The organism is Terrabacter sp. RAF57 (assembly GCF_052113925.1).
Taxonomy (GTDB): domain Bacteria; phylum Actinomycetota; class Actinomycetes; order Actinomycetales; family Dermatophilaceae; genus Terrabacter.
Genome location: NZ_JBFRDT010000019.1, coordinates 1 through 56,225 on the forward strand (window position 1 = coordinate 1; position 56,225 = coordinate 56,225).

56 protein-coding genes and 1 pseudogene (1 of these 57 running past the window's edge) are annotated in these 56,225 nt (G+C 72.4%); 35 read left to right on the forward strand and 22 right to left on the reverse strand.

Going from position 1 to position 56,225, the window contains the following annotated elements; all coding sequences use genetic code 11:
* The first annotated feature begins 407 nt into the window (after positions 1-407).
* The 5 genes from AB4Y83_RS18075 to AB4Y83_RS18095 all read left to right on the forward strand — a co-directional run bounded on the left by AB4Y83_RS18075 (position 408) and on the right by AB4Y83_RS18095 (position 6,293).
* Positions 408-755, forward strand: coding sequence for an META domain-containing protein (locus AB4Y83_RS18075; RefSeq protein ID WP_442297715.1), 348 nt, complete (start codon positions 408-410; stop codon positions 753-755).
* Positions 756-794: 39 nt separating this feature from the next.
* Positions 795-1,298: a J-domain-containing protein gene (locus AB4Y83_RS18080; RefSeq protein ID WP_442297716.1), complete on the forward strand. Its 504-nt coding sequence runs from the start codon at positions 795-797 to the stop codon at positions 1,296-1,298.
* A gap of 138 nt (positions 1,299-1,436) precedes the next feature.
* The gene (locus AB4Y83_RS18085; protein ID WP_442297717.1) at positions 1,437-2,615 is read left to right on the forward strand and encodes a helix-turn-helix domain-containing protein; all 1,179 of its coding nucleotides are present in this window, start codon (positions 1,437-1,439) and stop codon (positions 2,613-2,615) included.
* A 115-nt stretch (positions 2,616-2,730) separates the two neighbouring features.
* Positions 2,731-4,512: a flavin-containing monooxygenase gene (locus AB4Y83_RS18090; RefSeq protein WP_442297718.1), complete on the forward strand. Its 1,782-nt coding sequence runs from the start codon at positions 2,731-2,733 to the stop codon at positions 4,510-4,512.
* Between the two features lie 143 nt (positions 4,513-4,655).
* Positions 4,656-6,293: an HAD family acid phosphatase gene (locus tag AB4Y83_RS18095; RefSeq protein WP_442297719.1), complete on the forward strand. Its 1,638-nt coding sequence runs from the start codon at positions 4,656-4,658 to the stop codon at positions 6,291-6,293.
* Positions 6,294-6,385: 92 nt separating this feature from the next.
* Here the strand turns inward: AB4Y83_RS18095 and AB4Y83_RS18100 are convergent, their stop codons facing one another.
* Together AB4Y83_RS18100 and AB4Y83_RS18105 are read right to left on the reverse strand one after the other, a co-directional pair.
* Positions 6,386-7,198 (reverse strand): HAD-IIA family hydrolase, encoded by an 813-nt coding sequence (locus tag AB4Y83_RS18100; protein ID WP_442297720.1) that lies wholly within the window; start codon positions 7,196-7,198, stop codon positions 6,386-6,388.
* 142 nt (positions 7,199-7,340) lie between these two features.
* The gene (locus AB4Y83_RS18105) at positions 7,341-8,546 is read right to left on the reverse strand and encodes an ROK family protein (RefSeq protein ID WP_442297721.1); all 1,206 of its coding nucleotides are present in this window, start codon (positions 8,544-8,546) and stop codon (positions 7,341-7,343) included.
* Positions 8,547-8,699: 153 nt separating this feature from the next.
* Here AB4Y83_RS18105 and AB4Y83_RS18110 point away from each other — a divergent pair, with 153 nt between their 5' ends.
* The 18 genes from AB4Y83_RS18110 (at position 8,700) to AB4Y83_RS18195 (ending at position 29,617) form a co-directional block, all read left to right on the forward strand.
* The gene (locus AB4Y83_RS18110) at positions 8,700-10,184 is read left to right on the forward strand and encodes a sugar ABC transporter ATP-binding protein (protein WP_442297722.1); all 1,485 of its coding nucleotides are present in this window, start codon (positions 8,700-8,702) and stop codon (positions 10,182-10,184) included.
* Complete coding sequence (locus tag AB4Y83_RS18115) at positions 10,181-11,269, forward strand: ABC transporter permease (RefSeq protein WP_442297723.1); 1,089 nt, start codon at positions 10,181-10,183, stop codon at positions 11,267-11,269. Before AB4Y83_RS18110 ends, AB4Y83_RS18115 begins: the two co-directional genes overlap by 4 nt.
* Before the next feature lie 79 nt (positions 11,270-11,348).
* Entirely contained in the window at positions 11,349-12,410 is a 1,062-nt protein-coding gene (locus AB4Y83_RS18120) for a substrate-binding domain-containing protein (protein WP_442297724.1), read from the forward strand.
* 59 nt (positions 12,411-12,469) lie between these two features.
* A complete protein-coding gene (locus AB4Y83_RS18125) occupies positions 12,470-13,702 on the forward strand; it encodes a Gfo/Idh/MocA family protein (protein WP_442297725.1) in 1,233 nt (410 codons plus the stop codon).
* Positions 13,703-13,797: 95 nt separating this feature from the next.
* Positions 13,798-14,910 (forward strand): sugar phosphate isomerase/epimerase family protein, encoded by a 1,113-nt coding sequence (locus AB4Y83_RS18130; RefSeq protein WP_442297726.1) that lies wholly within the window; start codon positions 13,798-13,800, stop codon positions 14,908-14,910.
* Between the two features lie 123 nt (positions 14,911-15,033).
* Positions 15,034-18,378, forward strand: coding sequence for a PQQ-dependent sugar dehydrogenase (locus AB4Y83_RS18135; protein WP_442297727.1), 3,345 nt, complete (start codon positions 15,034-15,036; stop codon positions 18,376-18,378).
* A gap of 77 nt (positions 18,379-18,455) precedes the next feature.
* A complete protein-coding gene (locus AB4Y83_RS18140; protein ID WP_442297728.1) occupies positions 18,456-19,601 on the forward strand; it encodes an inositol-3-phosphate synthase in 1,146 nt (381 codons plus the stop codon).
* Positions 19,598-20,494 (forward strand): SCO3242 family prenyltransferase, encoded by an 897-nt coding sequence (locus AB4Y83_RS18145; RefSeq protein ID WP_442297729.1) that lies wholly within the window; start codon positions 19,598-19,600, stop codon positions 20,492-20,494. Before AB4Y83_RS18140 ends, AB4Y83_RS18145 begins: the two co-directional genes overlap by 4 nt.
* Positions 20,491-21,345: a sugar phosphate isomerase/epimerase family protein gene (locus tag AB4Y83_RS18150; RefSeq protein WP_442297730.1), complete on the forward strand. Its 855-nt coding sequence runs from the start codon at positions 20,491-20,493 to the stop codon at positions 21,343-21,345. The genes AB4Y83_RS18145 and AB4Y83_RS18150 overlap by 4 nt, the downstream gene beginning before the upstream one ends.
* The gene (locus AB4Y83_RS18155; RefSeq protein ID WP_442297731.1) at positions 21,342-21,917 is read left to right on the forward strand and encodes an EboA domain-containing protein; all 576 of its coding nucleotides are present in this window, start codon (positions 21,342-21,344) and stop codon (positions 21,915-21,917) included. The genes AB4Y83_RS18150 and AB4Y83_RS18155 overlap by 4 nt, the downstream gene beginning before the upstream one ends.
* 9 nt (positions 21,918-21,926) lie before the next feature.
* On the forward strand, positions 21,927-22,814 hold the full coding sequence (locus AB4Y83_RS18160) for a TatD family hydrolase (protein ID WP_442297732.1): 888 nt from the start codon (positions 21,927-21,929) through the stop codon (positions 22,812-22,814).
* 3 nt (positions 22,815-22,817) lie between these two features.
* Positions 22,818-24,017: a metabolite traffic protein EboE gene (gene eboE / locus AB4Y83_RS18165; protein ID WP_442297733.1), complete on the forward strand. Its 1,200-nt coding sequence runs from the start codon at positions 22,818-22,820 to the stop codon at positions 24,015-24,017.
* Positions 24,014-25,429, forward strand: coding sequence for an alkaline phosphatase family protein (locus tag AB4Y83_RS18170; RefSeq protein ID WP_442297734.1), 1,416 nt, complete (start codon positions 24,014-24,016; stop codon positions 25,427-25,429). Before eboE ends, AB4Y83_RS18170 begins: the two co-directional genes overlap by 4 nt.
* A 54-nt stretch (positions 25,430-25,483) precedes the next feature.
* Positions 25,484-26,494, forward strand: coding sequence for a sugar phosphate isomerase/epimerase family protein (locus tag AB4Y83_RS18175; protein ID WP_442297735.1), 1,011 nt, complete (start codon positions 25,484-25,486; stop codon positions 26,492-26,494).
* Positions 26,495-26,527: 33 nt separating this feature from the next.
* Positions 26,528-26,899 carry a VOC family protein gene (locus AB4Y83_RS18180; protein ID WP_442297736.1) on the forward strand — a complete coding sequence of 124 codons (372 nt, stop codon included), beginning with the start codon at positions 26,528-26,530 and terminating at the stop codon, positions 26,897-26,899.
* A gap of 116 nt (positions 26,900-27,015) precedes the next feature.
* The gene (locus AB4Y83_RS18185; RefSeq protein WP_056778950.1) at positions 27,016-27,399 is read left to right on the forward strand and encodes a YciI family protein; all 384 of its coding nucleotides are present in this window, start codon (positions 27,016-27,018) and stop codon (positions 27,397-27,399) included.
* Positions 27,400-27,412: 13 nt separating this feature from the next.
* On the forward strand, positions 27,413-28,666 hold the full coding sequence (locus tag AB4Y83_RS18190; RefSeq protein ID WP_442297737.1) for an RNA polymerase sigma factor: 1,254 nt from the start codon (positions 27,413-27,415) through the stop codon (positions 28,664-28,666).
* Between the two features lie 9 nt (positions 28,667-28,675).
* Positions 28,676-29,617, forward strand: a complete 942-nt coding sequence (locus AB4Y83_RS18195) for an alpha/beta fold hydrolase (protein ID WP_442297738.1) — start codon at positions 28,676-28,678, stop codon at positions 29,615-29,617.
* 14 nt (positions 29,618-29,631) lie between these two features.
* Here the strand turns inward: AB4Y83_RS18195 and AB4Y83_RS18200 are convergent, their stop codons facing one another.
* Positions 29,632-30,153 (reverse strand): flavodoxin family protein, encoded by a 522-nt coding sequence (locus tag AB4Y83_RS18200; RefSeq protein WP_442297739.1) that lies wholly within the window; start codon positions 30,151-30,153, stop codon positions 29,632-29,634.
* Positions 30,154-30,290: 137 nt separating this feature from the next.
* Between AB4Y83_RS18200 and AB4Y83_RS18205 the strand changes: the two genes are divergently transcribed.
* Positions 30,291-30,911, forward strand: coding sequence for a class I SAM-dependent methyltransferase (locus tag AB4Y83_RS18205; protein WP_442276590.1), 621 nt, complete (start codon positions 30,291-30,293; stop codon positions 30,909-30,911).
* A 10-nt stretch (positions 30,912-30,921) separates the two neighbouring features.
* Here the strand turns inward: AB4Y83_RS18205 and AB4Y83_RS18210 are convergent, their stop codons facing one another.
* Entirely contained in the window at positions 30,922-31,143 is a 222-nt protein-coding gene (locus tag AB4Y83_RS18210) for a hypothetical protein (RefSeq protein WP_442276589.1), read from the reverse strand.
* A 134-nt stretch (positions 31,144-31,277) separates the two neighbouring features.
* Here AB4Y83_RS18210 and AB4Y83_RS18215 point away from each other — a divergent pair, with 134 nt between their 5' ends.
* From AB4Y83_RS18215 to AB4Y83_RS18225, 3 genes are all read left to right on the forward strand, one after another.
* Positions 31,278-31,676 (forward strand): VOC family protein, encoded by a 399-nt coding sequence (locus AB4Y83_RS18215; RefSeq protein ID WP_442276588.1) that lies wholly within the window; start codon positions 31,278-31,280, stop codon positions 31,674-31,676.
* A 2-nt stretch (positions 31,677-31,678) separates the two neighbouring features.
* Entirely contained in the window at positions 31,679-32,014 is a 336-nt protein-coding gene (locus AB4Y83_RS18220) for a YnfA family protein (protein WP_442276587.1), read from the forward strand.
* Between the two features lie 80 nt (positions 32,015-32,094).
* Positions 32,095-32,355: a metal-sensitive transcriptional regulator gene (locus AB4Y83_RS18225; RefSeq protein ID WP_020141925.1), complete on the forward strand. Its 261-nt coding sequence runs from the start codon at positions 32,095-32,097 to the stop codon at positions 32,353-32,355.
* A 2-nt stretch (positions 32,356-32,357) separates the two neighbouring features.
* On the opposite strand, the gene AB4Y83_RS18230 is transcribed toward AB4Y83_RS18225, so the two are convergent.
* Positions 32,358-33,998, reverse strand: a complete 1,641-nt coding sequence (locus AB4Y83_RS18230; RefSeq protein ID WP_442297740.1) for an FAD-dependent oxidoreductase — start codon at positions 33,996-33,998, stop codon at positions 32,358-32,360.
* A 106-nt stretch (positions 33,999-34,104) separates the two neighbouring features.
* On the opposite strand from AB4Y83_RS18230, the gene AB4Y83_RS18235 reads away from it, so the two are divergent.
* The gene (locus AB4Y83_RS18235; protein WP_056778926.1) at positions 34,105-34,644 is read left to right on the forward strand and encodes a hemerythrin domain-containing protein; all 540 of its coding nucleotides are present in this window, start codon (positions 34,105-34,107) and stop codon (positions 34,642-34,644) included.
* 9 nt (positions 34,645-34,653) lie between these two features.
* Here the strand turns inward: AB4Y83_RS18235 and AB4Y83_RS18240 are convergent, their stop codons facing one another.
* Genes AB4Y83_RS18240 through AB4Y83_RS18250 form a run of 3 tightly spaced genes read right to left on the reverse strand, consistent with a single transcriptional unit; the run spans position 34,654 to position 38,055 of the window.
* A complete protein-coding gene (locus AB4Y83_RS18240; protein WP_442276585.1) occupies positions 34,654-35,934 on the reverse strand; it encodes a class I SAM-dependent methyltransferase in 1,281 nt (426 codons plus the stop codon).
* Positions 35,931-37,382: an FAD-binding oxidoreductase gene (locus AB4Y83_RS18245; protein WP_442276584.1), complete on the reverse strand. Its 1,452-nt coding sequence runs from the start codon at positions 37,380-37,382 to the stop codon at positions 35,931-35,933. Before AB4Y83_RS18245 ends, AB4Y83_RS18240 begins: the two co-directional genes overlap by 4 nt.
* 46 nt (positions 37,383-37,428) lie before the next feature.
* Positions 37,429-38,055: a LysE family translocator gene (locus tag AB4Y83_RS18250; RefSeq protein WP_442276583.1), complete on the reverse strand. Its 627-nt coding sequence runs from the start codon at positions 38,053-38,055 to the stop codon at positions 37,429-37,431.
* A gap of 71 nt (positions 38,056-38,126) precedes the next feature.
* On the opposite strand from AB4Y83_RS18250, the gene AB4Y83_RS18255 reads away from it, so the two are divergent.
* Positions 38,127-38,669: a DinB family protein gene (locus tag AB4Y83_RS18255; protein ID WP_056778911.1), complete on the forward strand. Its 543-nt coding sequence runs from the start codon at positions 38,127-38,129 to the stop codon at positions 38,667-38,669.
* Here AB4Y83_RS18255 and AB4Y83_RS18260 read toward each other — a convergent pair.
* The 4 genes and pseudogenes from AB4Y83_RS18260 to AB4Y83_RS18275 form a co-directional block, all read right to left on the reverse strand.
* A complete protein-coding gene (locus tag AB4Y83_RS18260; RefSeq protein WP_442297741.1) occupies positions 38,656-39,909 on the reverse strand; it encodes a DUF6596 domain-containing protein in 1,254 nt (417 codons plus the stop codon). The two genes, AB4Y83_RS18255 and AB4Y83_RS18260, sit on opposite strands and share 14 nt — an antisense overlap.
* Positions 39,910-40,338, reverse strand: coding sequence for a YciI family protein (locus AB4Y83_RS18265; RefSeq protein WP_442297742.1), 429 nt, complete (start codon positions 40,336-40,338; stop codon positions 39,910-39,912).
* 128 nt (positions 40,339-40,466) lie between these two features.
* Positions 40,467-41,735: a GTP pyrophosphokinase gene (locus AB4Y83_RS18270; RefSeq protein ID WP_442297743.1), complete on the reverse strand. Its 1,269-nt coding sequence runs from the start codon at positions 41,733-41,735 to the stop codon at positions 40,467-40,469.
* A 60-nt stretch (positions 41,736-41,795) separates the two neighbouring features.
* Positions 41,796-41,906: pseudogene (locus AB4Y83_RS18275) on the reverse strand (helix-turn-helix domain-containing protein); the annotation flags it as partial.
* 415 nt (positions 41,907-42,321) lie between these two features.
* On the opposite strand from AB4Y83_RS18275, the gene AB4Y83_RS18280 reads away from it, so the two are divergent.
* Positions 42,322-42,855 carry a GNAT family N-acetyltransferase gene (locus AB4Y83_RS18280; protein WP_442297744.1) on the forward strand — a complete coding sequence of 178 codons (534 nt, stop codon included), beginning with the start codon at positions 42,322-42,324 and terminating at the stop codon, positions 42,853-42,855.
* Positions 42,856-42,873: 18 nt separating this feature from the next.
* Here the strand turns inward: AB4Y83_RS18280 and AB4Y83_RS18285 are convergent, their stop codons facing one another.
* Positions 42,874-44,826 (reverse strand): APC family permease, encoded by a 1,953-nt coding sequence (locus tag AB4Y83_RS18285; RefSeq protein ID WP_442297745.1) that lies wholly within the window; start codon positions 44,824-44,826, stop codon positions 42,874-42,876.
* A 35-nt stretch (positions 44,827-44,861) separates the two neighbouring features.
* Entirely contained in the window at positions 44,862-46,154 is a 1,293-nt protein-coding gene (locus AB4Y83_RS18290; RefSeq protein WP_442297746.1) for an APC family permease, read from the reverse strand.
* A gap of 80 nt (positions 46,155-46,234) precedes the next feature.
* Between AB4Y83_RS18290 and pdxR the strand changes: the two genes are divergently transcribed.
* Positions 46,235-47,707: a MocR-like pyridoxine biosynthesis transcription factor PdxR gene (gene pdxR, locus AB4Y83_RS18295; protein ID WP_442297747.1), complete on the forward strand. Its 1,473-nt coding sequence runs from the start codon at positions 46,235-46,237 to the stop codon at positions 47,705-47,707.
* Here pdxR and AB4Y83_RS18300 read toward each other — a convergent pair.
* Genes AB4Y83_RS18300 through AB4Y83_RS18315 form a run of 4 tightly spaced genes read right to left on the reverse strand, consistent with a single transcriptional unit; the run spans position 47,670 to position 50,853 of the window.
* Entirely contained in the window at positions 47,670-48,860 is a 1,191-nt protein-coding gene (locus AB4Y83_RS18300; RefSeq protein ID WP_442297748.1) for an MFS transporter, read from the reverse strand. The genes pdxR and AB4Y83_RS18300 overlap by 38 nt on opposite strands.
* Before the next feature lie 60 nt (positions 48,861-48,920).
* The gene (locus AB4Y83_RS18305; protein ID WP_442297749.1) at positions 48,921-49,553 is read right to left on the reverse strand and encodes a cation transporter; all 633 of its coding nucleotides are present in this window, start codon (positions 49,551-49,553) and stop codon (positions 48,921-48,923) included.
* Entirely contained in the window at positions 49,550-50,473 is a 924-nt protein-coding gene (locus tag AB4Y83_RS18310; protein ID WP_442297750.1) for a cation diffusion facilitator family transporter, read from the reverse strand. Before AB4Y83_RS18310 ends, AB4Y83_RS18305 begins: the two co-directional genes overlap by 4 nt.
* Positions 50,470-50,853, reverse strand: coding sequence for an ArsR/SmtB family transcription factor (locus tag AB4Y83_RS18315; RefSeq protein ID WP_442297751.1), 384 nt, complete (start codon positions 50,851-50,853; stop codon positions 50,470-50,472). Before AB4Y83_RS18315 ends, AB4Y83_RS18310 begins: the two co-directional genes overlap by 4 nt.
* A gap of 87 nt (positions 50,854-50,940) precedes the next feature.
* Between AB4Y83_RS18315 and AB4Y83_RS18320 the strand changes: the two genes are divergently transcribed.
* Both AB4Y83_RS18320 and AB4Y83_RS18325 read left to right on the forward strand, forming a co-directional pair.
* The gene (locus AB4Y83_RS18320) at positions 50,941-51,921 is read left to right on the forward strand and encodes a DUF389 domain-containing protein (protein WP_442297752.1); all 981 of its coding nucleotides are present in this window, start codon (positions 50,941-50,943) and stop codon (positions 51,919-51,921) included.
* Positions 51,922-51,931: 10 nt separating this feature from the next.
* Entirely contained in the window at positions 51,932-52,246 is a 315-nt protein-coding gene (locus AB4Y83_RS18325; protein WP_442297753.1) for a hypothetical protein, read from the forward strand.
* On the opposite strand, the gene AB4Y83_RS18330 is transcribed toward AB4Y83_RS18325, so the two are convergent.
* From AB4Y83_RS18330 to AB4Y83_RS18345, 4 genes are all read right to left on the reverse strand, one after another.
* Positions 52,200-52,838 (reverse strand): hypothetical protein, encoded by a 639-nt coding sequence (locus AB4Y83_RS18330; protein WP_442276570.1) that lies wholly within the window; start codon positions 52,836-52,838, stop codon positions 52,200-52,202. The two genes, AB4Y83_RS18325 and AB4Y83_RS18330, sit on opposite strands and share 47 nt — an antisense overlap.
* An 85-nt stretch (positions 52,839-52,923) precedes the next feature.
* The gene (locus AB4Y83_RS18335) at positions 52,924-53,712 is read right to left on the reverse strand and encodes a pentapeptide repeat-containing protein (RefSeq protein WP_442297754.1); all 789 of its coding nucleotides are present in this window, start codon (positions 53,710-53,712) and stop codon (positions 52,924-52,926) included.
* Positions 53,709-54,119 carry a hypothetical protein gene (locus tag AB4Y83_RS18340; protein ID WP_442297755.1) on the reverse strand — a complete coding sequence of 137 codons (411 nt, stop codon included), beginning with the start codon at positions 54,117-54,119 and terminating at the stop codon, positions 53,709-53,711. The genes AB4Y83_RS18335 and AB4Y83_RS18340 overlap by 4 nt, the downstream gene beginning before the upstream one ends.
* Before the next feature lie 217 nt (positions 54,120-54,336).
* Positions 54,337-54,732 carry a DUF2237 family protein gene (locus tag AB4Y83_RS18345; protein WP_442276567.1) on the reverse strand — a complete coding sequence of 132 codons (396 nt, stop codon included), beginning with the start codon at positions 54,730-54,732 and terminating at the stop codon, positions 54,337-54,339.
* A 40-nt stretch (positions 54,733-54,772) separates the two neighbouring features.
* On the opposite strand from AB4Y83_RS18345, the gene AB4Y83_RS18350 reads away from it, so the two are divergent.
* Together AB4Y83_RS18350 and AB4Y83_RS18355 are read left to right on the forward strand one after the other, a co-directional pair.
* Entirely contained in the window at positions 54,773-55,219 is a 447-nt protein-coding gene (locus AB4Y83_RS18350; protein WP_442276566.1) for a hypothetical protein, read from the forward strand.
* 54 nt (positions 55,220-55,273) lie between these two features.
* On the forward strand, positions 55,274-56,225 hold the beginning of the coding sequence (locus AB4Y83_RS18355; RefSeq protein ID WP_442297756.1) for a penicillin acylase family protein. The gene runs 1,235 nt beyond the window's last position; only the first 952 of its 2,187 coding nucleotides appear in the window; the start codon lies at positions 55,274-55,276; its stop codon lies beyond the right edge, outside the window.

A 56,225-nucleotide genomic window follows, 5' to 3' on the forward strand; every position in this document is an offset into this window, starting at 1 on the left:
AGGACCGCGACGACGAAGTCGACGAGCCGGGCGTGCGCGTCGTGCAGGTCGGCGGCCAGGGACGCGACGTGGTCCCAGTCCTGCTCGATCTGCTGCGTGCTCCGGCTCTGCTCCATACCCTTGATCGTACAGGTGTTCGAACGCCCGGAAAAGCCTTGTCCACACCAAATCCATTGCAGCGCAGACGTTTTCACCAAAGTACGCGCCTCAGCGACATGACCGCGCCGGCGGTTCGAAGAGCTCGGCAGAGGCGCCCCGGCGGCCATCAGCTCCTCGTGCGTGCCGTCCTCCGACTCGTCGAGCGGCATGCCACGAGTCCGAGCACGGTCCCCCTGTCGTCGTGCACGCTGACTCGTCTCCGATCGACCCGACCCACCCCCAGGGCGCCCCCCGTTAACGTGGGGCGCATGCCAGACAACGCGATCGTCGGCACGTCGTGGGTGGTCCAGGAGCTCGGCGGCGCCGTCACGTCCGACCCGAAGCCTGAGCTGGCGTTCGGCGACGACGGCCGGCTCACCGGCACCACCGGCGTCAACCGGGTCATGGGGCGCTATGAGGTCGCCGAGGGACTGCTCACCGTGGCCGATGCCGCGACGACCCGCATGGCCGGCCCACCCGAGGCGATGGGGCAGGAGGAGCGGCTGCTCGCCCTCCTCGACGCACCCCAGGCCTTCGTCGTCACGGGTGACCGGCTCGAGGTCGGCGACGGCGAGACCCTCGCTGTGCTCGTGCGCCCGAGGGTCCAGCCCGGCTGAGGCCACGAGAGCCGTCCGGCGTCGGTTAGCGTGGATCGCATGACGGGCCAGCCGTACTGGGAGAGCCCCGTGGACAAGCAGATCCGCGAGGCGCAGGAGCGTGGGGAGTTCGACAACCTGCCGGGTGCCGGCAAACCCCTCGACCTCAGCGACTCGGGCGATCCCGACTGGTGGGTCAAGCGCTTCGCGGCCCGCGAGAACCTCGACCTCGGGGGTGCCCTGCCGGGGGCGCTGGGGCTGCGCAAGGAGGCCGCGGGCTATCCGGAGTCGCTCGTCGACGTCCGCACCGAGGCGCAGGTCCGCGAGGTCATCGAGGACTACAACAAGCGCGTCCTCGCCGACCGGCTGCGGCCCGCGGTCGGCAACCTGCCGCCGCTCATCGCCAAGACCCTCGACGTCGACGAGATGGTCGGGCGCTGGCGGCCGCTGCGCGCCGCGTTCGAGGAGCAGCAGCGGGCCGCGCGTGAGGAGAAGGCCGCCGCGGCTCGCACCGCTGCGCTCGAGACCCGACCGTCCTGGTGGCGCCGCCTCTTCGGAGGCTGACCAAACCGGCCGACGCTGACCAAGGCTCACCCAGGCTGAACGCGCCCTACCCAACCGGCCGCCCGCGTGTCACGATCACGGGGAGCCGTGACCCCACGCGTACGACCTCGCGCGGGGCCACCCGTCGCAAAGGTGCGCATGTCCACTGCCTCCGGACTCGAAGYGGCCCTGACTGCGTTCGAGGACCCCGCAGCCAAGGCCCGGGACCTGCTGCGCCTGCACCGAGCGTGGGCGCACACCCACGAGGTGCCCGCCGGCGCCCGGGGCGTCGTCGCCCGCTCGTGGCTGCGGCAGACTCCCGAGGGCGACAAGATCTCGACGCCGATCTCCGACCATGCGCTGCTCGCCCGGCGCGAGCGCTCGCGCCTGCTCGCCTCCGTCGTTCCCGTCCTCAAGGACCGCCTCCTCCCGCTCGCGCACGAGGCCGGCAACGAGCTCGTCATCAGCGACGACGAGGGCTACCCGCTGTGGATGTTCGGCCCGTCGCCGATCCGCCGGCGCAGCGACGGCCTCGGCTTCGTCGAGGGCGCCCGCTGGCGCGAGGGTGACGTCGGCACCAACTCGCTCGGCACCGCGATGGAGGAGCGCCGACCCGTCCAGATCTTCGGCCCCGAGCACGCGCGAGAGGACCAGCACGCGTGGGTGTGCACGAGCGCCCCGATCCTCGACCGTCGGGCGCGGACGCCGCTCGGCGTCGTCACGCTGAGCGGGGCCTTCCGCACCGCCCACCCGCACACGCTCATGCTCGTGACCATGGCCGTCCGTGAGGCCGTCGACACGCTCGCCGGCCAGCACGAGCGCGACCTGCGCCGGGTCGCCCGCGCCAGCGAGCCGTATGCCGGGTCTGGCCGTTTCGTCGTCGTCGACCGTCACGGGTGGGTGGCGCGGGCGGAGGGCTACGGCGTCGGCGAGCGTGTCTGGGTGCCGGGCAGCCTGCGCGAGGGCACGGTGTGGGTCCCCGAGATCGGGCAGGTCCGGGCCGAGGCCATCACCGGCGGCTGGGTGCTCCACGAGGCGGTCAGTGCCCCGGCGTCCGTCGAGGTCGTGCGCCACCCGAGCCCGCGCCTCCTCGTCACGACCGCGGGGTCGACCGTCGAGATCGCCCTGTCCGAGCGGCATGCCGAGATCGTCGCCCTCCTCGCGCACCATCCCGCCGGGCTCGACACCGCCGCCCTCATGGCCCTGCTCGACGGCGCGACGACGCCCGTGACGATCCGGGCCGAGATGTCGCGCCTGCGCAAGCGCCTCGGCGGCCTCGTCGAGAGCCGGCCCTACCGCCTCACCACGCCCGCGACGGTGCGGACCGACGCGACCTGAGCACCCGGCATACGCCATCGGGGGCGACCTGCAACGTTCTGCAACCCTGTCCGGCGACCTCATCCGCTCCTAGCGTCAGCACCACGACCCCACCACGTGGACAAAGGAGTTGGCGATGGGTGAGCAGTTGACGGCGAGCCAGTGGCTCGGGAGTTTCGGGGACGCGCTGGCCTCCGGCGAGGTCGACCGGGTGACCGGTCTCTTCGGCGACGAGTGCTACTGGCGCGACCTCATCAGCATGACGTGGAACATCCACACGTCCGAGGGGCGCGAGCAGGTCGCCGACATGCTGGCCGGCATCGAGCCCGGCGCGTGGCCCACCGACATCGTGGCGACGAGCGAGTCCGAGGCCGACGGCGTCCACGAGGCGTGGTTCACCTTCGGCAACGCCACCTTCACGGGCAAGGGCCTGGTCCGCGTCCGCGACGGCCTGGCCTGGACCCTGCTGACGAGCGCACAGTCGCTCAAGGACCACCCCGAGCCGTCCGGTACGCGCCGTCCCCGTGGCGCCGAGCACGGCGTCAACGTCTCGACCGAGAACTGGCTCGACAAGCGGCAGCAGGAGGTCGAGTCCTTCGGCGTCGACGCCGAGCCCTACGTCCTCGTCGTCGGCGGCGGCCAGGGCGGCATCGGCCTCGCCGCGCGGCTCAAGCGTCTCGGCGTGCCGACGCTCGTCGTCGACAAGTACCCACGGCCCGGCGACCAGTGGCGCAGCCGCTACCACTCGCTGTGCCTGCACGACCCGGTCTGGTACGACCACATGCCCTACCTGCCCTTCCCCGACCACTGGCCCGTCTTCACGCCCAAGGACAAGATGGGCGACTGGCTCGAGAGCTACACGAAAGTCATGGAGCTCGACTACTGGAGCAACAGCGAGGCGACGTCGGCGACCTTCGACCCCGAGACCGGGGCATGGACCGTGCACGTGACCCGCGAGGGGCGCGAGGTCGTGCTCCACCCGGCGCAGCTCGTCCTCGCCACCGGCATGAGCGGCATCGCCAACGTGCCGACGCTGCCCGGGCAGGACGTCTTCCAGGGCGACCAGCACCACAGCAGCAAGCACCCGGGCGGCGCGCGTTACGCCGGCAAGAAGGTCGTCGTCATCGGCTCGAACAACTCGGCCCACGACATCTGTGCCGACCTGTGGCAGAACGGCGCCGAGCCGACCATGCTCCAACGGTCGAGCACGCACATCGTGCGGTCCGACTCGCTCATGGACCAGGTCCTCGGCCCGCTCTACTCCGAGGAGGCCGTCGCGAGCGGGATCGACCACGACACCGCCGACCTCGTCTTCGCCTCGATCCCCTACAAGATCCTCGCCGACTTCCAGCGGCCGGCCTTCGACGCGATCCGTGAGCAGGACAAGGACTTCTACGCCGCGCTCGAGGCGGCCGGCTTCGACCTCGACTTCGGTGACGACGACTCGGGGCTCTTCCTCAAGTACCTTCGGCGCGGCTCGGGCTACTACATCGACATCGGTGCCTCAGAGCTCGTCGCGAAGGGCGCGATCCGGCTCGTCCGCGGGCAGGTCGACCACCTGGCCGAGCACGCTGTCGTCCTCACCGACGGCACGGAGCTCGAGGCCGACGCCGTCGTCTACGCGACGGGCTACGGCTCGATGAACGGCTGGGCCGCCCGGCTCATCAGCCAGGACGTCGCCGACGCGGTCGGCAAGTGCTGGGGGCTCGGCTCCGACACGACGAAGGACCCGGGCCCCTGGCAGGGCGAGCTGCGCAACATGTGGAAGCCCACGCGACAGGACAACCTGTGGTTCCACGGGGGCAACCTGCACCAGTCGCGGCACTACTCCCGCTACCTCGCGATGCAGCTCAAGGCCCGGATGGAGGGCATCGACACGCCCGTCTACGCCCTCGCGGAGACCCACCACCTGGCGTGAGTCTGGGTGAAGTCTGGGAGTTCCATGCCATTTCGATGGAAATGCCCTCGCGGCGGGTCGCCAGACCCCCGCGGGGGCACGCCCGGGACTACGGTCGAGCGGCCCACCCGCACCGCACACCCAGCAGCCCCAGAGGTGAACCCATGAGGCGTCCCACCCCCAGATCCACCGGCCTCGCCGTCGCAGCCGTCGGCTCGATCATCGGCTCCCTGGTCGTCGCCAGCGCGTCCCCGGCCCTCGCCCACGGCGACGCCGGCGGCCGCCACGACCAGACCCTGACCCCGCGCACCCACTTCGTCATGGCCGCCGACGGCTCGAGCGGCGCCCGCGCCGACGGCGCCGGCATCCCCAACATCGACTCGGTCAAGAAGACGATCTACAGCTACTACGGAGACCCCGGCACGGGCCTGGCCAACCGGACGAGCTCGCCCTACATCTCCGAGATGGGCCGGATCACGGGCGGTCTCCGGGCCCAGCTCAAGCGGACGTATGCCGCCGCGGAGCGAGCGGGCACGAAGCCGGCCATCGTGCTCGACGCCGACGACACGACGCTCTGGACCTACGACATGGAGGTCGCGGACATGAAGTTCGTCTTCGACCCCGTGCGCCAGGACTACTGGGTCCAGCACCAGCTCTTCCCGGCGACGCCGACCATGGTCGACCTCGTCAACGAGGCCGACGCCATGGGTTTCACGATCTTCGGCCTGACCGGCCGGGGCGCGGCCCAGAAGGACGCGACGATCGGCAACCTCAAGGACGTCGGCTACAACGCCTTCACCCCCGACCACTACTTCACGAAGTGGGCCGGGTCGACGCCGCCGGCGTACATCACGTGCGCCACGGCCAAGTGCACGACCGTCGAGTACAAGGCCGGCACGCGCAAGCACATCGAGCAGGACCTCGGCTACGACATCGTCCTCAACATCGGCGACCAGTGGTCCGACCTGCAGGGCGGACACGCCGACCGCAACGTCAAGCTGCCCAACCCGACGTACTACCTCCCGTCGCCCGACCTGCCCGGGGTCAGCGAGCCCCGCCTCGCGCCGCGCACCCACTTCACGATGAAGCCGGACGGCTCGAGCGGCCTCACCGAGAGCGGTGAGGGCATCCCCAACATCGACTCGGTCAAGAAGACGATCGCCACCTACTACGGCGACCCCGGCACCGGCATCGCTGGCAAGACGAGCTCGCCGTACATCACCGAGCTCGCCGCCCTCGAGCGTCGCACGACCCAGCGGCTCGTCAACGAGTGCCGGCAGGGCGCCCGCTCCGGCTCGAAGCCGGCCGTCGTCTTCGACGCCGACGACACGACCCTGTGGACCTACGACATGGAGGTGGCGGACATGAAGTTCGTCTTCAACCCCGTGCGCCAGGACTACTGGGTCCAGAACAAGCTCTTCCCGGCCACGCCCGGGATGCCCGCTGTCGTCAAGGCCGTCGCCGACTCCGGGTGCACGGTCATCGGTCTCACGGGTCGCAACACCGGCCAGAAGGCCGCGACGCTCGCCAACCTCCACGAGCAGGGCTACCCGCAGTTCAGCGACGACCTCTACTTCACGAAGTGGCGCTCGAGCGAGACGCCGCCGGCCTACATGCAGGGCCACTGCAAGGCCTATCCGACGTGCACGACCATCGAGTACAAGTCGACGACCCGCGCCCACATCGAGCAGGACCTCGGCTACGACGTCGTCGCCAACCTCGGCGACCAGTACAGCGACCTCATCGGCGGCCACGCCGACCGTGCGGTCCAGCTGCCCAACCCGACGTACTACCTGCCCTGAGCAGCCGGCCCCGACGGGCCAGCACCACGTATGCCGTCACGGCCGTCACCGACGGGCGTGACGGCATACGTCGTCGTGGGCGCCGTTGCGGCTCAGTGCCGCTGGGAGTCCTCGTGCGCGACGAAGCGCACCAGGTCGGCGACGGAGTCGACGATCCGGCTCGGGCGGTAAGGGAAGTGCTCGACCTGCTCGCGGCTCGTCGAGCCGGTGAGGACGAGGACGGTACGCAGGCCCGCCTCGAGCCCGCTGATGATGTCGGTGTCCATCCGGTCGCCGACCATGATCGTCGTCTCGGAGTGCGCGTCGAGGCGGTTGAGGGCGCTGCGCATCATGAGCGGGTTCGGCTTGCCGATGTAGTAGGGCTGGCGACCGGTGGCCGTCGAGATGAGGGCGGCGACCGAGCCGGTGGCGGGGAGGGTGCCGGCCGGGCTCGGGCCGCTCGGGTCGGGGTTCGTCGCGATGAAGCGGGCGCCCTTCTCGATCAAGCGGATCGCGCGGGTGATGGCCTCGAACGAGTAGGTGCGCGTCTCGCCGAGCACGACGTAGTCGGGGTCGCGGTCGGTCATGACGTAGCCGACGTCGTGCATCGCCGTCGTCAGGCCCGCCTCGCCGACGACGTAGGCCGAGCCGCCGGGGCGCTGCTCGGCGAGGAACTGGGCCGTGGCCAGGGCGGAGGTCCAGATCGCCTCCTCCGGCACGTCGATGCCGCTGCGGAGCAGCCGGGCGCGCAGGTCGCGCGGCGTGAAGATCGAGTTGTTCGTCAGGACGAGGAAGCTTCGGCCGGACTCCTTGAGCGCCGTGACGAACTCGGCGGCTCCGGCGATCGCGTCCTCCTCGTGCACGAGGACGCCGTCCATGTCGGTGAGCCACGTCTCGACGGGCCGGTGATCGCTCATGGACCCCATTGTGGCGGGTCGGGCCGCCGTGCCGCAGGTCCGGCGTGCGTCACGCCTGGACTGACGAGCGAAGCGAGCGCAGCGAGCCAGTCGAGGAGGGAAGGCGGGACGTCATCGAGCGCCGGACGCGCGAGCGAAGCGAGCCGACAGCTCAGGACGCCGACTGGGCGATGGCGAGATCGACGCGGTCGGCCGTCAGGGCGTGCTGGATGACCATCGTGGCCGCGCCGATGACGCCGGCCTGCACGCCGGTGGTGGCCGGCACGATCTGGAGCACGCCGGTGGCGAGGGGGAGCGAGCGGCCGTAGACGACCTCGCGCACGCCGGCGATGAGGCTCTCGCCCGCCTGGACGAGCGAACCGCCGATGACGATGACCGAGGGGTTGAGCAGGCTGACGCACGTGGCGAGCACCTCGCCGATGGTGCGCCCGGCCTGACGCACCGCGAGGGCGGCGGGGATGTTGCCGCCCCGGACGAGGTCGACGATGTCCTTGTTGGACTCGGCGACGATGTCGATCTCCTTGAGCGCCTTGGAGATCGCCGGCCCGCTGGCGACCGCCTCGAGGCAGCCGACGTTGCCGCACGAGCACAGCACCTCGGGGGCGTGCGGCGCCGCGACGTGGCCGAGGTCGCCGGCCGCGCCCACCGCCCCGCGGTGCAGGCGCCCGCCGCTGATGATGCCGGCGCCGATACCCGTGGCGACCTTGACGAAGAGGAGGTGCTCGACGTCGGGGTGGGCCATCGCGTGCTCGCCGAGCGCCATGATGTTGACGTCGTTGTCGACGAGGACCGGCACGTCGAAGTCGCGGCGCAGGTGGGCCGGCACGTCGTAGCCGTCCCAGCCGGGCATGATCGGCGGTCGCATCGGGCGGCCGCTCGAGTGCTCGACCGGCCCCGGCACGCCGATGCCGATGCCGATGAGGTCTCGGGGCTCGCGGCCCGCCTGCTCGAGAAGCCGGCGGGTCGTCGCGACGAGCCAGTCGAGGACGACCTCGGGGCCGTCGGTGATGTCGAGGTTCTCGCCGATCTCGCAGATCGGACGGCCGCTGAGGTCGGTCAGGGCGACCCGTCCGTGCGTCGCGCCGATGTCCGCGCCGACGACGACGCGGGCCTCGGGGTTGAAGGCGAAGCGGACGGGAGGTCGGCCGCCGGTGCTCACCGCCTCGCCGCTGGGCGCGAGCAGACCGGTGGCGAGCAGCGCGTCGACGCGGGCGCCGACCGTCGAACGGGCGAGTCCCGTGAGCTTGGCGAGCTCGGCCCGGGTGCGTGGCGTCTCGTCGCGCAGCAGCTGCAGCAGCTCGCCGGCTCCGCTCACGGCGGTGGCGGCATACGCGGACGACGATGGCTCTGGACGCACGTTTCAAGTCAAGCACACACGGCTTCGGTATGTCATGCGACGGCTTTCGTGTCTCACCGTCAAAACTTTTGCTTGACGTGCCGACAAAAGTGGGTCACGGTGTGACGCATGGAATCTCGACGGCGAGATGTAGCAGGCGCCCCTCTCCTGCGAATGACGAACGTGGTCAAGCGTTTTCCCGGGGTCGTGGCCCTGGGTGGCGTCGACCTCGACGTGCGGCCCGGTGAGGTGCACTGCCTGCTCGGCCAGAACGGCGCCGGCAAGAGCACCCTCATCAAGGTGCTCGCCGGCGTCCACGAGCCCAACGAGGGCACCATCGAATGGGCCGGCGAGGCGGTCACCCTGCACCACCCGCAGGCGGCGATGGACCTCGGCGTCGCGACGATGTACCAGGAGCTCGACCTCGTCGAGGGACTCACCGTCGCCGAGAACATCTTCCTCGGGCACGAGCCCACGCGCTTCGGGTTCTCCCAGCGCACCGCCGCCCGCCGCGAGGCAGCCCGGCTGCTCGCCCGTCTCGGCCACCCCGAGATCTCGCCCGCCGCCGAGGTCGGCACCCTCTCGGCAGCCTCGTGCCAGATCGTCAGCATGGCCCGCGCCCTCTCCCGCGACGCGCAGCTCATCGTCATGGACGAACCGTCCGCGGTGCTCGACGCGGGCGAGGTCGCGCAGCTCTTCCGCGTCATCCGCGAGGTCACCGACCAGGGCGTCGCCGTCGTCTACATCTCCCACCGTCTCGAGGAGATCCGCGAGATCGGCGACCGCGTCACGGTGCTCAAGGACGGCAAGACGGTCGCGACCGGGCTCGACGCCAAGTCCACCCCGACGCAGGAGCTCATCCGACTCATGACGGGTCGCTCCATCGAGTACGTCTTCCCGCCCAAGCCCGAGGTCGTCGTCGACGCCGAGCCCGTCCTCCGTGTCGAGGGCCTCAGCCGGGCCGGCGAGTTCGGCTCGGTCAGCTTCGACGTGCGACCCGGTGAGGTCGTCGGGCTCGCAGGTCTCGTCGGTTCGGGACGCAGCGAGGTCGTCGAGACGATCTTCGGAGCCCGCAAGGCCACGAGCGGCACGGTCACCGTCGACGGCACGGTGGTGCGCGGCGGGTCCGTCGCGGCTGCGGTCGCCGCCGGGATCGGCCTGTGCCCCGAGGAGCGCAAGAGCCAGGCGCTCGTCCTGGGCGCCTCGCTCGCCTCGAACATCACGCTCGCGACGCTCCCGCGCTTCTCGCGGGGCGGCCTGCTCGACGGCTCGGCCGAGGTCGAAGCCGCCGAGGAGCTGCTCGAGTCGCTCGACGTTCGCCCGCGCGGCGTGCATCGCGAGTCGCGCACCCTCTCCGGCGGCAACCAGCAGAAGGTCGTCCTGGCCCGCTGGCTGCTCCGCGGCTGCAAGGTGCTGCTCCTCGACGAGCCCACCCGTGGCGTCGACGTCGGCGCCCGGTCCGAGATCTACGCCCTGATCCGCCGCCTCACCGACGAGGGCGTGGCCGTCGTCGTCGTCTCCAGCGAGATCCCCGAGGTCCTGGGGCTGTCCAACCGGGTGCTGGTCCTCGCCGACCGCACCGTCCGTCACGAGGGACCGGCCGACGAGCTCGATGAGCACGCCGTCCTCGACATCATCCTGAAGGGAGACGCGGCATGAGCGCCGACGTCACGAAGGCCGACCAGGCAGGGGAGTCCGCCGCCGGCCGCGCCGAGGGGGACACCACGTCCACCCCGAGCGGACCAGCGGTCGGTGGTGCCGCACCACGACGGGACGGCGGCCTCGCCGGCTTCCTCAGCGGGCCGGCCGGCCGCAACGCGGGCCTCGTGCTCGCCCTCGTGCTCCTCGTGGTGGTCGGCATCATCACGGCGGGCGACCGCTTCGCCAGCCCCGAGAACGCCCTGACGATCCTGCGCCTCGGCTCGGTCATCGGTGTCGTCAGCGTCGGGATGACGTTCGTCATCTCCGGGGGCGGCATCGACCTGTCGGTCGGCGCCATCGTCGCCCTCTCGTCGGTCTGGGCCACGACGGTGGCCACGCAGACGATGGCGGCGAACATCCACTGGATCGTCATGGTCATCGCGGCGCTCGTCGTGGGCGCCGTCTGCGGACTCGTCAACGGGGTGCTCATCGCGTACGGCCGGATGGCCCCGTTCATCGCGACCCTCGCGATGCTCGCCGCCGCCCGTGGTCTCGCGGAGATCATCGCCAAGCGCCGCACCCAGATCATCCGCGACCGTGGCTTCATCGAGTTCTTCGGCGGCAGCGTCCTCGGCATCCCCGTCCTCGTCATCATGTTCGCGATCGTCGCCGTCGTCGGCTGGGTCCTGCTCAACCGCACGACCTTCGGCCGACGCACCCTGGCCATCGGCGGCAACCCCGAGGCGGCCCGACTCGCGGGCATCCGGGTGCAGCGGCAGACGATGTACCTCTACATCCTGCTCGGTGTGGCCTGCGGCATCGCGGCCGTGATGATCATGGCTCGCACGACGACCGGCACCTCGACGCACGGCACGCTCTACGAGCTCGACGCCATCGCGGCCGTCGTCATCGGCGGCACGCTCCTCAGCGGCGGTCGCGGCACCATCGTCGGCACCGTCCTCGGCGTCCTCATCTTCACGACGCTCACCAACGTCTTCACGCTCAACAACCTCGACACGTCGACGCAGGCGGTGGCCAAGGGGGCGATCATCGTCGCCGCCGTCCTGCTCCAGCAGCGGGTCTCCCGCACCAGGTCGGGCTAGCCAGCCCGGTCGACAGCACCACCAGCACGGCAGAGCACCACACACCGCACCACCCATCTTCGCTCACATAGGAGTCAGCGTGTCCGCATCACTCTCCCGTCCGACCAAGCGCCTCGCCGTCCTGGCGATCGCCATGAGCTCCGCGCTCGTCGCCGCCGGGTGCACGAGCAACGACCCGGCCACGACTCCCGCGGCCTCCACGCAGCAGACCGGCAGCAACGCCTCGAGCGACAACGACGCCCCCGGCAAGAAGGTCGTCATCGGCTTCTCCGGGCCCGCGGCCGACCACGGCTGGCTCGCCGCCGTCAACAACTCGGCCCAGGCCGAGGCCAAGAAGTACAGCGACATCGAGCTCAAGTCGGCCGAGGGCACCAACGACGCCAGCCTCCAGATCAGCCAGATCGAGACCTTCATCAACGACAAGGTCGACGCGATCGTGCTGCTGCCGACCGACGGCGCCGCGCTCACCGAGGTCGCCACTAAGGCGATGCAGGCCGGCATCCCGGTCATCAACGTCGACCGCGAGTTCTCGAGCCCGTTCGCCGCCCGCGCGACGGTCCTCGGGGACAACTACGGGATGGGTGTCTCCGCCGGCACCTACGCCTGCAAGATCGTCAAGGACAAGAACCTCACCAACCCCGTCATCGCGGAGATCGCCGGCATCGACGCCCTGCCCCTGACGCAGGACCGGTCGAAGGGTTTCGCCGACGCGCTCAAGGCCTGCAACCAGACCGTCGACAACCGCGTCGCGGCCGAGTTCACGGTCGAGTCCGGCGAGAAGCAGGCGTCCAACCTGCTCCAGGCCGCTCCGAAGATCGACGTCCTGTGGAACCACGACGACGACCAGGGTGTCGGCGTCATGGCCGCGCTCGACCAGGCCAACCGGCACGAGATGGCCTTCATCGGCGGGGCCGGTTCGGCCAACGCGATGCGCTGGATCCAGGAGGGCAAGATGGAGGCCACGGTTATCTACCCGCCGACCCAGGCCGCCGACGGCATCAAGCTCGCGCGCCTCATCGCCCAGGGCAAGGGCCTGAGCGACCTCGTCCAGGTCGAGGTGCCCAACCGCATCGTCCTCAACGCGCCCGTCGTGACCAAGGAGAACGTCGAGCAGTACCTGCCCCTCGGCTTCGAGTCCTGATCGGGTCGGTGCTCGCGCCACCGTCAGCGGTACCACCCCACGTCGGATGTGAGGACGTCATGAGCACACCCAGCAAGCCCACCCTCGGGGTCGGGATGATCGGCTACGCCTTCATGGGGCGGGCCCACTCCCAGGCCTGGCGCAACGTGCGCAGCTACTTCGACGTGCCGGCCGCGCCGGGTCTCGTCGCCGTGGCCGGGCGCAACGAGGCGGCCGCCCGGGACACGGCCGACCGCTTCGGCTGGGCGTCGGTCGAGACCGACTGGCGGCGCCTGCTCGAGCGTGACGACATCGACATCATCGACATCTGCACGCCGGGCGACACCCACGCCGAGATCGCGGTCGCCGCCCTCGAGGCAGGCAAGCACGTGCTCTGCGAGAAGCCCCTCGCCAACTCGGTCGGGGAGGCCGAGGCGATGGTCCTGGCCGCCGAGGCGGCCCGGTCGCGGGGGGTCCGCTCGATGGTGGGCTTCACCTATCGCCGGGTCCCGGCCATCGCGTATGCGCGTCGCCTCGTCGAGGAGGGACGGCTCGGCCGCATCCTCCACGTCCGGGGCGCCTACCTGCAGGACTGGCTCGTCGACGCGCAGTCACCGCTCACCTGGCGGCTCCAGAAGGAGCGCGCCGGCTCCGGGGCGCTCGGCGACATCGGAGCGCACATCGTCGACCTCGCCCAGTTCGTGACGGGCGAGCACCTCACGGGTGTCAGCGCGCTCACCGAGACCTTCGTCCGCGAGCGTCCGATCGCCGACCCGACGACCGTCGGCACCGGCGGGATCAGCGCCTCGGCCGCCCAGAACGGCTCAGCCACCACGGGACCGGTGACCGTCGACGACGCCGCGGTCCTCGTGTCGAGGATGAGCGGAGGGGCCCTCGCGACCTTCGAGGCGACCCGCTTCGCGAACGGCCGCAAGAACGCGATCCGCCTGGAGATCAACGGGACCGAGGGCTCCATCGCCTTCGACTTCGAGGACATGAACGTCCTGCACGTCTTCGACGGTCGCGTCCCGAGCCGGGACGCCGGCTTCACCCGGGTGCTCGTCACCGAGTCCAGCCACCCCTACGTGGCGTCCTGGTGGCCGCCCGGTCACGTGCTCGGCTACGAGCACGGCTTCACCCACCAGGCGGTCGACCTGCTGACCGCCATCGCCGAGGGCACCGACCCCCGGCCTTCCTTCTCCGACGGGCTCCAGGTGCAGCGGATCCTGTCGGCGGTCGAGACCAGCGTGGAGCGGGAGGGGTCCTGGACCCCGATCGACGGGGCCCACGCGACGTCGCCGGCCATGTCCTGAACGTTGCGGAAGGCACCCGACCTCGCCCCAAAGACAAGGAGATTCAGCCCAACCGCACGTCTCGTCTCTGTCACCCCCTGAAGGAGCACGCTCACATGCACGACAATGACGTCAACCCGCTCAAGCTCGTCAGCAAGCTCGGCCTCAACCGTCGCCAGTTCTTCGCGGCCACGACGGGCGTCGCCGCCGCCGTGACCCTGACCGGGACGGCGGCCAAGGCCGCTACCGGCGCGAACGGCGTCCTCATCCCCGCCCCTCGCCGCGGCATCATCCTCTACACCGTGCGTGACGCGGTCGGGCGCGACCCGCTCACCTCGCCGTACGCCTCCGGCTTCAAGGAGGTGCTCACCGAGCTCTCCTCGATCGGCTACCGCCAGATCGAGTTCGCCGGGCTCCGGCAGCACGCCAACGCGGAGGGCGGCGCCGACCTCGGCACCGTCGCCGGTGCCACCCAGCTGCGCGCCTGGCTGGACGACCTCGGCCTGCAGGCGGAGGGCAACCACGGCTCCGTCCCGTCGACGATCACGGACGCCAACATCGCCGCGTTCGACACGGCCTGCGAGATCGCCAACATCCTCGGCATGGGCCACATCGGCACGGGCAGCGACCCGACGAGCAGCGCCTACGTCGCCGACTGGGAGGCTGCCGCGGCGCGGTGGGACTTCTACGGCGAGCGGGCATCCCGTCACGGTCTCAAGCTCTACACGCACAACCACGACATCGCCTACAGCTTCCTGCTCGACAGCGGGCCGCTCGACGCGACTGGTCGGCCGACGCGGTCGTCCGGCATCCGTCGCCTCGAGCACTTCCTCGCCAACACCGACCCGAAGCACGTCTACCTCGAGATGGACATCTACTGGGCGCACGTCGCGCAGTACAAGCACAAGACGTACACAGCCCCCGACGGGTCCGTCGTCACGTCGATCTTCGACCCGGCCGCCGTCGTCGCCGCCCAGACCAAGCGCTTCCCGCTCTTCCACGCCAAGGACGGCAAGGTCGACACGACGCAGGCCAACGGCTACGTCATGGCCCCGTTCGGTCAGGGCGACATCGACTACTCGACGTTCCTGCGTCGGGTCGGTGCCAAGGGCTCGCACAACCCGATGTGGGAGATGGACACCGCCCCGGGCAACGCGACGACGGCACCGAACCAGTCGATGGAGCTCTCGAAGGTCAGCTACGACGGCATGGCCGCCCTGCGCGGCTGACGTCGTCCGGTGCCCCACGGGGCCCGAAGCACGAAACGCCGACCCCCGGGGAGTGCAGTGCCGTTGCAGCGGCGCGCTCCCCGGGGACCGGCTTCGCCCGTCTCTGTCAAGAAGGACGTACCGATGAATGCTACTTCGCGATCCACGGCGAGGAGGCTGGTTGCCACAACTGCGGCAGCCGTCCTCGCCTGCACGGCGCTCGGCGCCGTGGCCACCCTCCCTGCCCAGGCTCACGACGGGGTCGACCACGGCTCCGAGCCGGCGCTCGACTGGTCTAACTACGAGAAGATCACGCTCACCAAGGACACCGGTGAGCCGATCGACATGGCAGTGCTGCCCGACCGTCGCGTGCTGACGACCGCCCGCAACGGCGACGTTCGACTCGTCGACCCGGTGTCCGGTGTCACGAAGGTCGTCAACACCCTCCCGGTCTACAACAACTCGGAGGACGGCCTCCAGACCGTCACCCTCGACCCGGACTTCGAGACGAACAAGTGGGTCTACCTCTACTACGCGCCCAAGACGATGACGGCGCCCTACGTCACGACGACGCCGACAGGGTCGGCGCCCAACAGCCTGCCCGCCGGCGCTGACGCCTCCTACTGGGACCAGTGGAAGGGTTACAACCAGCTGAGCCGCTTCAGGTGGGACGACGCGAACAACAAGCTCGACCTCGCGAGCGAGCAGGCCATCATCAAGGTCGAGACGCAGCGCGGTCAGTGCTGCCACGTCGCCGGTGACGTCGACTTCGACGCCGACGGCAACCTCTACCTCTCGACCGGTGACAACACTCCGGCGAGCGCGCCGGGCGCCAACGGCTTCGCGCCGAACAACAACGCTCCCGGCTTCAACCCCGGCTTCGACTCGCGCCGCGGCGCCGGCAACACGAACGACCTGCGGGGCAAGATCCTGCGCATCCACCCCGAGGCCGACGGGTCCTACACGATCCCGGCGGGCAACCTCTTCGCACCGGGCACGCCCAAGACGCGCCCGGAGATCTTCGTCATGGGCGTGCGAAACCCGTTCCGCATCGACGTCGACTCTGCGACGAACTCCGTCTCCTGGGGTGACTACGGTCCCGACGCCGGAGCCCCGGACCCGCAGCGCGGCCCGATGGGTTACGTCGAGTGGCAGACCACGGCCATCGACAAACCGATCAACGGCGGCTGGCCCTACTGCCACGGCCCGAACGCCAACTACAACGAGTGGAACTTCGCGACCGCGACCCCCGGCCCGTGGTTCGACTGCGACGCCGGCGCGAAGAACACCTCGACGTGGAACACCGGCCTCGCCCAGGTGCCGCCGGCCACGGCGCCGACGCTCTACTACGGCGACAACAACACCCACCAGCCGTGGCCCGAGCTCACCGACTTCGACCCGCAGGGTGGCCAGGGCCCGATGGGTGGACCCGTCTACCACTTCGACGCGACGAACACCTCGACGACGAAGTTCCCTGCGTACTGGGACAAGAAGGCCTTCTTCGCCGAGTTCTCGCAGGACTACCTCGCGGTCTTCGACGTGAAGTGGCCCAACGGACCCGTCAACCACATCCAGCACTTCCTGCCCAACCGTGACCTGGAGACCAACGGCCAGCCGATCACCGACAGCCCGATCGACATCGAGTTCGGCCCGGACGGCTCGCTCTACGTCCTCGACTACGGCGACGGCTTCTTCCGCCAGAACCCCGACGCGGGTCTCTACCGCATCGACTACGCGCCGGGCAACAAGGCGCCGCAGGCCCGCATCAAGGCCACCCCGGTGAGCAGCAGCAGCGCACCGCTGACCGTCACCTTCGACGGCTCGGCTTCGGTCGACCCCGAGGGTGGGGCCCTCACCTACGAGTGGGACTTCGACGGTGACGGCACCTTCGACGCCACCGGAGCATCCGCGCAGTACACCTACACCACCCTCGGTCGCTACAGCGCCCGGCTCCGGGTCACCGACCCGGAGGGCAAGCACGGTCTCACGAGCACCGTCATCAGCGTCGGCAACGTCGCTCCGACGGTGAACGTCACCACCCCGCCCAACGGCGCCTTCTTCGACTGGGGCCAGGCGGTGCCGTTCAACGTCACGACCGCCGACCCCGAGGACGGCACCGCGACCGTGTGCTCCCGCGTCTCGTGGACCTTCGGTCTGGGCCATGACGCGCACGCCCACCCGCTGAGCCAGGGCACGGGCTGCCAGTTCGCGATCCCGACCCCGGCCGACGCGACCCAGCACGGCGAGACCGAGAACATCTTCGGCGTCGTCGTCATCACCTACACCGACAACGGGGCGAACGGCCTGCCCGGTGCGACCACCACCGAGCAGCTCATCCTCAACCCGAAGAAGCAGGAGGCCGAGTGGGCCGACGCCTCGCAGGGTGTGGAGATCACGGCCGACGACACGGCGAGCGGCCTGCGCAAGGTCACCTCGTTCGACGCCGGTGACTGGCTCGCCTGGGACCCGGCGAACCTCGTGGGCATCACCGGTGTGAAGGCACGCGCCACGGGCACCGGCACCCTGTCGCTCCGGTGGGACTCGCCGACGGCGGCTCCCTTCGGGACCATCGCGGTGAACGGCTCCGGCTGGACCGACGCGGCAGCGACGCTGTCGTCGAAGCCCAGCGGGACGGGGCGTCTCTACGTCACCTCCACCGGCGGAGTCGTGCTCGACTCCCTCACCTTCACCGGTGACGGCGTCGCCGACGTCACGCCTCCCACCGTCTCGGTGACCCTGAGCCCGGCGACGCCGAACGGTGCGAACGGCTGGTACACGAGCAACGTCACCGTGACGGTCAACGCGAGCGACAACGGCACCGTCGCCTCGCGCCAGCGCTCCACCGACGGTGGGGCCACGTGGGTCAACGCCAACACGGCGCTGACGATCTCGACCGAGGGCACGACGACGGTGCTCTACCGCGCCACCGACAACGGCGGCAACGTCTCGCAGGTCGGGTCGGTGACGGTCAAGCTCGACAAGACCCAGCCGGCGGTCGCCGTGTCCGGGGTGACCGGCGGCGCCACCGTCGGCAACTCCGGTGACGTGACGTGGACGGCGACGGACGCGACGAGCGGCATCGACACCGTGACCGCCACGGTCGACGGCACCCCGGTCGCGGCCGACAAGCCGCTCGCCCTGTGGACGCTCTCGCTGGGCAACCACACCCTCGTCGTCACGGCGAAGGACAAGGCCGGTCTCGAGCGCAGCACGACGGTGACCTTCACGACCCGCACGTCGCTGATGACGCTCACCGCGCTGACGGAGCGGCTGTCCCGCGAGGGACTCGTCACCCCGTCCGGCGAGAAGGAGCTCGAGAAGCGTCTCCAGCAGGCCGAGAAGCACGTCGCCGGTGGTCGCACAGCGGCAGCGATCTCGCAGCTCGAGGGCTTCGTCGCGGCAGCGAAGTCCAGCTCCAACGTCCGCGACGCGGCGGCCTCGGCCGCCCTGCAGCGCGACGCCAACGCGGTCATCGCCTCGCTGCGCTGACCCATCCCGGTGGCCCGGCGGCGGGCACACGCCCCCGCCGCCGGGCCACCGGCCCCACCACGTAGAGGAGAACGACCATGACGGACGCACGAACCGGACTCTGGCTCGTCGGCGCACGCGGCTCGGTCGCCACGACCGTCGCCACCGGCCTCGCCCTCATCACCGCCGGCGGTGCCGGACCTGACGGGCTCGTCACCGAGCAACCCGACCTGGCCGGCGCCGGCCTCGTCCCGCTCGACCACCTCGTCGTCGGCGGCCACGACGTCGCCGACGTGCCGCTCGCCAAGCGCGCAGCGCAGCTCGCCGACGCCGGCGTCATCCCGCACACCGCTCTCGCGCTCGTCTCCGACGAGCTCGACCGCACCTGCAGCCGGATCCGCCACGGACACCGGGACGCCGAGGAGCGTCAGGCGGACGCCGTCGAGCGGCTGGCCGCCGACATCCGCGCGTTCGCGCAGGCCGAGTCGCTGGCACGCGTCGTCGTCGTCAACGTCAGCTCGACCGAGCCGGTCATCAGCGACGACCCCGCGCACGCCTCGCTCGCCGCGCTCGAGCAGGCCTGGGCCGCAGGGGAGTCCCCGCTCCCACCGAGCGCCGTCTACGCGGCGGCCGCGTTCACGGCGGGAGCCGCGTTCGTCGACTTCACCCCCTCGACGGGTGCGCGCCTGCCTGCGCTCGAGGAGCTCGCCCAGCGCCACGGCGTGCCGTGGGGCGGCAGCGACGGCAAGACGGGCGAGACCCTCGTCAAGTCGGTCCTCGCGCCGATGTTCGCCGCCCGCGCGCTCCGGGTCCGCTCCTGGGCCGGCACCAACCTCCTCGGCGGCGGTGACGGTGCCACGCTCGCCGACCCCGAGGCGATGGAGAGCAAGGCCCGCAGCAAGGCCCGCGGCCTCGAGGCGATGCTCGGCCACCCCGTCGACGGCCCGGTCCACATCGACAACATCGCCGACCTCGGCGACTGGAAGACGGCCTGGGACCACCTGACCTTCTCCGGCTTCCTCGGCACGAGGATGTCGATGCAGTTCACCTGGCAGGGCTGCGACTCGGCCCTGGCCGCGCCGCTCGTCATCGATCTCGCGCGCCTCGCCGACCTCGCCCTGCGACGCGGGGAGGTGGGCCCGCTGCCGGCCCTCGGCTTCTTCTTCAAGGACCCGGTCGGCTCCGACGAGCACCGCCTCTTCGAGCAGCAACGGGTGCTGACCGCCTGGGCGACCGCGTCGTGACGACCCTGCGCGACCTCGTGGAGCTGGTGCGCGCACCGGCCGCCCTCACCGTGCCCGGCGACACCCTCGCGGGTGCGGCGAGCGCGGGCTGGCCGGCCGGCGCGCGCTCGGCGGCGCTACCGGTCGCCTCGACGTGCCTCTACTGGGCGGGGATGGCGCTCAACGACTGGGCCGACCGGCGCACCGACGCGGTCGAGCGTCCGGAGCGACCCATCCCGTCCGGTCGCGTGCCGGCGCGGACGGCCCTCGCCGTCGCCACCGGGCTCACCGTCACCGGTGTCGCCGTTGCCGCGGCGGCCGGCGGACGTCGATCGGCCATGTCGGCCGCCGTGCTCGCCGCAGCGGTCTGGGCCTACGACCTCTCCCCGAAGCAGGGGCCGGTCAGCGTCGCCACGATGGCCTCGACGCGCGGGCTCGACGTGCTCCTCGGCGCCAGTGCCGGCGGCCTGCCCGGCCTGCGTGCCGCCGCCGTCCCGGCCACCCTCGTCGCCGTCCACACCGCCGGCGTCACGGCCCTGAGCCGCGGCGAGGTCCACGGCGGGTCGACCGGTCTCGCCCGGGCCTGCGTCGCCGCGACCGCGGTCGTCGCCACGGCCTCGGCGCTGCGACAGGTCCCCGCGTCCGGTCGCGGACGCGCTGGGGGAGCGCTCGGCGCCGCGGTCTCCGTGGCCCTCACGGGGGCGTATGCCGTGAGCGTCCTCCGCGCCCAGCTCGCCGCCGCGCGCACCCCCGACGCCGGCACGGTCCGCCGGGCCACGGGTGCCGGCATCCGTGGCCTCGTGCCGCTCCAGGGCGCGGCTCTCGCGGCGACCGGCCACCACGCGGCCGCCCTCGGCCTCGCCGCATCCGCGCCGGTCGGTGCGGCGGCGATGAGGCGGGTGTCGGCGACATGAGCCTCCACTTCGGCTACGGCCTCAACGGCTTCACCGACCACCGGCTCGGCGATGCGCTCGCGCTCCTCGCCGACCTCGGCTACGACGGCGTCGCCCTGACCCTCGACCACGCCCACCTCGACCCCTTCGCGCCCGACCTGGCCGGCCGCGCGGCCCGGGCCGGGGCCGTGCTGGAGCGTCATGGGCTGGCGGTCGTCGTCGAGACAGGGGCCCGCTACGTGCTCGACCCGCGTCACAAGCACGAGCCCACCCTCGTGTCCCAGAGCGGCCGCGACAGACGGATCGACTTGCTGGAGAGAGCGATCCGCGTCGCCGCGGAGGTCGGCTCGCCCGTCGTGTCCTTCTGGAGCGGCATCGCGCCGCGTGGCACGAGCCGGGACGAGCTCTGGGCCCGCGTCGAGGCCGGCGTCGCCGCCCTGCTGCCCGTCGCCGAGTCCCACGGTGTCGACCTGGCCCTCGAGCCCGAGCCGGGCATGTTCGTCGAGCGCATCGCCGACGTGCTCGAGCTGCGGCGTCGTCTCGACTCACCCGACCGGCTGCGCCTGACGATCGACGTCGGTCACCTGCGCTGCACCGAGGACGCCGAACCGGCAGCCTGCATCCTCGGTGCGGGTGATCTCGTCGCCAACGTCCAGATCGACGACATGCGGCGCGGCGTCCACGAGCACCTGCCCTTCGGGGAGGGCGAGGTGGACGTCCCCCCGGTGCTCGCCGCGCTGGAGGCCATCGAGTTCGCCGGCCTCGTCGCCGTCGAGCTGCCCCGCCACTCGCACGCCGCCCCGGCGCTGGCCGCCTCGAGCCTCACGTTCCTCCGCGACGCCGCCCGACGACCCCAGGAGGTGGGCCGATGAGCCCGGTGACCACGCAGGACGCGATCGTCCAGGTGGCGTCCGATCCCGACACCATCGACCGTCACTTCCCGGCGGCCGCACGCACCGCGGCCCGCGAGGGCCTCGACGGCGACGTGGCGCGCGAGGCGCTGCTGCTCGCGGTGCCCGGCCCGGCGGCATACGTCGTCGACGCCGTGCGTCGCGTGTACGACCACGGCGACGCGGCCGAGCGGCGCGCGGTGCTGCTCGCGCTGCCCGCGCTCGACGCACCCGACCGCGCAAACGCCATCGGTGACGGCGCGCTCCCGATCRTGCGGGATGCCCTGCGCACCAACGACACCCGCCTCGTCGCAGCTGCGCTGGGTCCGTATGCGGCCGCGCACCTCGACGCCGACGCCTGGCGCCAGGCGGTGCTCAAGGTCCTCTTCACCGGCATCCCCGTCGAGCAGGTCGCCGGCCTCGCCGAGCGCGCCGACGACGAGCTGGCCCGGATGGTCCGCGACTACGCCGCCGAGCGCGAGGCCGCCGGTCGCGTCGTGACCCCGGACGCCCGAACGGTCCTCGACCTCTCCCTTGCCCACCGAGCCGACTGAGGAGCAGCCGTGCGCATCTTCGACCCCCACATCCACATGACGTCCCGGACCACCGACGACTACCAGCGCATGCACGCCGCCGGTGTCCGCGCCGTCGTCGAGCCCTCGTTCTGGCTCGGGCAGCCGCGCACGAACGTCGGCTCCTTCTGCGACTACTTCGACGCGCTCCTCGGGTGGGAGCCGTTCCGCGCGTCGCAGTACGGCATCGCGCACCACGCGACGATCGGCCTCAACCCCAAGGAGGCCAATGACGCCCGCTGCCGGGAGGTGCTCGACGTCCTGCCGCGCTACCTCGCCAAGGACCGCGTCGTGGCGGTCGGCGAGCTCGGCTACGACTCGATGACACCGGAGGAGGACGACGTCTTCGCCGTCCAGCTCGGGCTCGCCGCCGAGCACGAGCTGCCGGCGCTCGTGCACACGCCGCACCGCGACAAGCTGGCCGGCACCCGACGCACGCTCGACGTCGTGCGCGAGTCGGCGCTCGAGCCCGGGGCCGTCCTCGTCGACCACCTCAACGAGATGACGGTCGGGGTCGTGGCCGAGTCCGGTTGCTGGATGGGCTTCTCCGTCTACCCGGACACGAAGATGGACGAGCACCGCATGGTCGAGATCCTTCGCCGCTACGGCCTCGACCGGATGATCGTCAACTCGGCCGCGGACTGGGGAAACAGCGACCCGCTCAAGACCCGACGCGTCGCCGAGACGATGCTCGCCGCGGGCTACACGGCCGACGACGTCGACCGGGTGCTGTGGCGCAACCCCGTCGAGTTCTACGGCCAGAGCGGTCGCCTCGAGCTGCCCGAGACGGATGCGCCCGTCGAGACCGAGCCGGGCGACCTCGTCGGGGCTGGTGCGACGTTCCTGGGCAACTCCGTGCTCCGCGGCGCGAGGGAGTGAGCCGTGCGCCTGCTCCACGCCGACGGCCAGACCGTCCACGTCGCGTACTGCACCAACGTCCATCCGGGTGAGGACCTCGACACGATCATCGGGCAGCTCGACCGCTTCGCCCTGCCCGTGCGCCACCACCTCGGCGCAGACCTCCTCGGGCTCGGCCTGTGGCTCAGCGCGCCGGTCGCGCGCGGGCTCGCCGACGACCCGCGCCAGACCGACCTGCTCCGTGCAGCCCTCGACGAGCGAGGTCTCGAGGTCGTCACCCTCAACGGCTTCCCCTACCGCGGTTTCCAGGACGAGGTCGTCAAGCACCGCGTCTACCACCCCGACTGGACCGAGCCGGCCCGCCTCGCCTACACGACCGACCTCACCGAGGTGCTCGCCCGCCTGCTGCCCGACGACGCCGCACGGGGCAGCATCTCGACGCTTCCCCTCGGGTGGCGGCACCCGTGGTTCGGCGACCGGCAGGTCCTTGCCGACGAGCAGCTCGACCGGCTCGCCGACCACCTCCACGCGCTGCGCGACCGCACCGGCCGCGAGGTCCGCGTCGGCCTCGAGCCCGAGCCGGGTTGCGTCATCGAGACGACGACCGAGCTCGTCGACCGGATGGCGGGCTGGGACGAGGAGGTGCTCGGGGTCTGCCTCGACCTCTGCCACCTCGCGGTCGGCTTCGAGGACGCGGCCGTCGCCGTGCCTCGGCTCGCCGCCGCCGGCCGTCGCGTCGTCAAGGCTCAGGTCTCCGCTGCGCTGCACGTCGAGCACCCCGCAGACGACGCCACCCGCAGCGCCCTCGCCGCCTTCGACGAGGACCGCTTCCTGCACCAGACCCGCTCGCCGGGCCAGCTGGGCGAGGGCCACCAGCTGCGGGCCCGGGACGACCTCGGCGACGCACTCGGCGGCCCGCGCCCCCTCGACCCGTGCCCGGGTGGCACCGAGCGTCCGTGGCGGGTCCACTTCCACGTGCCGCTCGACCACGCCCCCGAGCCGCCGCTCTCCGCGACGACCGGCGACCTCCGGCACTCGCTCGACGTCCTCGTCGGCGGTGACACGGCCCTGACGGACCACCTCGAGGTGGAGACCTACACGTGGACCGTCGTGCCCGAGGCGGTGCGCCCGACCGACGACGCGGCCCTCGCCGTGAGCATCGCCGGCGAGCTCGCTTGGCTGCGCGACACCCTCATCGACCTCGGCCTCAAGGAGTCCGCATGACCACCCCGAGCGCCCCGACCACACAGCCCGCGAAGGTCCTGCTCCTCGACGTCGTCGGCCTGACGCCGCGCGCCCTCGCGGACATGCCACGCCTCTCCCGGCTCGCCGGCTCCGGCTGGCAGTCGTCGCTCGGGACCGTGCTGCCCGCCGTCACGTGCTCGGTGCAGTCGACGATGCTCACCGGTCGGCCCGTCGCCGACCACGGGGCCGTCGGCAACGGCTGGTACTTCCGCGACCTCGGCGAGGTCTTCCTCTGGCGCCAGCACCACGCCCTCGTCGAGGGCGAGAAGGTCTGGGACGCCCTGCGCCGCGCGCACCCCGGGGCGCGGGTCGCCAACGTCTGCTGGTGGTACGCCATGGGCATGGACGTCGACTCGATCGTCACGCCGCGCCCGGTCTACCACGCCGACGGTCGCAAGTCGCCCGACTGCTACACGCGACCGGCGGCCCTCCACGACCGGCTCACCGCCCGGCTCGGCGCCTTCCCGCTCTTCCACTACTGGGGCCCCACCGCGTCGATCGCCTCGTCCCGCTGGATCATCGAGGCGACCCGCCTCCTGCTGCCCGAGCACGACCTGACGCTCTCCTACGTGCCGCACCTCGACTACGACCTCCAGCGCCTCGGCCCGGAGTCCCCCGAGGCCCGCGCCGCGGCGCGCGAGCTCGACGCCGCCCTGACGCCGCTCCTCGACGACGCCGAACGCCTCGGCGTCAGCGTGGTGGTCGTCAGCGAGTACGGCATCACCGCCGTCGACCAGCCCGTCGACGTCAACCGGGTGCTGCGCCGGGCCGGCCTGCTCGAGGTCCACACCCAGGCCGGGATGGAGTACCTCGACCCGTGGGCATCGGCGTCCTTCGCCGTCGCCGACCACCAGGTCGCCCACGTCTACGTCAAGGACGCCGACCGGCTCGAGGAGGTGCGCGCGCTGCTCGAGGCGACCCCCGGCGTCGACCAGGTGCTCGACCGGGCCGGCCAGGCGGCATACGGCCTCGACCACGAGCGCAGCGGCGACCTCGTCCTCGTCGCCGAGCCACGCGCCTGGTTCACCTACTACTACTGGCTCGACGACGAGCGCGCACCCGACTTCGCCCGCGGCGTCGAGATCCACCGCAAGCCCGGCTACGACCCCGCCGAGCTGTTCTTCGACCCCGCCGACCGCTCCGCCAAGGCACGGGCCGGGCTCGGTCTCGTGCGCAAGAAGCTCGGGCTGCGGTATGCCATGACGGTCRTCCCGCTCGACCCGCGGTGGGTGCGCGGCAGCCACGGGCGACTGCCTGCGGACCCGGTGGACGGACCCGTCGTCATCACCTCCGACGCGGGCCTGCGCCGTGAGACGGTGGCGGCAGCCGACGTGCACGACCTCGTCCTCGAGGCCGCCGGCCTCCCGGTCGTCGCCGCGACCCACCACTGACCCACCACTGACCCACCACTGACCCAGCTCGTCACAGCAGCAAGGAGATCCACGATGGCTCGACCGATCACGCTCTTCACCGGACAGTGGGCCGACCTACCCTTCGAGGAGGTGTGCCGCCTCGCGGGGGAGTGGGGCTACGACGGTCTCGAGATCGCCTGCTGGGGCGACCACTTCGAGGTCGACCGGGCCCTCTCCGAGGACGGCTACATCGAGTCACGTCGCGAGATCCTCGAGCGGCACGGCCTGAAGGTCTGGGCCATCTCGAACCACCTCGTCGGCCAGGCCGTCTGCGACGACCCCATCGACCAGCGGCACCAGGACATCCTGCCGTCGGCCGTCTGGGGCGACGGCGATCCCGAGGGTGTGCGGCAGCGAGCGGCCGAGCGGATGGCCGACACCGCCCGCGCCGCGGCACGGCTCGGCGTCGACACCGTCATCGGCTTCACGGGGTCGGCGATCTGGAAGTACGTCGCGATGTTCCCGCCCGTGGGTGACGACGTCATCCAGGCGGGCTATGCCGACTTCGCCCGCCGCTGGAACCCGATCCTCGACGTCTTCGACGAGGTGGGCGTGAAGTTCGCCCACGAGGTGCACCCGAGCGAGATCGCCTACGACTACTGGAGCACCGTCGCGACGCTCGAGGCGATCGGGCACCGCGAGGCGTTCGGCCTCAACTGGGACCCGAGCCACATGGTGTGGCAGGACCTCGACCCGGCCGGCTTCATCTGGGACTTCAAGGACCGGATCTACCACGTCGACTGCAAGGACACCCGCAAGCGGATCGGCAACGGCCGCAACGGTCGTCTCGGCTCGCACCTGCCGTGGGGCGACCCGCGCCGCGGCTGGGACTTCGTGTCGACGGGTCACGGCGACGTGCCGTGGGAGGACTGCTTCCGCACGCTCAACGCGATCGGCTACGACGGCCCGATCTCGATCGAGTGGGAGGACGCCGGCATGGACCGTCTCGTCGGTGCGCCCGGGGCACTCGAGTACGTCCGGGGCCTCAACTTCGAGCGCCCGACCGCCTCCTTCGACGCGGCCTTCAGCAGCTCGAAGGACTGACGCCCGCGGCCCCGGCGGGTCTACCGTCGGGGCATGGGACTCGTCCAGATCGCCCAGCACGCCGACGACCTCGGCCGGGCCACCGCCTTCTACCGCGACCTGCTCGGGTCCGAGCCGCTCGCGACGTTCGACCCTCCGGGGCTCGTCTTCTTCGACGTCGGCGGTGTGCGACTGCTCCTCGACCAGGGCGCGCCGAGCGCCCTGCACTACCTGCGGGTCGACGACATCGACGCCACGGTCGAGCGTCTGCGGGTGGCCGGCGTCGAGGTGCGCGGCGAGCCGCACGTCATCTTCGGCCACGACGACGACACCCTCGGGCCGGCCGGCACCGACGAGTGGATGGCGTTCGTCGTCGACTCCGAGGGCAACCTCGTCGGACTCGTCGAGCAGCGACCGCGCGGCTGACCGACGCGTGACCGGGCGATCTGTCGATTCCGGGTGACCCCTTTCGTGTAGGTGGTGCAGGGTGCACACCGGGTGCACCACCGACCAGCCGGCAGCGCCGGCAGGAGGAGATCATCGTGAAGACCTACCTCATCAGCCTCTTCTCGCCCGACGGGCCGCCGCCGGAGGACCTCGACCTCACGACGGTCATGGCCGACCTCGAGGTCGTCAACGCCGACATCCGCGCGGCCGGGGGTTGGGTGTTCGCCGGCGGCCTCGCCGACCAGGCCAGCGCCACGACGATCCGCCGACCGCGCGACGGGGTGGCCGACGCCGTCCTCACCGACGGCCCGTTCGCCGAGGCGAAGGAGCACCTGGGCGGCCTGACGATCCTGCGCTCCGACGACTACGACGTCGTCCTCGGCTGGGCCGAGCGGATCGCCGGAGCCACGGGCCTGCCCGTCGAGGTCCGCCCGTTCCAGGGCGACGGCGACCCCGGCCAGGCGCCGACCGACCAGTGACGGCCCGCACGTCATGACGGTCTCGGGCGCGGACATCGCGCGGGTCTTCCGCGCCGAGCACGGCCGTGCGGTGTCCGTGCTCATCCGCGCGCTCGGTGACATCGACCTCGCCGAGGACGCCGTCCAGGACGCGTTCACCGTGGCCGTGGAGCGCTGGCCCCGCGACGGTATGCCGCCGAGTCCCGCCGGCTGGATCATCACGACCGCGCGGCGCCGGGCCATCGACCGGCTGCGCCGGGAGGCGACGCGGGAGGCCCGCCACACGGAGGCGCTCGCCCTGCACGCCGCCGACGAGAACACCGCTGCGACGCAGGAGGGACCCGTGAAGGACGAACGACTGCGCCTCGTCTTCACCTGCTGCCACCCCGCCCTCTCGCGGGAGGCCCAGATCGCGCTGACGCTCCGGCTGCTGGGCGGCCTGACGACACCCGAGATCGCGCACGCCTTCCTCGTGCCGGAGTCGACGATGGCCCAGCGGATCGTCCGGGCCAAGAGCAAGATCCGCTCGGCCGGCATCCCTTACCGGGTGCCGCGCGACGAGGACCTGCCCGCCCGGCTCGCCTCGGTCCTCGCCGTGCTCTACCTCGTCTTCACCGAGGGTCACACGGCCACCGCCGGCGCCGACCTCGGGCGACCGGACCTCGCCGCCGAGGCGATCCGGCTGGCCCGGGTGCTCGTCGAGCTGATGCCCGACGAGCCGGAGGCCGCGGGCCTGCTGGCCCTCATGCTGCTGACCGAGGCCCGGCGCCCGGCGCGCACGGATGCCGCGGGCGAGCTCGTCGTCCTGGCGGAGCAGGACCGCTCCCTCTGGGACCGCGCGCTCGTCGACGAGGGCCAGGCGCTGGTGCACCGGTGCCTGCGGCGCGGCGCCCCCGGCCCGTACCAGCTCCAGGCCGCGATCAACGCCGTGCACACGGATGCCCGGACCGCGGCGGAGACCGACTGGTCCCAGGTCGTCGCGCTCTACGACCACCTGCTGCGCCTCGCGCCGACCGACGTCGTGCGGCTCAACCGGGCCGTCGCCGTCGCCGAGCTCGACGGTCCACAGGCCGCGCTCGCCCTGCTCGACCGTCTGGACCTCGACGGCTACGTCGCCTTCCACGTCGTGCGGGCCGAGCTGCTCGGTCGTCTCGCGCGGTGGCCGGAGTCGGCCACCGAGTGGGACCGGGCCGCCGGGCTCAGCGACAACGGGCCCGAGTCGCGCCACCTGCTGGCCCGTGCCGCCAGAGCTGCCGGAGCTGCGGCGCGGACAGATGACCGGCGGTAACCTGCGGTCATGACGACCCCGCCGTCCACCGCTCCGACCGACATCGCCTCCCCGTGGGGAGGGGTCGGCCGCACCATCGACCTGGACGGCCCCGTCCACTGGGTCGACTTCGGCGGCCCCGACGAGGATCCGGAGGTGCCCGAGGCGCCGCCGGTCGTCCTCGTCCACGGTCTGGGCGGTTCGCACCTCAACTGGGTCGGCATCGCACCGGCGCTCGCCGCACGTCGCCGGGTCGTCGCGATCGACCTGCCGGGCTTCGGGCTGAGCCCGGCCCTCGGTCGTGCGACGAGCGTCAACCACAACGCGGCCCTGCTCAGCCGCTTCGTCCACGAGGTGCTCGGCCGCCCCGTCGTCCTCGTCGGCAACTCGATGGGCGGCATGGTGAGCCTGCTGCTCGCCGACCGTCGCCCCGAGCAGGTCGTGGGTCTCGCGCTCGTCGACCCTGCGCTGCCCAACCCCGGTGCGCGGCCCGACCCCCAGGTCGCCGCCACCTTCGCGATGTACGCCGTGCCGCGCGTCGGTGAGCTCGTGCTGACCCGCTACAACAAGAGCGTCTCGGACCGGCAGCGCGTGCTCGGCACCGTGGCGCTGTGCTTCGCCGACCCGTCCCGCGCCGACGTCGACGTCGTCGAGGCGGGCGTGGAGCTCGCCGCCTGGCGCCGGTCTCTCCCGGACCCCGAGGCCGAGTTCCTCGGCGCGGCGCGGTCGCTGCTGCGGGTGCTCCGTGGTCGGCGTGAGTACGACCGCATCATGCGCGACCTCGACCGGCCCGTGCTGCTCATCCACGGCACCCGGGACCGCCTCGTGCCGGTCTCGGCCGCCCGCCGCGCCGCGCGGCTCAATCCGGCCTGGCGCACGGCCTGGCTCGACGGGATGGGCCACACGCCTCAGCTCGAGGCGCCCGATGACGTGCTCGAGCACCTCGAGCCCTGGCTCGACTCCCTCGTCTGAAGGACCCGCCGGCGTCAGGCGACGCCGTGGGTGACGCGTGAGGCCAGCTCGGTGCCCCACTCGCGGGCGCGGTCGAGCTCGCCCGCCTCGATCGGTCCGGCGGTGCCCTGGACCCAGAAGGTCTCGCCGCGCTCGGCGCGACCGAATCCGTGGTGCCGCAAGGACTTCGCCGCGGCGCTCGCGGCCGACCCCGGCAGCATCTTGACGTGCACGCGCGTGTCGAAGGTCACGACGGGGAGCTCGGGCCGCGGTGTCACGGACTCGATCCACTCGCGGACGCCCTCGTGTGCAGCGGTGCCACCCTTCGTCGTCGCGTCATCGCGCGTCTTCGGTCGGGTCATGCCGAGGGCGTGTGTGGGTCCGCCCACGAGCAGCAGGTCGACGTCGTCGGGGATGACGGTCGGGGCGTCGTCGACGTGGACGAGCCGGACGTCGCCGTCCTCCACCGGTCTGCCACGGCGCAGCCCGTCGGCGATGGCCGAGGCGACCTCGCGGGTGTTGCCGAACATGGACTCGTGGACGATGAGGACGTTCATCATGGATCCCTTCCGCCATCCACGCTACGCGCGGCGTGCGTGGGCGCGACTGAATCGTGACGCACGAGACGTGCCGCGACACAATGGGATTCGCGCGGCCACCACCGGGTCGCCAGCCGACGACGAGGAGAGTCACCGTGGACGCCAAGGACTGGGACGAGCGATATGCCGCCCACGACCTCGTGTGGTCGGCCGAGCCGAACCGCTTCGTCGCCGAGATCATCGGCCCGCTGACGCCGGGTCACGCGGTCGACCTCGCCGCGGGCGAGGGGCGCAACGCGATCTGGATGGTCGAGCAGGGCTGGGTCGTCACGGCGTCGGACTACTCGCCGGTGGCCGTGGAGCGGATGCGGTCGCTCGCGGCCGACCGTCTCGGTGACGACCTCGGCCGGCTGACCGCGGTCGTCGCCGACGCGACGCAGTCGACGCCCGGCGGCCCGGCCGCCTACGACCTCGCGTTGCTCTGCTACCTCCAGCTGCCGGCCGACCAGTGGCGGCAGGCGCTGCGCTCGGCCGTCGAGGCGGTTCGCCCGGGCGGCCTGGTCGTCGTCGTCGGCCACGCCGGTCGCAACCTCGCCGAGGGCTGGGGCGGCCCGAGCGACCGGGCCGTGCTCTACGACCCCGAGGAGGTGCTCGACCGGGCCGAGGGGCTCCCCGTCGCGGCCCTGCAGTCGGGCATCCGGGAGCGTCCGGTCGCGACCGACGACGGTGAGCGCGTCGCGCTCGACACCGTGGTCGTGCTGCACCGCGAGGGCTGAGCGCCCCGATCTAGCGCTTGCCGTACTTCCGGTGGACGGCCTGTCGGCTGACGCCGAGCTGCTCGGCGATCTCGGCCCAGGCCAGGCCCTGGTTGCGGGCGCGCCGGACCACGGCGGCCTCGGTGCGGTCGGCGGTGCGCCGCAGCTCGCGCGCCGCGGCGAGGGCGGCGCGCGGGTCGTCGTCACCGGTGGCCCGAGCCAGCTGGAGCATGTCGTCGACCTCCTTCGTCATCGCGGTCACCTCCCGTGCCGTGTCAACTTCTGTTGACAGGGTAGGCCGCGTGGCCGGGTCCGTCAACCAACGTTGACGGGGGGCCCGCCTGCGCAGGAGTGGCCCGACCGGTGCGCGCCCAGCAGGATGGCGGCATGGCACTCGAGCTCTCGCACACGACCGTCAACGCCCTCGACGCGCACGCGCAGTCCGTCTGGTGGGCCGACCTCCTCGGCTACCACGAGGACCCCGCCGACCCCAACGAGCCGGGGCACGAGGAGTGCATGATCTTCTCGCCCGACGGGTCGCACCGGCTGCTCTTCATCGAGGTGGAGGACGCCAAGCAGGTGCGCAACCGCGTCCACCTCGACCTGCGCCCCACCGACCGACCGCGTGACGAGGAGGTCGAGCGCGTCACGGGGCTGGGGGCGACCGTCGTGCAGGACTGCCGCACGGACGACGGTCGTGGCTGGGTCGTCATGGCCGACCTCGAGGGCAACGAGTTCTGCATCCTGCGCAGCGACGACGAGCGGCGCGCGGCCGGGGACCTCTGAGCATGACCGTCACCCGCTCGATCCTGCTCTTCGTGCTCGCCGCTCTCGCCGAGATCGGCGGCGCCTGGCTCATCTGGCAGGGGGTGCGGGAGCACCGGGGCTGGATCTGGGCCGGCGCGGGAGTCGTCGCTCTCGGCCTCTACGGCTTCGTCGCCACGCTCCAGCCCGACGCGAACTTCGGGCGCATCCTCGCCGCCTACGGTGGCGTCTTCGTCGTCGGCTCGCTCGTGTGGGGCATGGTCGCCGACGGCTTCCGACCCGACCGGTGGGACGTCGCCGGCGCCCTCGTGTGCCTCGTCGGCGTCGCGCTCATCATGTACGCACCCCGTTCGGGCTGAGCGGTGCCTCTCGGACGCTCGCGACGGCATACGGCCGGGGGTATCATGGGGCGTTCCCGCAACGACCCCAGGAGGATGCCGTGGAGCTCGACCTCGACGAGATGCAGTCGGTCATCCGTCGCCTCAACCGCGCCCGCGGTCAGATCGGCGGCATCGTCAAGATGATCGAGGAGGGGCGCGACTGCAAGGACATCGTCACCCAGCTCGCCGCCGTCTCCAAGGCGCTCGACCGGGCCGGCTTCGCCGTCATCGCCACCGGCCTGCGCGAGTGCATCACCAACCCGGACGGCGAGACGATGGACGTCGCCCAGATGGAGAAGCTCTTCCTCTCCCTGGCCTGAGGTCAGTGGGCCAGCACCGGCTCGCGGAGGCCCGTGCCGGCGAGCCAGGTGCGGTAGCCGCCGTCGAGGTTGCGCACCTCGCGACCGGCGTGCGCGAGCACCCGGGCCGCGGTGTGGCCGCGCTGGCCGACGGCGCAGTGCACGACGACCGGGCCGGGCGGGATCTCGTCGAGGCGTCCGCGGAGCTCGTCGACCGGGATGAGGACCGCGCCCGGGATGGCCCCGGACTCGTGCTCCTCGGGGGTGCGCACGTCGACGAGGACCGCGCCGTCCGCCACGGCATCCGCCAGCTCGTGCCACTGGACCGAGCGGCTGACGCCCGTGCGGAGGTTGTCGGCGATGTAGCCGAGCATGTTGACGGGGTCCTTGGCCGAGGCGAACTGAGGGGCGTAGGCCAGCTCGAGGTCGGCGAGGGCTGAGGCCGTCAGGCCGCCGGTCATGGCGGTCGCGATGACGTCGATGCGCTTGTCGACGCCATCGCGGCCGACGCCCTGCGCGCCGAGGATCGCGTCGGTGTCGCGGTCGACGAGGAGCTTGAGGCTCATCCCCTCGGCGCCGGGGTAGTACGTCGCGTGCGACGCCGGGTGCGTGTGGACGACACGGTGCGGGCGCCCGGCGGCGACGAGGCGCTTCTCGCTCCAACCGGTCGTCGCGACCTGCAGGCCGAAGACGCCGACGATCGCGGTGCCGAGCACGGGCCGGTCGTGGGCCGGGAGGCCGGCCATGACGTCGGCGGCCATGCGGCCCTGGCGGTTCGCGGTGTTGGCGAGCGGCACGAGGACCTGCCCTCCGTCGACGGCGTCGCGCTTCTCGACGGCGTCACCGACGGCGAGGATCCGCGGGTCGCTCGTGCGGAACCCGCTGTCGACGAGGATGCCGCCGAGACGGCCCGTCTCGAGTCCGGCGTCGTCGGCCAGGCGCGTGTCGGGCCGGACGCCCACGGCCGAGACGACGAGGTCGGCGGGGACGTGCTCCCCGGTCGCGAGCGTCACCGTGTCGGGTCCGACGGCCGTGACGGATGCACCGAGCCGCACGACCACGCCGGAGGCGCGGAGGTGGTCGTGGACGGGGGCGACCATCTCGGGGTCGAGTGGCGTCATGACCTGGTCGGCGGTTTCGACGACCGTGACGGCGATGCCGCGGCGGGTGAGGTTCTCGGCGAGCTCCAGCCCGATGAATCCGCCGCCGATGATCGCGGCGGTGCGGGCCGGAGTGCTCGCCGCGACGAGGGCGTCGGTGTCCTCGATGTCGCGCAGCGAGAGGGCGCGCTCGATGCCCGGGATCGGCGGCCGGACCGGCCGCGCACCGGGGGAGAGGAGTACGTCGTCGTAGGGCAGCTCGGACACGGTCTCGGTGGCGAGCTCGCGCACGACGACGACCCGGCGCTCGCGGTCGATCTGCACGGCCTCGGTGCCGACGCGCACGTCGAGCCCGAAGCGGCGCCCGAGGGACGCCGGCGTCTGGAGCAGCAGGGACCCGCGGTCCTCGATGACTCCGCCGACGTGGTACGGCAGTCCGYAGTTGGCGAAGGACACGTGCCCGCTGCGCTCGATGACGGTGATGTGGGCGTCCTCGTCGAGCCGGCGCAGGCGCGTGGCGGCACTCATGCCGCCCGCGACGCCGCCGATGATGATGTGTTCCATGCCCGTGATGATACCCCAGGGGGTATCTGATCTCGAATCGTGGGCTGCTGGACTCTGGACGAACCGGGCACTGCGGCGCGACCATGGAGGGCACGGAGGTCGCGCCATGAACGTCCAGCCGAATGCCGCCATCCCGCCCCTCGCCCCGGCGGGCCAGCTCGATGCGCAGGGTTTCGATCGTGGCCGGGTCGAGACCGCCGCCGACCTCGCCGTCCATCTCGAACGAGTGCGTCGACACCGGTCCGAGCTGCGTGACTCCGTCGCCGCCGTCGACCTCGCGCTCGAGGCGCCGATCGCCCGCGGCGGGATGTGGCGCGAGCGGGTGCGAGCGGCTCTCGCCGAGCTGGCGCACGACTTCGACGACCACGTCGCGCTGACCGAGAGCCCGGGCGGCATCTACGACCGGGCCCGGCGCAGCGCGCCGCGGCTCTCGGTCCGCGTCGAGCGGCTCCTCGAGGAGCACCGCGACCTGCGCGAGGCCCTGCACGGCTACCTCGCGGTGCTCGAGCACGGCGGCACGATGGCCGACCTGCCCGTCTTCCGGGAGGAGCTGACGGTCCTCGTCGGCCGGCTCGTGCGCCACCGTCAGAAGGGCGGTGACCTCGTCTACGAGGCCTACGACGTCGACCTCGGTGGTTCGGGCTAGGGCTGTCGGTCAGGCGCTGGGCTCGAACCGCGGACGCAGCGTGAAGCCCGACACCCCCTCGGTGCTCGTGCGCGAGGCCAGCACCTGGTGCAGCTGGATCTCGTTGCGTTCGAAGGCCAGCCGCGACCCCGCGAGGTAGAGGCCCCAGACCCGAGCGGTGCCGAGACCGGCGAGCTCGACGCAGTCCTCCCAGCTCTTCGCGAGGTTGGCGTTCCACGCCGCGCACGTGCGGGCGTAGTGCTCGCGGAGGTTCTCGTGGTGGCGCACCTCGAAGCCCTCGTCCTCCATGACCCGCACGATGTCGCCGCTGCCGGTCAGCTCGCCGTCGGGGAAGACGTAGCGGTTGATGAAGCCGCGGGGCGGCAGTCCCGGGTGCTGGTTGTCGGGGCGGGTGATGCAGTGGTTGAGCAGGCGGCCCTCGTCCCGCAGCCGCTCGCGCAGGAAGCGGAAGTAGGCGGGGTAGTTGCCGACGCCGATGTGCTCGGTCAGCCCGATCGAGCTGATCGCGTCGAAGCCGCGCTCGGAGACGTCCCGGTAGTCGCCGTGCCGGACCTCGGCCCGGTCGGCCAGGCCCTCGGCCTCGATCGCGGCCTGCGCCCACGTCGCCTGCTCGCGCGAGAGCGTCACCCCGAGCGCCGTGACGCCGTAGTGCCGCACCGCGTGGCGCACCATGCCGCCCCAGCCGCACCCGACGTCGAGCAGGCGCATGCCCGGCCGCAGGCCGAGCTTCCGGGCGACGAGGTCGTACTTGTACGCCTGGGCGTCCTCGAGCGAGGCCTCGTCGGTGGGGAAGCACGCGCACGTGTAGGTCATCGAGGGGCCGAGGACCTTCTCGTAGAAGGCGTTCGACACGTCGTAGTGGTGGCTGATGGCTTCGGCGTCGCGTGTCCGGCCGTGCCGCAACCCGTGTGCCAGCCGACGCAGCTGCCCCGGCGTCTCCTCAGGCGGCAGGGTCGGGGCGTGCGGCCGGTGGTGGGCGACGAAGCGCGCCAGCTCCGTCGCCTCGTGCCGCGAGGGGCGGCGCGGGGTGAGCCCGTCGCCGACGACGCGCAGCACGTCGTAGGGGTCGGCCTCGTCGATCCCGTCGATGACGAGGTCACCGAGCAGGTACGCGCGGGCGAGGCCGAGCTCGCCGGGCGCGGTCAGGAGGTGGTTGAGCGCGTCGGGGTTGGTCAGGCGCAGCACGAGCCCGTCGGGGCTGCCGCCCTCCGAGCCGTCCCACGCGACGACCCGCACCGGGGCCTCGGGGCCGAACACCTGGTCGAATGCCTGTCCCACTGTCAAGGTCATCGAGCCTGCACCGCCTTCTCGTAGAGCGTCGGGAACCGTCCCCCCGGGTCGTACCTGCGCTTGACGGGGGCGTATGCCGTGCCGCCGTAGAGGGCGGCGAAGGTCCCCTCGTCGTAGTACGCGTCGGAGTAGAGCGACTTGTGGCCGCCGAGCCGGGTCACCTCGGCCTCGATGCGGCGGTTGACGTCGCCGTCGGCCGCGCCCGGCTCGATGGCGACCGTCGACCAGAAGCCGACGTTGACGTAGCGCTCGTCCCGGCGCATCGGGTAGAGCGGCCACGGCGTCTCGTCGGGGGCCGCGCCCGGAGCCGGGCGCAGCTGGATCGGGCACAGCCAGACCGGTTCGATCGGCACCTCGTGCAGGAACCAGTCGACGAACTCGGCCGTGCGCGCGAGCGGGATCTCGACGTCCTGCACGACACGCTCGCGGTCGGGCAGTCCGCGCAGCCGGTCGAGCCGGCCCATGACGCGGTGCCGGTTCTCGAAGGCGACGATCCGCCAGTAGACGTCGCTGCGCAGCAGGTGGCGCGGCCAGAGCCGGCGGATCGCCGGGACCTGGGCGCCGAATGCCCGGCTGCACCAGAACCAGTCGGTGTCCCAGCGCCAGAGGTAGTCGTGGGCGGTCAGCACGTCGGTGCGTCGCTGCTGGATCGAGCGGTAGAAGACGTGCTCGCCCGTGTAGTCGCTCGGCCGGGCCTGGCCCTCGAGGTGGTCGGTCCAGCGTCCGAGGCAGAGGTAGGCCTCAGTGGCGCCGAAGACGACGCCGTCGACGAAGTCGACCCGGTCGCCGTCCCACGTCTGGGACGACAGGACGACGTCGACCGCGTCGGTGAGGGCCCGCACCGAGTCGAACCGCACGTGCCGCAGGGCGACGTACGGCCGGGCGTGCTCGAGCTCGATGACGAGGTCGAGCGCGTAGCCGAGCGAGCCGTAGGAGTTGGGGAAGGTGTGGAAGAGGTCGGCGTGGTCGCCGTCGGGCGTCGCCGTCACGACCGCGCCGTTCCCGGTGAGGATCCGCATCGCGTGCACCGACTCGTGCGGCAGGCCGTTGCGGAACGACGCCGCCTCGATGCCGAGACCCGTGACGGCCCCGCCGATCGTGATGGTGCGCAGCTGCGGCACGACGAGCGGCACGAAGCCGTGTGGCAGGAGCTCGTCGACGAGCTGTTCGTACGTCGTCAGACCCCCGACGAGCGCGGTCGCCGGACCGCCGTCGACGCCGGGGCGGACCTCGACGACGCCGGACATGGCCGAGAGGTCGAGCCCGGGGGAGTCGGTGGCGCTGCGGTCGCGGAAGAGGTTGGACGTGCGCTTGGCGAGCCGGACGGGCCGGTCGGGCGGCAGGGCGGCATACGCCCTCCCCACCTGTTCGAGTGCACGCTCGTGCTCGCGGACCCGCTGGAGGGGATCGTGCCGATCCGCAGGAGACGTGACCTGAGGGGTTGCCACCATCTCAGTCAAACAGATCCGGATCGGGTGCGCTCGGCATGTGCGACTACTCGCGAGCGAGCATCGCCGCGCCGAGACCGACCATCATGACGCCGCCGGTGGCACCGAGCGTGTCGAGCCGGGCGGGCTTGCGGGCGAACCACTCCCGGGCCCGCGCGGCAAGCAGGGCCCACATGCTGTCGCTGCAGATGGCCATGAGACCGAAGACCCCACCGAGCACGGCCATCTGGACGCCCACGTGGCCCGCGCCGGTGTTGACGAACTGCGGGAGGAACGCGACGAAGAAGAGGATCGTCTTCGGGTTGGTGAGGCCGACGATCGCACCGATGCGTAGGGCGTGTCCGCGCTTCGCCGACACGTGCGCCTCCATGGCCTCCCGGGCGTCGTGGCGGTGGCGGATGGCCTGGACGCCGAGATAGATGACGTAGGCGGCGCCCGCGACCTTGATGACGGTGTACGCGGTGATGCTCGCGGCGACGATCGCGCCGAGGCCGACGGCGACGAAGACGGCCTGCGCCGTGACGCCGACGGCGTTGCCGACGACCGAGAGCAGCGCCTCGCGCCGCCCGACGGTCAGGGCACGACCGATGGTGAAGAGCAGGCTGGGGCCCGGGACCTGGATGAAGAGGATCGACGCGACGAGGAACGCGACCCACTGGCTCGATGACGGCACCGGACCAGTGTGCTCCCGGCGGCCGACAAAGGGCAGGCGGTTTTCGAGGCTCGGACACTAGCGTCGGGGGGATGACGACGCCTGCTCGGACCGAGCGCACCGACCCGCCCCTCGCGGCCGACGAGGCCACCACCCTCGTGGCCTTCCTCGACTACCACCGCGACACCCTCCGTCTGAAGACCGAGGGCCTCACGGCCGAGCAGCTCGCCCAGCCCCTCGCGCCGTCGACCCTGACGCTCGGGGCCCTGCTCAAGCACGTCGCGCTCAACGAGGCGAGCTGGTTCGGCGAGGTGCTGCACGGACGTCCGATGCCCGAGCCGTGGGCGAGCGCGGACTGGGACGCCGACCGCGACTGGGAGATGACGTCGGCGCGCGACGACAGTCCCGAGGAGCTGCGCCGGATCATGGACGAGTCGGTCGAGCAGGCCCGGCGCGACATCGACGCGGCGCTCGCCGCGGGCGGCCTCGAGTTCCGCTCGGCGACGCTGTCGCGCAAGGAGAACCAGACGTTCAGCCTGCGCTGGATCCTGCTGCACATGATCGAGGAGTACGCCCGCCACAACGGCCACGCGGACTTCCTCCGCGAGGCGGTCGACGGCGTCACCGGGGAGTGACGGCCCGCCGGAGGCAGAAGCGACGGAGCGGCTCCGCCGGCATGACCTCGGCGAGGTCGCGGTAGCGCTGCGCCGCGTGCTCGCGTCGCCCCGTGCGCCACTCGAGGTCGGCGAGGGCGAGGCTCGCGTCGCGGCTGGCGTAGGCCGGTGACCCGGCCTCGATCGCGGCCAGCTCGGTCTCCACCTCGGCGACGGACCCACCGGGGTCGACGGCGAGGACGCCCTGGGCCGTGGCGACGAGCCGAGCGACCCGGACGGACGGGGAGGGCCACCGGTGCTCGAGCGCACCGTAGAGCTGGACGATGCGCGTCCAGTCGGTGCGCTCGAACGACGGCGCGCTCGAGTGGACCCCGGCGATCGCCGCCTCGATGGCGAAGCGACCGTCTCCTGCCGCGGCGACCGTCGCGTCGGCGAGCCCGGCCCGGAGCAGGGCGCCGTCCCACCGGCTGCGGTCGACCTCGTCGAGCGCGAGCCCCGTCCCGGTCTCGTCGACGCGGCCGGGGCGACGGGCCAGGCCGAGCCGGATGACGGCTCGCAGGCCGCGTACCTCGGTGTCGTCGGGGTAGGCCGCGACGAGGGCGTCGGCGATGGACAGCGACTGGCGCCCGGTGTCGGCCAGGGCATCGGCAGGGTCGAGGACCGTCCGGTGCGCGACCGTGAACATGCCTGAGACGCAGGCGATGACGACAGGGAGCCGCCGGCCGCGCTCGGTGGCGTCCGGCACGTGGAAGGTGCCCCGGGCTTCGGCGAGGGCCCGCTTGGCGCGCGTGAGCCGGGCTGCGGCCGCGGTGTCCTGCACGCCGAGGTGGCCCGCGATCTCCGGGATCGTCAGGCCGCACACGACGCGCAGGGCCAGGACCATGCGGGACGCGGGCGAGATGGCCTCGTCGCACGCGACGAAGAGCAGGGCGAGGCGGTCGTCGAGCCCCTCGCGTCCGTGCAGGGACAGGTCGTCGGCATCCATGGCGGCGTGGTCCGCCTCGGGACGGGCGAGCTCGGGGGCGAGCCGGCGCAGCGTCGTCCGCCGTCGGGCGTCGTCGAGCCAGGCGCGCCGGGCCACCGAGGTGCACCACGCGGCATACGACTCGATCGGCGCCCCGCCGGCGCGCTCGTGCGCGGCGGCTCGTGCGACGGCCTCGGCGGCATACTCCTCGGCGTCGTCGAGGCTCCCGGTGAAGGAGGCGAGGGCGCGCACGATGCGCGGCCACGCCTCCTCGAACTCACCCGTCCCGAGCGGCACTCACATCCCCGTCGGGAAGACCTTGCGCCACTCGATCCGACTGGTGGTCGGCACGAGGGCGGCGATCCGGCGGGCCGTGTCCTCGTCGTCGGTCTCGACGAGGTAGAAGCCCGTGATGACCTCCGAGGTGTCCGTGAAGGGCCCGTCGGTGTAGACCGCGTCCTCGACGGCGCGGTCTCCGGAGCCGGGAGTCACCGTGCCGCCGTAGCGGGAGTTCTGCAGGGCGGCGCCACCCATGATGCGGGCCCCGAGGTCGGCGACGGCCTGCTGGAAGGCCTTGTGCTCGGGGAACGACGCGTCCATGTCGGACGCCGCAGCGGCGCTGGGGTCCTTGCCGGCGGGGCCGGCGTCGGTCGTGGGCTCGCCACCGAGGTAGGCGTCGGAGTCCCAGTCACCCTCGTGGATCAGGTAGACATATGTGTCGGCCATGGCCGGCTCCTTCTCGAACGGGCGCGCATCCGTGAGATCTGCGCGGGTGGCGACTCTCGCCACATCATCCTGACGAACTCGCCGGATGGGAATCGACACGCGGTCCCGAGAATCTCGGGCCGGCCCGGTCAGCTCCCCCCGAGACGCTCGAGGCGGCCCTCGAGCGAGGCCCGGCGGTGGGCGTTGCCCTCGAGGTCGAGGTAGCGCGTGCCGAAGGTCGCGAGCAGCGCGTCGTCGAGTCGGCGCACCGCGCCGGGCGGGTACTTGTAGCCCATCCGCTCGATGAGGGTGGTGCCGTCGACGGGGGCGATGACCTCGGCGAGGGCGTCGACCGACGTGATGCCGAGCTCGAGCAGCAGGCCCGACACCCACGTGTAGTGGTCGGTGCGCGACCAGCCGGCGTCGGCGTACTTCGCGGCGAGGAACTTCGCGAGGTCCTGCGTGCTGATGCGGGAGTCCTGCGCCACCGCGTCGGGCGGACTGGCCGGCAGGGCCATCTGGAGCCGGTCGCGGATGGCCGAGAACTCGCGGTCGGCGAGCTCGATGAGCCCGGCGGCCAGCGTGAAGCGGCGGTCGAGGTCGTGGGCGTGCTCCTCGGGGACGGTGCCCTTGTAGCGGATGTCGTGCTCGAACTCGGCCCACGCGTGCTGGAGCACCGTCCGGATCTGCACGGACGCGCTGCGTCGGCGGAGCGCCTCGTAGGCCGTCGGGACGGTGCGACTCGCGTCGACGGCGACGAGCAGGTGGCGGCTCGCGTAGCCGAAGCGTCCCGATCGTGCGGTCTCGAGGCCCATGTCGCGGTCGTCGAGGACGGCGAGCTCCTCGGCCAGCAGCTCGGCCACGGCGGCGACGTCGTCGTGGACGTAGGTGATGACGCGCACGCCGATCTGGTCGGTGATGTCGGCGAGCGGGTCGGGGAAGAGCAGCTCTCCGTCGCGGCGTCGCTCGGCCTTGGCGGCGAAGGACGCCACGGACTTCGTACGGCCGCTCACGCTGAGGTAGTTGATGCCCGCCTCGTCGAGGAGGCCGGTGACCATCTCGACGAAGAGCGCCGTCGCGGCCTCGACCTCGGGGCGCACCGCGGCGTACGCCAGCGCCACCTCGCTGGTCTCGGTGGGCTCGACGGGCTCGTTGGGCGGGGTGCTCGCCCCGTCGGTCGCGCCTGCTCCATCGCTGTCGGACATGCCGCCATCCTGCCGTGCTCGCAGGACCGGCGGCGACCGGTAGTCGTGGAACCACCAGAGGTCCTCGCGCTCCGAGGCGCCCCACCCGTGCCGCACACCCCACCACGTCGGTGCCCGCGTCCACACGGCCCCATGTGCCGGGAACGCGCGCCTGGCCGCGTCGACGAGCCCGACCGCGCCGTCGTCCTCCCAGTCGTGGCATCGCGGCCTCACGTCGTCACTCTGCGGACACGGGAACAGGTGAGTCAGGCCGACGCCGAAGCCGAGTGCGCGGTAGAGCGAGATCGCGGACTCGAGCGTGATGCTGTGGTGGCCGCTCTCGAGCCGGGAGATGCGGCTGTGCGGGACGTCGAGCCGCTCCGCGAGGGCGCGCTGGCTCAGCAGCTAGGTCCGGCGCACGTGCCGCAGCGCGTTGCCGAACGCATCGGGGCCGTGGCCGAGGGGGACGGTCATCGGTCCACGGTCCCCGCTCCGCAAGCGCGCCGTCGCCGCTGAGCTCGGCACTGTGGACGAGCGGTCGCCCGGCCCCGAGGGTGTGGACGACCGCCACGAGGCCGGCGGGCCGCAGTGCCGTCACGGACGCTGTGCGTTGGGTTGCCCGGTGACTCAGCCGCCGGCGGGGATCTCGCGCGCGCTGTGCGTTGGGTTGCCCGGTGACTCAACCGCCCGGCGCGGCCGTCTGAGTCACGTGATGACCCAATGCACAGGGGGCACCCACGGTGGCCGTGGAAGCGTCGACTCGGACCGGGCGGGGGGAATGGCGTGGACGGGCGGGGCGGGCAGGTGCGAGCGTGTCGCCATGCACCTCGAGACCGCCCGCCTCACCATCCGTCCCTGGTCGCACGACGAGGCCGAGCGGCTGCTCGACATCCAGAGCCGCATCGAGGTCGTGAAGTGGCTCGGCGACGGCGAGCCGGTCCTCATGAAGGACCTCGACGAGGCGCACACCCGCATCGACCGCTACCTCGAGCGCAGCGAGGCGCCACCGCTCGGCTTCTGGGCCGTCGAGGTCCGTGAGACCGGGGTCGTCGCCGGCTCCGTCATCCTGCTGACCCTGCCGGACGCCGACGACGGCGAGGTCGAGGTGGGTTGGCACCTGCACCCCGACTCGTGGGGCCACGGCTACGCGACCGAGGCGGCGACCGCGGTGATCCAGCACGGTTTCGACGGCGGCTTGCCCGAGGTCTACGCCCTGACCCACACGACGAACGAGCCCTCGCAGGCGGTGTGCCGCCGCCTCGGCCTCGACGACCTCGGGGTCATGGAGAAGTGGTACGCGGACGAGTCGCGCGTCTACCGCACCACCCCGGAGCGCTGGGCCAACCGCGCCTGAGTATGCCGTCCGGCCGGTTCAGCCGCCGACGTGCACCTGCGGGCGACGGTCGGCGTCGGGCTCGGCCCGCCGGATGATCTCGTGCGTCAGGGGCGGGATGTCGCCCTCGCCGGCGAGCAGGAAGCGCAGCACGTTCTGCCCCGGCGCCTTCTCGCTCCACTCGAAGTAGATGTGGGGCGGCTTGCTGACGCGGTCGCGGACGTCGAGCAGGACCGCAGCGAGGACGTTGGGCACCGATGGGCCGGTCGCGCGCAGGATGTAGTGGCCGCCGACGACGGCGGACCCGACGTGCACGGTGGTCGCGAAGTCGCTCGCGTCGCTGATCTCCACCTCGAGGAAGATCGCGCCCTGCCGGGCGTTGAGGTGGTTGTGCATGCGGACGTCGAGGGACTTCGCGCGGTACTCGTCGCGGTCCCCGGCGTTGATCTTGTTGGCGATGAACCGCAGCGGCTGGGGACCGAGCGCGGCGTCGTCGAGGATCGCCCGCGCGCTGTCGTCGTAGACGACCCGCTGCACGCGCAGCTCGGTCGAGCGCACGATGCGCGACCAGACGCTGATGACGACGATGAGGGCGATGAAGATCAGGGCGATGACGAGACCCTCGGGGCGCTGCTCGATCGTGATCGTGATCGTGTAGACGAAGATCGCGCTGACGACGGCGAAGAAGGCGGCTGCCGCGCGGTGGCCGCGCCGCAGCTCGGTGAGGAACACGGCGATCGCGGCGGACGTCATGAGCGCGAGCACGCCGGTGGCATACGCCCCCGCCTGCTCGTCGACGTTGGCCCCGAACGCCAGCGTCACGACCGCGGCGATGAACGACAGGACGAGCACGAGCGGCCGCGTCGAGCGGGCCCAGTCCGGCGCCATGCCGTAGCGCGGCAGGTAGCGCGGGACGATGTTGAGCAGGCCCGCCATGGCTGAGGCGCCGGCGAACCACAGGATGCCGATCGTCGAGATGTCGTAGATCGTGCCGAAGCCCTCGCCGAGCAGGTCGTGGGCCAGGTAGGCGAGGGCGCGGCCGTTGGCAGGCCCTCCCGGCTGGAACGCCTCGGCCGGGATGAGCAGGGTCGTGACGAGCGAGGAGCCGATGAGCAGGACGCTCATGATGAGCGCGGCGGTCGTCAGCAGCTTGCGCGCGTTGCGGATGCGGCCCTCCGGCTTCTCCGGCGTGTCGGTCGGGTCGCCCTTGACGAGGGGCATGACGACGACGCCCGTCTCGAAGCCGGAGAGCCCGAGCGCCAGGGCCGGGAAGACGAGCAGGGACGCGCCGATGATCCCGAACGGGGCCGAGTGGGCCGAGGTCATCGCCGTGATCCAGTCGCTGAACGCCGTCGGGTGGTCGCCGATCTCGACGACGCCGCGCACGAGCACGACGAAGCTGAGGCCGAGGTAGGCCACGACGAGGACGACGGCGATCCCGATGGCCTCCTTGAAGCCCTTGAGGAAGATGCCGGCCAGGAAGACGAGCAGCGTCAGCGTCACACCGACCTGGTGGCCGGTCAGCGTGCTCTTGAGGTACGGGTTCTCGATGAGGTGGGCGCTCGCGTCGGCCGCCGACAGGGTGATCGTGATGATGAAGCCGGTCGCGACGAAGCCGATGAGGCACAGCACGAGGATCTTGCTCGGCCAGTAGGACAGCAGCCGCTCGAGCATCGAGAGACTGCCGTCGCCGTGCGGGCTCTCGGCCGCGACGCGGCGGTACATCGGGAGGGCACCGAAGAGCGTGATGAGCACGAGGACGAGCGTCGCGACGGGCGACAGCGCGCCGGCCGCGAGGGCCGCGATGCCGGGCTGGTAGCCCAGCGTCGAGAAGTAGTCGACACCCGTCAGGCACATGACGCGCCACCACGGCTGCACGTGCTGCTGCTCGGTCGCCTCGCGCTCGCGCTCGTAGTAGCCGCCCGGGTCGGCCTCCTCGGCGTCGAGGAACCACCGCATGAGGGGTGTGCGCTCCGCACTCTGTGTGATCACGGCGGCGAAGTCTAGGGGTCGGCGCTGGGAGCGCCCTACCGGCGGCGCGACCGGGACTGGTAGGCGAGGGAGAGGACGACGAGCCCGAGGGCCCACAGCGCATGGACGCCGTTGACGACGAGCAGGACGACGACGGACACGTGCGCGACGAGCGCGGTCCACCAGCCGCGGGTGCCGCGGGGCAGCAGGCGCAGGGCGGAGGCCGTGCCGAGCACGTAGACGAGCGTGAAGCAGCCCGTCGCGAGCAGCATGAGCGGCGTGAGGCCGAGGTCGAGCGTGACCGCGAGGACGAGCGAGAGCATCGAGCCGGCCGTGACGAGGGCGATGCTGCGGCGTGGAACCTGTCCGGCCTCGCCGCCCCGCGCCAGCCATCGAGGCAACGCACCGTCGCGAGCCAGCGCCGCGCCCAGCCGCGAGCCACCGGCGTAGTAGGCGTTCATCGCCCCGACCGTCAGCAGCACTGCCACGACGGCGGTCACGACGCGGGCCTGCTCGCCGAGGGCGATCGCCATGAGGTCCGAGAGAGGCGCCTGGCTGTGGCCCGTCGCCGGTCCCAGCACGAGGACGCTCGTCGTCGCGAGCCCGAGGTAGAGCACCCCGACGACCGCGACGGCGATCCCCGTCGCGCGCGGCACGTCGCGGCGCGGGTCGCGGTAGTCCCCGGCGAGCGAGGCGACGGCCTCCCACCCGGCGAAGCCCCAGACGAGCACGGCAGCCGCGGTGCCGACGGCGGCCCACCCGTTCGGGGCGAAGGGGGTCAGCGACGCCGTGCTCCCGTGCGGCAGGGCGACGGCCATCGTCGCGGTCATGAGCAGGGCGAGCACGGTCGCGAGGCCGAGCTGCACGCGGCCCGAGAAGCGCAGGCGTGCGAGGTTCATCAGTCCGGTGCCGAGGATGAGGGCCGCCGCGACGACGACGGTCGTCGTGCGTCCGCCGCCCACGACGTCCGCGACGTAGCCGCCGGCCATCATCGAGGCGGGTGGGGCCCCGACGGGCACGGCGAAGTAGAAGCACCAGCCGACCGCGCCCGCCGCGCGGTCCCCGAAGGCCCGACGGACGTACGTCGACACGCCACCGCCGTCCGGGTGCCGGGCGCCCAGTGCGGCGAACGTGCTCGCGAGCGGCACCGAGAGGAGCACGAGCGCCGCCCACGCGAGCAGCGAGGCGGGGCCGGCGACCTCGGCGGCGAGGGCGGGCAGCGTGATGACGCCGGTGCCGAGCACGGCGCCCACCGACAGGGCAGCCCCCTGTGCGACGGTGAGCGTGCCCCCGGTCGTGGAGTGGCCGGGGGTCGAGGTGGCCCCGGGGATGCGTGCGGTCGTCGCCATGGCTCCAGACTCCCGCCCAAGTGGACCGGTCAGAAGTGCCACTTCTTGCCAGGCTGTTTGGGCCAATCCAGACTGGTGGCATGGACCTGCACCTCAGCCTCACCGGGTCGGGCGACCTCACCGCCCAGATCTACGCCCAGCTGCGCGCCGCGGTCCTCGACGGCCGCCTCAGCGGTGGCGACCGGGTGCCCGCCTCCCGTGACCTCGCCGCGAGCCTCAGCGTCTCGCGGGGCACGGTGACGGCGGCCTACGACCGGCTCCTCGCCGAGGAGCTGGTCGAGAGCCGTCGCGGGGCCGGGACCTTCGTCGCGGCCGGGTGCGTGCCGCCCGCTCGGATGACCGGGCGGCGGGCCCGGGCGGGAGCCGTCACGGCCACGTCTCTCTGGGCGACCGAGCCGGACGTGCGGCCTGCACCCGGTCCTCGGGGCGCGCTCCACGACTTCTCCGTCGGGGTGCCCGACGACTCGCTCTTCCCCCTCGCGACGTGGCGACGTCTCGTCAGCGGCACGCTGCGCCGGGGCCGCCTGTCCGCCGGCACCTATGACGATCCCGGCGCGAACCGTGGCGGGAGCCGTCTCGAGGCCGAGATCGCGAGGTATGCCGGCGTGTCCCGGTCGGTCGTCGCGTCCGGTGCCGACGTGGTGACCACTGCGGGGGCGCAGCAGGCGCTCGACCTCGTCGCGCGGGTGCTCGTCGAGCCCGGCGACGTCGTGGCCGTCGAGGACCCGGGCTACAGCGCCGCGACCCGCCTCTTCGCCACCCACCGCGCCGTCGTCCGAGGCGTCCCGGTCGACGGTGAGGGGATCGTCGTCGACGCCCTTCCGGACGCGGCCCGACTCGTCTACGTCACGCCGTCGCACCAGCACCCGACCGGGGTCGCGATGTCACGTGCCCGGCGGATCGCCCTGCTGGAGTGGGCCGTCCGGCACGGAGCGGTCATCGTCGAGGACGACTACGACAGCGAGTTCCGCTTCGCCGACCGGCCCCTCGAGCCGCTGCAGAGCCTCGACCGCGACGGGCGCGTCGTCTACGTCGGGTCGTTCTCCAAGTCGCTGCTCCCGGGGCTCCGCGTCGGCTACGCGATCGCCCCGGCGACGCTGACGCCCGCCCTGCGCGAGGCCAAGCGGGTCACCGTCTGGGACGGCGACGTCGTGACCCAGGGGGCGCTCGCGGACTTCCTCGCCGAGGGGCACCACGCCGCCCACGTCAAGCGCGCGACGAAGGTCTACCGCGCCCGGCGGGAGGCGCTGCTCGAGGTCCTCACGAGCCCCGACGGCCTCGGCGACTGGCTCGAGGTCGTCCCGTCGGCGGCGGGCCTGCACCTGTGCGCCCTGCTGCGCGACCCGGACCTCGACGACGTGGCGATCGCCGAGGCCGCCCTGGCCGTGGGGGTGTTCGTCGAGCCGCTGTCGGTGCGGCACCTCGAGCAGCCGGCCCGCCACGGGTTCGCCTTCGGGGTCGGCGGCATACCCCTGACGGGCATCGGCCCGGCGCTCACCGCGCTGCGGGGTGTCCTCAGCTCGAGCCGGCCGGGACGCCCCGGCGGCGGATGATCGCGAACTGCGTCGCGAGCGGGATGATCCCGAGGATCAGGACCATCGGCACGGCGAAGCCGAGGCGCAGGTTGTCCGAGCCGACGGCTCCGGTCAGCACGGCACCGAGCAGCGCTCCGACGTAGTTGAACTGGTTGAAGCGGGCGACGACCTGGTCGGTCTTGTCGATGCGCTCGCCGGCGGAATCGGCGTCGCCAGCAGCGATGGCACCCGCCGCCGAGAAGCTGAGGGGCGCGATCGTCGCGACGGCGCCGCCGAGGATCGTGAAACCGACGACGGCGACCACCCACGTCGGCGCGAAGACGATGACGGCGAGCGCCAGGGCGGCGACGACGCCGCTGATCCGGAGCAGCCACACGGCGCCGTGGCGGTCGACGAGACGGTCGCCGACGGTGCGGGCCAGGAGCGTCGCGACGAGGTAGGGGAGCGTCGCGAGCGCGGTGAGCCCCGTCGGGGCGTCGAGCGTGCCGTCGAGGTAGACCGGTCCCCACGTCGTCGCGGCCGTGTCGACCATGTAGAAGAGGACCATCGCGACGCCGAGGAGGGCGATCCGCCGCCACGGCACGTCGACGGTGGCGTCGGTCTCGGCAAGGCGGTCGCGACGGACGTACGGCGCGGCCAGCGCCGCGACGGGGAAGACGAGCAGCGGGAGCAGGGCCGGCCCGAGGTCGACGCCCGACGTCGCCAGCGTGACGAGCGTGCCGAGGATGCCGCCGGCGGTCCAGAAGCCGTGGAAGGAGGGCAGGATCGGGCGGCGGTAGAGGTGCTCGACGGTGACGGCCTGCATGTTCGACGACGCGTCGACGAGGCCGAGCGCGAGCCCGTAGGCCGCGAGCCCGCCGACGAAGACCCCGAAGGTCGGTGCGACGAGCAGCACCGCGAAGCCGGCCGTGGCCACGACGAGCCCCACGCGGACGACCATGGCGCTCGACGAGCGGGCGGCGACGAGCTCGGCGACGACCGAGCCGACGCCCGCGAGGAGCACGACCATGAGGAGCAGGCCGCTGACAGCGAGCTCGTCGAGCGACCACTTCTCCTGGACCTGCGGCAGGCGCGTGGTGAGCGAGATGAAGAGCAGGCCCTGGACGAAGAAGGCGGTGCCGGCGGCGAGGCGTGCCCGCAGCAGGGAGGAGGACTCGGCCCGAAGTGTCACGGTGGGTCACACTGTCGGTCGCCAGACCCGCCGTCAAGACTCATGCCGTGGTTCCGCGAGTCAGCAGCAGGCGTCGCCGCGCCAGTTCGAACGTCCCTCGCGGACCGCCACGGCCGCGATGACGAGCGCCGCGACGGAGTCGAGCCACCACCAGCCGAGGAGGGCGTTGGCGAGGAGGCCGACGAGGAGCACGCCCGAGAGGTAGGTGCAGAGCAGCGTCTGGGTGCCGTCGGCGACGACCGCTCCGGACCCGAGCTCGCGACCCGTGCGCCGCTGCCACTGCGAGAGCAGCGGCATGACCGCGAGTGACAGGCCGGCGAGCGCGATGCCGACGACCGAGGTGTCGGGCTGCTCGCGGGCCACGACGGCGCGCACCGACTCGACGGTGACGTAGGCGGCCAGGGCGAAGAAGGAGACGGCGATGAGGCGTCGGGCCAGGTGCTCGCGCTCCTCCGGTACGGGGTGTCCGAACTGCCAGAGGATGACGAGCCCGCTCATCACCTCGACCGTCGAGTCGAGCCCGAAGCCGACGAGCGCGGTCGAGTCGGCCACGCGCCCGGAGGTGATGGCGACGACCGCCTCGGCGACGTTGTAGGCGACCGAGGCCGCGGCCAGCAGCCGGGCCCGGCGCACGAGCGCGGCCCGCCGTGACGGCGGCAGGAGCGAGAAGACGGGCCGGGACGGGGTGCTCACCAGTCGGCCCCTCGGCACTCGGACCGGTCGGTCGTCTCGACCTGGAGCGTCGCGTGGGCGACATGGAAGCGGTCGCGCAGCATGGCGCTCGCGGCCTCGAGCACCTCGGGCGCCGCATCGGCACGGGTCGTCACGAGGTGCGCCGTCGCGACGTCCATGCCAGAGGTCAGCGTCCAGACGTGGAGGTCGTGGACCTCGGTGACGCCCGGCACCTCGCCGAGCGCGGCCAGCAGGTCGGTGGGCTCGAGGCCCGTCGGGGCGTGCTGGCCGAGCACGGCCACGACCTCGCGGCCGAGCCCGACGGCACGCGCCGCCACGAAGACGGCGATGGCGAGCGCGACGACGGTGTCCCACCACGCGCTCCCGGTGGCCCCGACGAGGATCGCAGCCGCGATGACGCCGACCGAGCCGACGGTGTCGGCGACGACCTCGAGGTAGGCGCCCCGGACGTTGAGGCTCTCCCCGGCGCCCCCGCGCAGCAGGAGGAGGGCGACGACGTTGACGAGGAGACCGATCGCACCGACGACGAGCATGGTGCCCGAGGCGATCTCGGGGCTCGAGCCGATGCGCCCGAGCGCCTCGACGGCGATGTAGACGGAGACCCCGAGCATGAGCAGCACGGCGAGACCCGACGCGAACACCTCGGCACGGTAGGAGCCGAACGTGCGTCGGCCGGTCGTGTCGGCGCGCGTCGCGATGCGCGTGGCGACGAGCGCGGCGCCCAGGGTCACGACGTCGGCGGCCATGTGCCCGGCGTCGGAGAGGAGGGCGAGGGAGCCGGACGCGAGGCCGGCCGCGAGCTCGACGCAGAAGAAGGCCGCGACGAGGCCGAAGGCGACGGCGAGCCGCCACCGGTGGCGCCCCCCGGCGTGGACCGCGGCGGCGCCCTGGGTCGGCCCGTGCCCGTGCCCGTGGCTCACCGGTGGCGCTCGCCGTCGTGGAGGGCGTGCTCGCGCGTCACGTCGAGGAGCAGGCGGACGTGGGCGTCGGAGAGCCGGTAGTAGATGTTGCGGCCCTCGCGCCGACCGGTGACGACGGCCGAGGCGCGGAGCAGCCGGAGGGCCTGCGAGACCGTGGTCTCGGCGGTGCCGGTCGCGGCCGCGAGGTCGCAGACGCAGAGCTCGCCGGCCTCGAGGAGGGCGTAGAGCATCCGGGCCCGGGTCGGGTCGCCGAGCAGCTTGAAGACGCTCGTGACGCGCGCGAGCTCCTCGACGCCCGGGGCGTTGTCGGTGGCCAGGGCGACCTTCTCGGGGTGCACGCACGGGGTGGTGCAGCCGTCGAGTCCGGTGACGGTGCTCATGGTCGTCCCTCTCATCTGAATGGATGATCAGATGTCACTGTCGTGCCACCTGCCCTCCGGCGTCAACCTGGCGGCAGACTGTCCGACATGTTGAGACTGACGGTCACCGTCCCGAGCGAGCTGACCGAGCAGGTCACCGCCGTGCTCGCCGACTCGAGCGCCGTGAGCACGCTGTCCGTCCTGCGCGGCGCGGCGGTGCGCCCGGTGGGCGACGTCGTGCACGCCGACGTCGCCCGGGAGGGGGCCAACGTCCTCGTCGACCGGCTCCGGGACCTCGGGGTCCACGAGGGTGGGACCCTCCAGATCGAGCCGGTCACGACGTGGGTCTCGCGCGCCGGCTTCGAGGCCGACGAGGAGACGCCCGGGAGCAGCGCCGACGCCGTCGTCTGGGCCCAGGTCGCCCAGCGTTCCTACGACGACAGCGAGCTGAACTGGACCTTCCTGTCCTTCATGTCGCTCGCCACCCTCATCGCCGGCATCGCGATCGTCCTCGACTCGCAGATCCTCGTCATCGGGGCGATGGTGCTCGGTCCCGAGTTCGGGGCGATCGCCGCCCTCGGCGTCGCGCTCGTGCGACGACGCCCGCTCCTGCTCGCGGTCGCGGCCCGCGCGCTCGTCGTCGGCTTCGTCGTGGCCATCGCCGTCACGTGCCTCGCCGGTCTGGCCGGCCGGGCCCTCGGGTGGATCACCCTCGACGACATCTCCGGCGACCGACCGGCCACCCACTTCATCTACTCGCCCGACAAGTGGTCGTTGATCGTCGCGGTCCTCGCGGCTGCCGCCGGCGTGCTGTCGCTGACGTCGGCCAAGCTCGGTGGCCTCAGTGGCGTGTTCATCTCGGTGACGACGATCCCGGCCGCCGGCAACGTCGCGCTCGGGCTCGCCTTCGGGGCGTGGGGCGAGGTGCGCGGCAGCGGCCTCCAGCTCGTCGTCAACATCGTCGGGATGGCGCTCGCCGGCTGGCTCACCCTCGCGCTCCAGAAAGCCGTGTGGTCGCGGGTGCCGGCACCGCGGTCGCACTCGAGGCTGAGCCGCCGGATCCATGCGGAGCCGCGACCGCCCGGCTAGCGTCGAGCCCGTGATGACGCCGCCCGCGGACTTCTCGACCGACCTGCTCGCCGCGGCCCTGCGCGAGATGTGGGTCCTCGAAGTCCGTGAGATCACCTATGTGCCAGTCGGTTTCGGCAGCCACCACTGGCGGGTCGACGCGCACGAGGACGGCCGCTGGTTCGTGACGCTCGACAACTACTCCGGCGCCGGGGCCGACGTCGAGCGCGGCGGCGCCCTCAGCTCGGCGTTCCGGACCGCCCGGGCCCTCGCCGGCTCCGGGCTGGCCTTCGCCGGCTTCACGGAGTCGTTGTCGTCGGTCGGGGCGCGGGCGTCGGCAGCGTGAACGTCGTCGTCAGCGCACCGTTGACGAGCGAGAGCAGGATGCCGGTCTCCTGACGGATGACGGCGTACCGGCTCTGGGCCACCGGCGAGTTCGCCGTCGCCTCGTCGGACGCGGCGCGGGCGAAGAGTCCGAGCGACCCCAGCCGGCCGTAGTAGCTCGGCGCGTCCAGGCCCGGCGGAGGACCGTTCGCGCCGAGCCGCTCGAGGTGCTGGGCCATGAGGTCGAGCTGGAGCGCGGCGGCGTTGCCGGACAGCGCCATCCGGTCGAGCAGCCGCACGTCGACGACGAGGTTCGAGTAGTCAGCCAGCGCAGCGGGCCGGTTGAAGACGGTGCTCGTCGTCAGGCTCGGTCTCGGGAGTGCCGTGACGGTGACCGTCGGCGTGGCGAGGACCGTCGCCGTCCTCACGACCGTCGTCGTCGCGGTGACGGTACTCGTGTCGACCTCCGTCACCGTCACCGTCTCGGTCGGCACCGGCGTGCCCGTGGAGCCGGCCACCTGGCTGAGGTCGATCTCGGGCTTGCCGGACGAGCACCCGACGAGGGCGAGGGCAGCCGACAGCGCCAGGGCTGTGGCGACCTTGGCTCGGCGCACGACCGGCTCCTGTGCTCGACGTGGACAGTGGGTCGATTGTCATCGTTGGGCCGCCGCCGTGGGACCGAATGCGCGAATCGTCCGGTCAGGTGCGCGCCGCCGCGAGCTGCGGGCGCGTGAGGAAGAGCGCGCCGTCGAGCCGCGCCCCGCGCAGGTCGGCGTCGCGCAGGTCCGCACCGAGCAGGTCGGCCCACCGCAGGTCTGCGTCGCGCAGGTCCGCCGCGATGAGCAGCGCGCCCCGGAGGTCGGCCGTGCGCAGGTCACGGCCGCGGAGGTCGGCGGCGACGAGGTCGGCCCCGGCCCGCAGCCGCCGGGCAGGAGGGCGTATGCCGTCACGCCGCCTCCGACGTGCGCGTGCCGTCGCGCTGGCGGCCCGCAGCAGGCCACCGACCCGGGACCGCACGGCGACGAGGTCCACGGCGAGCAGCTGGTCCGGAGACCCGGCCGTCGAGGTCCTGACCTCCTCGGCGGACGCGGCGAGGCCGGACCGGGTCGGCTCGTCCGGGTCGAGCGCGAGGGCCTCGCCGAGGTGGGCGAGCATCTCGTGCAGCTGGCGCACGACGGGCAGGACGGCATACATCGTCGGGGCGGTCTCGGGGGCCTCGCGCCACGAGACGCCGCCGAAGGTCACCTGCGAGACCTGCTGGCCGGCGCCGAAGCAGTCGAACGTCACGCACCCGCGCCACCCGCCCTCGAGGAGCCGGTCGTGGATGCCGCACCGGTGGTCGGCGAGGAGGTTGCGGCAGGGCTCACCGCCGGACTTGTCGACGGGGAAGTCGGCCGACCGGGCGAAGGGGAGGGCGACGCAGCACAGGCCGAAGCACCGCGAGCAGTCGGCCTCGAGCGCCGGCGCCCCGTGGGAAGGGGTGCTCACGGCAGCTCGTTGCTGACCATCGTCGTGCGGTCCGTCCCGCCGCCCCCGCCGTCGTCGTCGTCGGCGTAGCGCAGCGCGTCGACGGTGCCGAGCGGGAGCTCCACCGTGTCGGGCGTGACCGTCACTGCGGACACGGGGAAGGACGCGTGGCCCTGGAGCTGGAGCCACGTCGTGCGCCCCTCCTCGATCTCCCCGTCGCGCCGGCCGTCGGTCCCGATCCGCCAACGCTGCAAGGTCGCTCCGTCCTCGTCCGGGGCGACGAACCGGTTGACGCGCTGCCACGGCGGTCCCTCGGCGGGCTCCACGAGGTGGGTGGTCGTGCGTCCGTCGGGACACCCCGCGCGGATCTCGTCGGCGGTGACCGGCGTCGGTGCGGTGCCCGGTGCGAGCACGTGGGGATCGCTCATCCCGCCAGTATCACGGGCCGTCGGGCGCCCCGTCACCGTCGAGGTCGACGACGAGCTTGCCGAGCGTGCCGTTCGCGAAGTCGGCCAGGGCGGAGGGCGTGCCGTGAGCGAGCAGGCGCGCTGGATCGCCACGGACGTCAGGCGGTCGACCTGGTTCGCGGCGAGCCGGCCGGGCAGCGCCGGGGTGGGGGTGTTCGCGGATCGGTGAAACGCGCCGTCAGAGCAGCGAGCTGGGGTCGTCCGGGATGTCGGCGGCATACGACTGGAGCAGCTGGAGCGGCACGATCTCGAGCGCGCGCTCGTGCGTGGCGGCGAGGAAGACCGGCGCGGCGGCGCCGTCCTGGTGGGCCTCGAGCCATCGGCTCGCGACGACGCACCACCGGTCGCCCGGCGTCAGGCCGGGGAAGCGCCACTCAGGACGGGGCGTCACGAGGTCGTTGCCGACGCTGCGCTGGTGCTCGAGGAACTCGGTCGTGACGACGACGCAGACGGTGTGGCTGCCCCGGTCCTCGGGCCCGGTCGTGCAGTAGCCGTCGCGGTAGAAGCCGGTCAGCGGGTCGGTGCCGCAGGCCTCGAGCTCGCCGCCGAGCACGTTCCGTTCCCGAGCTGCCATGACCCAAACCTAGTGGCGGGCTGCTCGCTAGGCTGGCCCCATGCTGGGAGTGAAGGACTACGAGCAGGACTACATCGACGCCTGCCGGTCGCGGGTCGAGACCCAGGTCGTGATGTTCCACGAGGTGGCGCAGGCCGCACGCGACCACGGTGACGCCGACGTCTCCCACCTCGAGGGCGCGCTCGAGTCGCTCGAGTACGAGTACTTCAACAACATGCTCATCGTCCTCGACGGCTACTTCGTCCACCGCCTGCGCGGCGTCGAGGGCAAGGACGGCAACGCGCTCAACGAGGTGCGCGTGCTCGTGCGCTCGCTCATGGAGAACGGCGGCACCGTCATGGCCGACCCGCAGATCCGGCTCGACCCGGCGCGCAGCGTCCTCGGCCTGGAGGTCGGTGCCCCCATCACGCTGACCCTCCAGAAGTACCGCCGGATCTCCGACGCCTTCCTCCGCGAGATCGAGAACAAGTTCTCGCGCGACGACTGACCGGGACCCACCGCCCTCCCGTCCGACATGCCCGCAGATCGAAGGAGATCCGCCGTGCCCCGCGCTCCGATGTCCGCCGAGGTGCGACGTGACGCCGTGGGGGTCCCGCACCTGCGCGCCGGCGACGTCATGGAGCTGGCCCGCCTCCAGGGGCGCATCACCGCCCTCGACCGGGCGTGGCAGGTCGAGCACCACCGCTGGCGGATGGAAGGGCGGACGGCCGAGTACGTCGGCGCGCACGGGCTGCCCTGGGACCGGTTCGCCCGGCAGGTGCTGCTCGAGCCGACGGTGCGGCGCTGCTTCGAGCGGCTCGACCGTGAGACGCGGACGTGGCTGACGGCATACGTGGACGGCGTCAACGAGACCCTCGCCGAGGGGCTCGCGGGCACGCCCGAGGTCGCGCTGCTCGGGCTCCAGTCGTATGCCGCCGCGCCCCGCCCGTGGGAGCCGTGGACGCCGCTCGGCATCTTCTGGGGCATCCACCTGCTCTTCGGGACCTTCCCGGCCAAGCTCTTCAACGCGCACGTCGCCGACCGTCTCGGCGCCGAGGCCCTCGCCCTGTTCCACGCCGAGGGCGTCGAGCGGGCCGAGGCCTCGGGGAGCAATGCGTGGGTCATCGGCGGGGAGCGCACGGCGAGCGGGCTGCCCCTCCTCGCGGGTGACCCGCACCGCACGATCGAGCTGCCCGGCTGCTACCAGCAGGTCGGCCTGGCCTGCCCCGAGTTCGACGTCGTCGGCTTCACCTTCCCGGGGGTGCCCGGCGTGCAGCACTTCGCCCACACGGGCACCGTCGCGTGGGGCATCACGAACGCCATGGCCGACTACCAGGACCTGACGCTCGAGTCCCTCGGTCACGTCGGCCACGGGCCCGACGGATCGCCGCTGCTCAAGGCGCGCGGCATCGACGGGTGGGAGCCGGTGCGCGCCTCGACCGAGACGCTGAGGGTGCGCGGCGAGGCTGACGTGACCGTGCCCGTCGTCGTCACCTCTCGCGGGCCGGTCGTCA

Excerpts from the sequence above, each read along its gene's own strand:
- AB4Y83_RS18350 (WP_442276566.1), top strand. The coding sequence starts at position 54,773 with ATGCTGGGAGTGAAGGACTACGAGCAGGACTACATCGACGCCTGCCGG.
- AB4Y83_RS18125 (WP_442297725.1), top strand. The coding sequence starts at position 12,470 with ATGAGCACACCCAGCAAGCCCACCCTCGGGGTCGGGATGATCGGCTAC.
- AB4Y83_RS18290 (WP_442297746.1), bottom strand. The coding sequence starts at position 46,154 with ATGGCGACGACCGCACGCATCCCCGGGGCCACCTCGACCCCCGGCCAC.
- AB4Y83_RS18075 (WP_442297715.1), top strand. The coding sequence starts at position 408 with ATGCCAGACAACGCGATCGTCGGCACGTCGTGGGTGGTCCAGGAGCTC.
- AB4Y83_RS18180 (WP_442297736.1), top strand. The coding sequence starts at position 26,528 with ATGGGACTCGTCCAGATCGCCCAGCACGCCGACGACCTCGGCCGGGCC.
- AB4Y83_RS18195 (WP_442297738.1), top strand. The coding sequence starts at position 28,676 with ATGACGACCCCGCCGTCCACCGCTCCGACCGACATCGCCTCCCCGTGG.
- AB4Y83_RS18255 (WP_056778911.1), top strand. The coding sequence starts at position 38,127 with ATGACGACGCCTGCTCGGACCGAGCGCACCGACCCGCCCCTCGCGGCC.
- AB4Y83_RS18235 (WP_056778926.1), top strand. The coding sequence starts at position 34,105 with ATGAACGTCCAGCCGAATGCCGCCATCCCGCCCCTCGCCCCGGCGGGC.
- AB4Y83_RS18220 (WP_442276587.1), top strand. The coding sequence starts at position 31,679 with ATGACCGTCACCCGCTCGATCCTGCTCTTCGTGCTCGCCGCTCTCGCC.
- AB4Y83_RS18115 (WP_442297723.1), top strand. The coding sequence starts at position 10,181 with ATGAGCGCCGACGTCACGAAGGCCGACCAGGCAGGGGAGTCCGCCGCC.
- AB4Y83_RS18240 (WP_442276585.1), bottom strand. The coding sequence starts at position 35,934 with ATGACCTTGACAGTGGGACAGGCATTCGACCAGGTGTTCGGCCCCGAG.
- AB4Y83_RS18340 (WP_442297755.1), bottom strand. The coding sequence starts at position 54,119 with ATGAGCGATCCCCACGTGCTCGCACCGGGCACCGCACCGACGCCGGTC.
- AB4Y83_RS18100 (WP_442297720.1), bottom strand. The coding sequence starts at position 7,198 with ATGGGGTCCATGAGCGATCACCGGCCCGTCGAGACGTGGCTCACCGAC.
- AB4Y83_RS18130 (WP_442297726.1), top strand. The coding sequence starts at position 13,798 with ATGCACGACAATGACGTCAACCCGCTCAAGCTCGTCAGCAAGCTCGGC.
- AB4Y83_RS18080 (WP_442297716.1), top strand. The coding sequence starts at position 795 with ATGACGGGCCAGCCGTACTGGGAGAGCCCCGTGGACAAGCAGATCCGC.
- AB4Y83_RS18140 (WP_442297728.1), top strand. The coding sequence starts at position 18,456 with ATGACGGACGCACGAACCGGACTCTGGCTCGTCGGCGCACGCGGCTCG.
- AB4Y83_RS18315 (WP_442297751.1), bottom strand. The coding sequence starts at position 50,853 with ATGAGCACCGTCACCGGACTCGACGGCTGCACCACCCCGTGCGTGCAC.
- AB4Y83_RS18210 (WP_442276589.1), bottom strand. The coding sequence starts at position 31,143 with ATGACGAAGGAGGTCGACGACATGCTCCAGCTGGCTCGGGCCACCGGT.
- pdxR (WP_442297747.1), top strand. The coding sequence starts at position 46,235 with ATGGACCTGCACCTCAGCCTCACCGGGTCGGGCGACCTCACCGCCCAG.
- AB4Y83_RS18135 (WP_442297727.1), top strand. The coding sequence starts at position 15,034 with ATGAATGCTACTTCGCGATCCACGGCGAGGAGGCTGGTTGCCACAACT.
- AB4Y83_RS18190 (WP_442297737.1), top strand. The coding sequence starts at position 27,413 with ATGACGGTCTCGGGCGCGGACATCGCGCGGGTCTTCCGCGCCGAGCAC.
- AB4Y83_RS18215 (WP_442276588.1), top strand. The coding sequence starts at position 31,278 with ATGGCACTCGAGCTCTCGCACACGACCGTCAACGCCCTCGACGCGCAC.
- AB4Y83_RS18090 (WP_442297718.1), top strand. The coding sequence starts at position 2,731 with ATGGGTGAGCAGTTGACGGCGAGCCAGTGGCTCGGGAGTTTCGGGGAC.
- AB4Y83_RS18200 (WP_442297739.1), bottom strand. The coding sequence starts at position 30,153 with ATGAACGTCCTCATCGTCCACGAGTCCATGTTCGGCAACACCCGCGAG.
- AB4Y83_RS18265 (WP_442297742.1), bottom strand. The coding sequence starts at position 40,338 with ATGGCCGACACATATGTCTACCTGATCCACGAGGGTGACTGGGACTCC.
- AB4Y83_RS18110 (WP_442297722.1), top strand. The coding sequence starts at position 8,700 with ATGACGAACGTGGTCAAGCGTTTTCCCGGGGTCGTGGCCCTGGGTGGC.
- AB4Y83_RS18095 (WP_442297719.1), top strand. The coding sequence starts at position 4,656 with ATGAGGCGTCCCACCCCCAGATCCACCGGCCTCGCCGTCGCAGCCGTC.
- AB4Y83_RS18280 (WP_442297744.1), top strand. The coding sequence starts at position 42,322 with ATGCACCTCGAGACCGCCCGCCTCACCATCCGTCCCTGGTCGCACGAC.
- AB4Y83_RS18320 (WP_442297752.1), top strand. The coding sequence starts at position 50,941 with ATGTTGAGACTGACGGTCACCGTCCCGAGCGAGCTGACCGAGCAGGTC.
- AB4Y83_RS18150 (WP_442297730.1), top strand. The coding sequence starts at position 20,491 with ATGAGCCTCCACTTCGGCTACGGCCTCAACGGCTTCACCGACCACCGG.
- AB4Y83_RS18345 (WP_442276567.1), bottom strand. The coding sequence starts at position 54,732 with ATGGCAGCTCGGGAACGGAACGTGCTCGGCGGCGAGCTCGAGGCCTGC.
- AB4Y83_RS18175 (WP_442297735.1), top strand. The coding sequence starts at position 25,484 with ATGGCTCGACCGATCACGCTCTTCACCGGACAGTGGGCCGACCTACCC.